The organism is Gabonia massiliensis (genome assembly GCF_001403595.1).
GTDB lineage: Bacteria > Bacteroidota > Bacteroidia > Bacteroidales > Coprobacteraceae > Coprobacter > Coprobacter secundus.
In genome coordinates this window covers 1,213,685-1,257,799 of record NZ_LN877939.1, presented here as the reverse complement: position 1 = coordinate 1,257,799, position 44,115 = coordinate 1,213,685, and the positions used below count along the sequence as shown (strand labels likewise).

The 44,115-nt window shown below is 34.8% G+C and carries 28 protein-coding genes (1 of these 28 running past the window's edge); 20 read left to right on the top strand and 8 right to left on the bottom strand.

Annotated elements, in window-relative coordinates; translation table 11 throughout:
* The 17 genes from BN2628_RS09680 to BN2628_RS09600 form a co-directional block, all read left to right on the top strand.
* The coding region (locus BN2628_RS09680) for a TonB-dependent receptor domain-containing protein (protein ID WP_411267743.1) at window positions 1–1,063 on the top strand (1,063 nt) is incomplete at its 5' end.
* A gap of 21 nt (window positions 1,064–1,084) precedes the next feature.
* Window positions 1,085–2,932: a RagB/SusD family nutrient uptake outer membrane protein gene (locus tag BN2628_RS09675; protein WP_044225874.1), complete on the top strand. Its 1,848-nt coding sequence runs from the start codon at window positions 1,085–1,087 to the stop codon at window positions 2,930–2,932.
* Window positions 2,933–2,962: 30 nt separating this feature from the next.
* A complete protein-coding gene (locus tag BN2628_RS09670; protein WP_021930597.1) occupies window positions 2,963–5,722 on the top strand; it encodes a SusC/RagA family TonB-linked outer membrane protein in 2,760 nt (919 codons plus the stop codon).
* A gap of 14 nt (window positions 5,723–5,736) precedes the next feature.
* Window positions 5,737–7,458 (top strand): RagB/SusD family nutrient uptake outer membrane protein, encoded by a 1,722-nt coding sequence (locus BN2628_RS09665; RefSeq protein ID WP_082430158.1) that lies wholly within the window; start codon window positions 5,737–5,739, stop codon window positions 7,456–7,458.
* Between the two features lie 53 nt (window positions 7,459–7,511).
* Window positions 7,512–8,426: a DUF1735 domain-containing protein gene (locus BN2628_RS09660; RefSeq protein ID WP_055097010.1), complete on the top strand. Its 915-nt coding sequence runs from the start codon at window positions 7,512–7,514 to the stop codon at window positions 8,424–8,426.
* A 38-nt stretch (window positions 8,427–8,464) separates the two neighbouring features.
* Window positions 8,465–9,478, top strand: coding sequence for a hypothetical protein (locus tag BN2628_RS09655; protein ID WP_055097007.1), 1,014 nt, complete (start codon window positions 8,465–8,467; stop codon window positions 9,476–9,478).
* Window positions 9,479–9,488: 10 nt separating this feature from the next.
* On the top strand, window positions 9,489–10,490 hold the full coding sequence (locus tag BN2628_RS09650; RefSeq protein ID WP_154668444.1) for a hypothetical protein: 1,002 nt from the start codon (window positions 9,489–9,491) through the stop codon (window positions 10,488–10,490).
* 17 nt (window positions 10,491–10,507) lie between these two features.
* Window positions 10,508–11,371, top strand: a complete 864-nt coding sequence (locus BN2628_RS09645) for a VOC family protein (RefSeq protein WP_055097003.1) — start codon at window positions 10,508–10,510, stop codon at window positions 11,369–11,371.
* A 42-nt stretch (window positions 11,372–11,413) separates the two neighbouring features.
* Window positions 11,414–12,451: an aldo/keto reductase gene (locus BN2628_RS09640; protein WP_055097000.1), complete on the top strand. Its 1,038-nt coding sequence runs from the start codon at window positions 11,414–11,416 to the stop codon at window positions 12,449–12,451.
* A gap of 50 nt (window positions 12,452–12,501) precedes the next feature.
* The gene (locus BN2628_RS09635; RefSeq protein ID WP_257606448.1) at window positions 12,502–13,059 is read left to right on the top strand and encodes an alpha,alpha-trehalase; all 558 of its coding nucleotides are present in this window, start codon (window positions 12,502–12,504) and stop codon (window positions 13,057–13,059) included.
* Entirely contained in the window at window positions 13,032–14,054 is a 1,023-nt protein-coding gene (locus BN2628_RS09630; protein ID WP_055096995.1) for a trehalase family glycosidase, read from the top strand. The genes BN2628_RS09635 and BN2628_RS09630 overlap by 28 nt, the downstream gene beginning before the upstream one ends.
* A gap of 35 nt (window positions 14,055–14,089) precedes the next feature.
* Window positions 14,090–14,902: a hypothetical protein gene (locus BN2628_RS09625; protein ID WP_154668443.1), complete on the top strand. Its 813-nt coding sequence runs from the start codon at window positions 14,090–14,092 to the stop codon at window positions 14,900–14,902.
* 63 nt (window positions 14,903–14,965) lie between these two features.
* Window positions 14,966–15,850: a T9SS type A sorting domain-containing protein gene (locus tag BN2628_RS09620; RefSeq protein ID WP_055096991.1), complete on the top strand. Its 885-nt coding sequence runs from the start codon at window positions 14,966–14,968 to the stop codon at window positions 15,848–15,850.
* A gap of 247 nt (window positions 15,851–16,097) precedes the next feature.
* Window positions 16,098–19,094: a sialate O-acetylesterase gene (locus BN2628_RS09615; protein ID WP_082430156.1), complete on the top strand. Its 2,997-nt coding sequence runs from the start codon at window positions 16,098–16,100 to the stop codon at window positions 19,092–19,094.
* Window positions 19,095–19,266: 172 nt separating this feature from the next.
* Entirely contained in the window at window positions 19,267–20,133 is an 867-nt protein-coding gene (locus BN2628_RS09610) for a DUF4886 domain-containing protein (RefSeq protein ID WP_044225862.1), read from the top strand.
* Between the two features lie 342 nt (window positions 20,134–20,475).
* Window positions 20,476–24,546, top strand: coding sequence for a hybrid sensor histidine kinase/response regulator transcription factor (locus tag BN2628_RS09605; protein WP_257606447.1), 4,071 nt, complete (start codon window positions 20,476–20,478; stop codon window positions 24,544–24,546).
* 241 nt (window positions 24,547–24,787) lie between these two features.
* On the top strand, window positions 24,788–26,080 hold the full coding sequence (locus BN2628_RS09600) for an acetylxylan esterase (protein ID WP_044225861.1): 1,293 nt from the start codon (window positions 24,788–24,790) through the stop codon (window positions 26,078–26,080).
* Window positions 26,081–26,158: 78 nt separating this feature from the next.
* On the opposite strand, the gene BN2628_RS09595 is transcribed toward BN2628_RS09600, so the two are convergent.
* The 5 genes from BN2628_RS09595 to BN2628_RS09575 all read right to left on the bottom strand — a co-directional run bounded on the left by BN2628_RS09595 (window position 26,159) and on the right by BN2628_RS09575 (window position 35,176).
* Window positions 26,159–26,977 (bottom strand): alpha/beta hydrolase, encoded by an 819-nt coding sequence (locus BN2628_RS09595; RefSeq protein WP_044225860.1) that lies wholly within the window; start codon window positions 26,975–26,977, stop codon window positions 26,159–26,161.
* Window positions 26,974–28,944 carry an NPCBM/NEW2 domain-containing protein gene (locus tag BN2628_RS09590; RefSeq protein WP_044225857.1) on the bottom strand — a complete coding sequence of 657 codons (1,971 nt, stop codon included), beginning with the start codon at window positions 28,942–28,944 and terminating at the stop codon, window positions 26,974–26,976. Before BN2628_RS09590 ends, BN2628_RS09595 begins: the two co-directional genes overlap by 4 nt.
* 111 nt (window positions 28,945–29,055) lie before the next feature.
* Window positions 29,056–30,051: a sugar-binding protein gene (locus BN2628_RS09585; protein ID WP_044225854.1), complete on the bottom strand. Its 996-nt coding sequence runs from the start codon at window positions 30,049–30,051 to the stop codon at window positions 29,056–29,058.
* 60 nt (window positions 30,052–30,111) lie between these two features.
* Entirely contained in the window at window positions 30,112–31,983 is a 1,872-nt protein-coding gene (locus BN2628_RS09580; RefSeq protein ID WP_044225847.1) for a RagB/SusD family nutrient uptake outer membrane protein, read from the bottom strand.
* 28 nt (window positions 31,984–32,011) lie between these two features.
* On the bottom strand, window positions 32,012–35,176 hold the full coding sequence (locus BN2628_RS09575; protein ID WP_055096985.1) for a SusC/RagA family TonB-linked outer membrane protein: 3,165 nt from the start codon (window positions 35,174–35,176) through the stop codon (window positions 32,012–32,014).
* 302 nt (window positions 35,177–35,478) lie between these two features.
* Here BN2628_RS09575 and BN2628_RS09570 point away from each other — a divergent pair, with 302 nt between their 5' ends.
* The 3 genes from BN2628_RS09570 (at window position 35,479) to BN2628_RS09560 (ending at window position 42,222) form a co-directional block, all read left to right on the top strand.
* Window positions 35,479–36,849: a hypothetical protein gene (locus BN2628_RS09570; protein WP_044226437.1), complete on the top strand. Its 1,371-nt coding sequence runs from the start codon at window positions 35,479–35,481 to the stop codon at window positions 36,847–36,849.
* Window positions 36,850–37,053: 204 nt separating this feature from the next.
* The gene (locus BN2628_RS09565) at window positions 37,054–39,216 is read left to right on the top strand and encodes an InlB B-repeat-containing protein (RefSeq protein WP_082002215.1); all 2,163 of its coding nucleotides are present in this window, start codon (window positions 37,054–37,056) and stop codon (window positions 39,214–39,216) included.
* A 66-nt stretch (window positions 39,217–39,282) separates the two neighbouring features.
* A complete protein-coding gene (locus BN2628_RS09560; protein ID WP_044225840.1) occupies window positions 39,283–42,222 on the top strand; it encodes a T9SS type A sorting domain-containing protein in 2,940 nt (979 codons plus the stop codon).
* A 79-nt stretch (window positions 42,223–42,301) separates the two neighbouring features.
* Here the strand turns inward: BN2628_RS09560 and queF are convergent, their stop codons facing one another.
* From queF to BN2628_RS09545, 3 genes are all read right to left on the bottom strand, one after another.
* Window positions 42,302–42,748, bottom strand: a complete 447-nt coding sequence (gene queF, locus BN2628_RS09555; RefSeq protein WP_044225837.1) for a preQ(1) synthase — start codon at window positions 42,746–42,748, stop codon at window positions 42,302–42,304.
* A gap of 13 nt (window positions 42,749–42,761) precedes the next feature.
* Window positions 42,762–43,442 carry a queuosine precursor transporter gene (locus BN2628_RS09550; RefSeq protein ID WP_021930617.1) on the bottom strand — a complete coding sequence of 227 codons (681 nt, stop codon included), beginning with the start codon at window positions 43,440–43,442 and terminating at the stop codon, window positions 42,762–42,764.
* Between the two features lie 119 nt (window positions 43,443–43,561).
* On the bottom strand, window positions 43,562–44,115 hold the 3' portion of the coding sequence (locus BN2628_RS09545; RefSeq protein ID WP_052431403.1) for a MutS-related protein. 1,249 nt of this gene lie beyond the right edge of the window; only the last 554 of its 1,803 coding nucleotides appear in the window; the start codon falls outside the window, past its right edge — the gene reads right to left on this strand; the stop codon is at window positions 43,562–43,564.

Sequence of the window (44,115 nt, the reverse complement as noted above, 5' to 3'; positions counted from 1 at the left end):
GGGACCTACATCAAGCCGACCTACAAATTCTATTATAGAGGGAAAGGTCCCAAATGAACGAGCTCAATGGGAACGAGCCAAGAAACATAATTTAGGTGTTGATTTAGGCTTTTTCGATAATACTTTGACATTGAGTGGTGAGTTTTTTGCGGAAGATAGAGATGGTATTTTGATGAGTCGTAGAGCTGTTGCGTCATGGTTTGGGCAAGATATGGCAGATATGAATATTGGAGCCGTAAAGCGACATGGATTTGAGTTTGAGTTATCATACTATGGTACTATCCGTAAAAAATTAAATTATTGGATTAAGGGTAATTATAATTACAATGAAAATAGAATTACTAATCAAGATGATCCATTGTTACTCCCAGATTATCAAAAACTGGCGGGAAAACCTATAGGGACTATAACAGCTGCAAAAAATATAGGTTATTACCAGAATATGGATGAGATGTATAATTATAATTTGTCTCAGAGCGGTTTGATGGTAGTTGGATCAGATAAATTATTGGATTTTAATGGTGATGGAAAAATCGATTCAAATGACTATATACCGGTAGGAAAAACTTCTCGTCCGAATATAACCTATGGTATTTCTGGCGGATTAGAATACAAAGGTTTTGAATTTAATTTTCTTGTGCAAGGAGCTGCATCTATTTCGCGTAATTGGGGAAATGGAATCAATAATCCTATGTTTTTTAAAGATCCGGGAGAGATGTATGTAAAAGTAAAAGGCCGAGATGATATGTGGACTCCTGATAATCGAGATGCCGAGTATGCTACTTGGGGTGGATGGACCACTTATGATGTAGCAACGAGTAAAGCATTAGTGAGTGGTAAATATTTGAGATTGAAGTCATTAGAACTTGCATATTCATTGAAGGGAAATTATATGAAAAAAATAGGTCTTTCTTCTGCAAGAATTGCTTTGACGGGGTATAATTTATTGACATGGGCACCAGGATATATTTTAGGAGATCCTGAGAATGAACCGGATAGTTTTAGTCTTACCTACTATCCTATACCACGTAGATATACGCTTTCTTTACAAATTAATTTTTAATCATTAAAAATTGTGCAACCAATGAGAAAATTAATAAAATGTACTATATCCTTCTTTATTCTTACTGTTGGGCTTAGTTCTTGTGTTGATTTTTTGGATAGGACCCCAGATTCAGTAGCTTATGATGATGAAGAGGTCTTTACAGATTATACTAAAAGTCAGGAGTTTATCAATCAATTGATGACCCCGTTTCGGTATTTTGATGATAATGATATTGAAGGAGCATATGCTAGTACTAGTTATTATGGAACACACGGGAAATCTTGTTATGGACTTCGGGAACGGATTACAGATAATTGTATCTATAATCCAAAATATTCTTGGGTAGCGATTAACCGGTATCGAAATGGAGACTTTTGGAGCGACCGTAGTATATATTGGAGTGAAGGTTCAGATATTCGTTTTGAAACTATTTGGAAAGCTATTCGTGTTGCAAATGTGTCTATCTCTAATATCGATAGATTACAAAATGCTACAGAAGAGCAACGAAATAAAATTTTAGGAATGGCTTATTTTCTACGAGGACATTTTTATTTTATGTTGTTGCAGGGGTGGGGCGGGATGCCTTATATTACAGAGCCATTAGATCCGGAACAAAATATGGATCTCCCTAGGGAGTCCTATATTGAAACGGCGAAAAAGATAGCTGCAGATTTTGAGACATCTTCTACTTACTTGCCTTTGATTATAGATGAAACGGAATGGGGGCTACCTTCTAGAATGGCTGCTAAGGCGTATAAGGCAAAAGCTCTATTATGGGCGGCCAGTCCGTTTGCTAATAAAAATAATGATCAGCAATTGTGGGAAGATGCTGCTATTGCGGCAGGAGAGGCGATAAAAATGGCAGAGGAGTCGGGCTATTATCAATTGATAGATTTAGAAAATTTCAAAAAATTATTTGTTGATTGTAACGAAGAGACTCTAAAGGAGATAATTTTTGGAAGATTATTTAAGAATACTACAGGACCGGGCGGAAGTAATGCTCCTCATTACTGTGGCATTCCTTCGACAGAGTTTGGTGCTAGTGCTTATGGCGCGGAATCGGTTACTGAAAATTTAGCTCAATGCTTTACTTGGAATAATGGAGAACCTATAAATCCGAATACAGATGAGTATAAACATCATCCTTATACAGGTGACGGTGTAAATCATACAGGAAGAGACCCTCGTTTTTATCAAACTATATTGTATAATGGAGCCTCGACTCCTCAAGTGACGGCAAAAGGTCGTACTGTTCAGATTTGGAATAAATCATATAATGGTTCTGTGGCAAAGGAATTGGTTTTACAAGATGGGAATGCCAAAGAAGGGTATACTATGACAGGATATTATAATTGGAAATTGTATTCTGATGCGTACGCCAAAAAAGGCAAGACAATGGTTATGTGGAACTATATCCGTTTGGCTGATGTCTATTTATATTATGCAGAGTCAGCTAATCGGGCTTGGGGACCGACTGGAGTTCCATCTCAGATTCAAGGATTTTCAATGACAGCTGTAGATGCGATAAATAAGGTTCGTGCACGGGCTCAAATGCCTTCTTATGATAATGCAAGCCCTTCAGAATGGTTGCGCCCAGGATCTGTTGAAGAATTTGAAAAGAAAATTAGAAATGAATATCGGGTGGAGACCGCTTTTGAAGAAAAGCGTTTTTATGATTTGCGTCGTTGGAATTTAATGCTTGATGCTGATGTACAGACTACATATGGCATGTATATTGAACAGACAGGTCCAGACCAATATACATATACAGTAACTCCGTTAGGATATACATATAATTTAAAATGGTTACAGCATCATTATCTGTTTAAAATCAAGACAACCGATACGTCTTTAGGTCCTAATTTTGAGCAGAATCCTGGATGGTAATTGATTTCACAACTTTAAATTTGATTCTATATGAAGTTCAATATAAAATATTTATTTTTTACAATGGCCTTTTCATCAGTTGCAGTAAATGCACAATTGTCTCTTCCTGCCGATTCTGTAGATAAAGCTAAAAAAGAGGTCAATGTACTTTTTGGTCAACAGGAGTATGGTCGTTTTGTCGGAAACATGAGTACCATTAAGGGGAGTGATTTGGAAACTTATCCGGCGTTGATGATAAATGAAGCTTTGGCAGGCAAGCTACCAGGTGTTTTTATTCGGCAAAATCAGGGGACTCCGGGAATAGATGATTTTAATATAGCTGTTCGGGGTAGTTTGGGAGGATATATAGTTTTAGTTGATGGAGTAGATAGAACTTTGACTCAATACGATATCGAGCAGATTGAGGAGGTTACTGTTTTAAAAGATCCAGTATCTAAGGCTCTTTATGGAGGACGGATGTGTAACGGTATTATAATGGTAACAACAAAACGAGGTAAAAATACAGGAAAGGAGTTTCGTTTGAATATACAGCAGGGGATGAAACGTCCGACTCGTTTGCCGGGTTATCTCAATGCTTATGATTTTGCGACTAAATATAATGAGGCACTTAGTAATGACGGAATTACGACTGGGAGATATGACGATGCAGCTTTAGAAGGTTATAAAAATGGGAATAGGCCCTACCAATATCCTGATGTAGATTATTATGATGAGTTTTTGAATAATTTTATGAATGTGACGAGGGTCAATGCCGAATATTATGGCGGTAATGAAAAGACTCGTTATTATGTGCATGGTGCATATCAGAATGAAGGTGGCCTTGAAAAGTATGGGGATAAAAAGACCAAAATGAACGCATTTAATTTGCAAGGAAATTTAGATACGCAATTCTCAAAGGCAATTTTATTACATGCCAATTTTGCTGGTTATATAGGAGATAGAGTAAACCCTGGAGGTTTTAATTTTTCTACATTATCATCTCGTTATCCGAATGCTTATCCCATTTTCGTCGGAAAAGATAGTGTTGGGGGTACTTCGAGCTGGTTAGATAATCCATATGCCGCACAGGCTTTGACTGGATATTATAGGGAATCACAGATTCGTGTTCAGGGGGATATGGCTTTGACTTTTAAATTAGACCGTTTTGTAAAAGGCCTGTCTGTAAAACCGGTATATTCTTTCGATGTATATCATATGCAAAAGTTATCGAAAATTCATCGTCCAGCTATTTACAGTATTGCTTCATTTGACGAAAATGGCAATCCATTGACATTTAATGAAATACAAACTTCTCAGCCTGCAACGGAGCAATCTTTTGCTGGAGATGATTATCTGAATCGATGGACATTTATGACCACGGTTTCATATGATCGTGTTTTTAATAAGAATCATGCATTTAAGGCTGATTTAGTTTATTATATTTCTAAAGCTAGTACGGCTGGAGATCAGTATGATTATAAACGATTAAATTTAGGGTTACGAGCCAATTATACATTCAGAGAAAGATACACAGTCGAAGGTGTTATTAATTATGTGGGTTCTCAAAGTTATGCACCGGATCATCGTTTTAAGTTTTATCCGGCAGTTGGTGCAGGATGGTTGGTTTCGAACGAATCTTTTATGAAAGATATAGATGCAGTTGATTTTTTTAAAGTAAATGCTTCTTGGGGTATTATGGGTGATGGTAATATTTCTCCGAATCTGTGGAGACGCTCTTGGGGTTCGGGCGGACGCTATTATTTTAATTCATCATCTTACGGAGCAACATCTCAGCTGACACAAGTAGAAAATTATGCGTTGAATTGGCCGAAACAGCAGGAAATCGATATCAGTTTAGAGATGAATTTTTTGAAAAGTATATATGCTAAATTTTCTTATTTTGATTATAAGCAAACTGGACTATTAAGTAAAAAGGTTAATACAGTCCCTTCCATCATTGGTGGAACTTTATTTTTACCTTATGACAACTTTGAGGAGAGTGGTATGAAAGGTATGGAAGTCGAGTTGGCATATGGTCGTAAGATTAAGGATTTTAGTTTTAGAATAGGTGCACATGCGACTTATAGTAAAACGAATAAAATTGTAGTAGATGAGTTAAATGACCCGAATTATACAACAGTAGGTACACCGACAGATGCTATTTGGGGATATCGTTCGAATGGCTATTATACGCAAGCCGAAATTGATGAGATACAAGCAGGGACTAGTAATTTACCGATGTTGGCCGATTTGAATCCTTTGACATTGAAAGCAGGAAATATTAAATACCAAGATTTGAATCATGATGGGGTTATAGATAAATATGATACTGAAGTAATTGGAAATTCGGCTCCGAGATTGATGTATGGTTTTGATTTTAATTTCGGATATAAAGGTTTCAATCTTTATGTTATGTTCTTAGGATATGGAAAACATGATTGCTTATTAAATAATACATATTATCAGATACATTCTACTCGTAAATATTCTAATGTATTAAATGATGGACTTCCGAATGGTAATCCTCATCCTCTGTTGACAACAGGTGAAGGAACGAATGATTTTCAGACTTCGGATTATTGGATAGCTAATGGACGTTATTTGAAATTGCAAAATGTTGCTTTATCTTATTCTTTGCCAAAGAAAGCCATTGATAAGATGCGAATGAAGGAAATGAAATTTACTCTTTATGGAACGGATTTATTGACATTTTCGAAAATAAAAGGTTTAGATCCAGAGTCTTTTGATGCCGGATTAACACAATTCCCATTGTTTAGCACTTATGCATTGGGAGTATCAGTAACATTCTAAAATAGAACTTGATTATGAGAACATTCAAATATTTATCTATCATTCTTTTAGCCTTTATGTTTGATAGTTGTTCCGATTTTTTGGAACCGAATATGGATAACTATAAAAGTGAAGAAGTTATAGAACGGGCGAAGAATGATTTTATGGGAGTATTATATGTGACTTATGAGTCTTTGCCGAAACGTATAGATTTTACTTATGAGGCTGCGACTGATAATGCGGTTACAAATAATGAAAGCACAGCATCTTCTCGAGGAGCTAGAGGAGGGTTGACGGCAATGAATAATCCCTTTGGAGATACATGGACAAATAATTATCAGGCTATAAATAATATAAACTGGTATATAGAGAGAATGGTTCTGGACCCGACGCAAACAATCCCTACGCCTGTGAGATTTGACTTGGATCCTGATGTAAATATGCAATATTTTTATTTTACATTAGGAGAAGCTTATTTTATGAGGGCATGGTTCCAATTTGATTTATTACAGAAATACGGGGGTATTGCTGCTGATGGTAAAGCATATGGTTTCCCTATTTCTACTAAGTATTTAAATACGGAGATGAATTTAGATCAGCCTCGTAATACATACGAAGAATGTGCAAAACGTATCGCGGCTGACTGTGATAGTGCCTATAAATATCTTCCATTGATTTATTCGAAAACAAATGGAACTTTGGCGGATGGATTGGTGACCGAATCAGGACATGCTTCGGGAATTGCGGCTTTAGCATTGAAAACAAGAACATATCTTTATGCAGCCAGTTCGGCTTATAATCCTGATAACGATACAGAAAAGTGGAGGAGAGCCGCAGAGGCAGGTATGAAGGCGATAGATGCCATCGGTTTTGATAATTTGCGGTCTTTTGCAGCTTATATTAATAAAAGCAGGTTGAATGATGGAGACTATACTAATCCGGATATATTCTTCAGAGGACCGGTCCAAAAGGAAGTGACCACTTATGAAAAGGAAAATTTTCCTCCAAGGGCCGGTTCAGGAGGTGGATACATAAATCCATCTCAAAATTTAGTAGATGCGTTTCCAATGAGCGATGGTTATCCCCGTACAGCATCGTCCGAGACAAAACCATATGATCCGAATAATCCGTTCAAGAATAGGGATCCTCGTCTCGATTTATTCATTCTTCGTTCAGGGGAATCTTTTGCCGGAATTTCTATAGATACAGAAGTTGGAGGATTAGATGGTTATGGTACTGATGTAAATGCAACCCGTTCGGGATATTATTTACAAAAATTATTGGATAAAAATGTGCGTATAGAAGCGGGGAAAGTAGTTACTACAAGTTTTGTTACTATACTATTAGGACGTCCTGAATTGTATTTGAATTTTGCTGAAGCTGCTCTTATGGCGACAGGTAATCCTGATGATAAGACATATAAATATTCGGCGAGAGAGGCTTTACAGATGATAAGAAATAGAGCTTTAGGAGCAGGCAAAGACACCTACTTACCATTAGTAACGTCGTTTGATGCATTTTGGAATTTACTTAAAAATGAACGTAGATTGGATCTCTGTTTTGAAGGGCATCGCTTTTGGGATTTGAGACGTTGGAGTGAGGGCATATCTGACATGCAATCTATTAATGAACCGGTATATGGCATATATTCGGATAATCCGTTGGAATTGAGACAGTATAAGTCTCCCTATATGCCAATACCGTATAGTGAAATGATAAAAACGAATAATTTAGTAAATAATGCCGGTTGGGAGTAAGAGAAAGGTGTGTAAGATTTAAGATGTTAGTTTATAAATTTAAAATCAGGAATATGAAAAAAATCTTTATAGCAATAGCCATGATCTCGTTTTTTTTCGGATGTAAATATGATGATGATTATTTAAATCCGAAGTTAGAGACAATGGCTTATTTTGCCTCGAAAACTGAATATACTCGATCTGTAATCGTAGGTGAAGGTATGCAGTTTCGGATTGGTGCTGCGATGTCTGGTGTTATTGAAAATACGAGGAATGAGACGGTCGATATGATTATCAACAAAAATGCAGCTTTGTCAGAAGGAAAGACATTGTTGCCTGATACATATTATAATTCGTCGGAATTGTCCGGTACTATTCAGGCGACAATACCCGCTGGAGATTTCTTAGGCTATTTTACAGTTCGGATAGACTCCATAAATTTTCTTTCCGATGCAAAGTCGTTGACTGGAGAATATGCTATTCCGGTAAAAATTGTCGGGACATCTTTGGAATCGGTAAATGAGGAGCTAAGTTTTATACAGGTTTTTGTAAAATATATGTCTACAATTGATGGTTATTATCTTTATCGTTCCACAGTAAAAAAAGAAGTGGCAGGTACCATTGTAGAAGAAGAAACTATAACTGAGTCTTATCCAAATGAATCTGATAATAGTACATTCAGGTTGGAAACTAAGGCTCCTTTTACCGTGAGTGTAACTCCGGCTGTTAGTTCTTTTATGAATGGATTAAAGTTCGATTTGACTTTAAATGAAAAAGATAATACGGTTACTATTGGAACTGTATCAGGTTTTCCTGAAGTAGTTGCTGATGGGGAGAATGTATATAATAAGAAAACTCGGGATTTTGTTTTGAATTATAAATATACTGAAAATGGAACCGTTTATCATGTTTCTCAGGAACTGATTTTTAGAAATAGAATGGTTGATGGAATAAATCAAACGAGAGAATATCTTAGTTATTTTAATTGAAGATAATGGTACTTTGTAAGAAAGGAGAGTAAAAACTCATGAGTAAGATATTATATATAGTTTTTAGTATTGTTATAGCTGGATTTGGAGTAGTATCATGTTCTTCAGGGGGAGATGAACCTGGTCATATTTCTGGAGGGACGGAAAATAATGGTGGAAATAATACGGAATCTTCAAGCGATACGGTTTTGGTTTTTCAATCTGGTTTTGAAGGGAATACTCGTATAATTCAATATGGAGAGTCAACGAATGATAATATCATAGGTTTTGACCCCAATTTAGAATACAGCAATTGGAATGATTTGAATAATAATGAGATACGTACTATGTATATTAATTATGCCGGAGGCAGTAAGGCAATAAGAGGGGCTGAGATTGTTCAGGATCCTATCAATCCCGATAATAAAGTCTTAAAATATTGGATGAACAATTATTGGGCGACATCTGACGGTCAGGAAAAAGCTCGGGTACAATTGGAACTCTATGATATAAAAGACGGGTATAAGGAGTTTGCTCAATCGGTAAGAATATATATTCCTGAAGATTTTCGTTCGATATTAAAAGGTTATTCAAAAAGTATTACATGGTTTACTATCTCTGAATTCTGGAATAATGCAGCTTGGGTAGAAGATTATGGATTTCGGGTTTCGTTAGGAATTGGTAGAGATGCAGCTCCGAGTAATGATTATTATTTCACTTTAGGAGCAGAAGATGATGGGTTTAAAGGTGTGTGGACAGCTACTGATAAGAAAGTAAAGATACCGTTTGGAAAATGGTTTACTATGTATTATTTGTATAAAGAAGGAAATAAAGAAACTGGACATTTTTACATGACAATAACTCCGGACGGGGAGTCGGAGCAAGTTGTATTTGATATACATGATTTTACGCATTGTACAACAGATCCTTCGCCTAATGGTCTGAATGCATATAATCCAATGAAAATGTATACATCGAAAGAATTGATGCAATATGTTAATTTGAGAGGGAAAACTTTAGAAATTTTCTGGGATGATTTTAAGCTTTGGAAAATAAATAATACTAAAAAGTAAAAAGAGCCTTATGATAAAAAGGAATAATTGGTATAGAACGTGTTTGATTTTTTCTATGTTTCTAGGAGGCTGTAATTTGATGGCTCAGAGATCTTCTTTATTAATAGCTGATTTTGAGCATCAAAAAGAAGTTGAGGCATTGCCCTCAGATATGGAACTGATTTTTCAATCTGGATTTGAGGGTAATACTAAAATTGTTTCTCGAGGGGTAGATGATGATATTGTGGGTTCCGATCCTAATCTTCCGAAAAGTGATTGGGATGCGTTAAAGCGGGACATAATGAGTATTGTTTATTTTAATTATACAGGAGGGGATGCATCGAAACGATATGCAAGAATTGTTGATGACCCTACTAATCCTAAAAATAAAATCCTCCATTTCTGGCTAAATGATTATTGGTTAGCATCAGAGAATCAAGAAAAAGCCCGAGTTCAATTAGAATTCCATGGTATTAAAGGAGGGTTTAAAGAGCTTTATCAATCTGTGAGGGTATATCTGCCGGAAGATTTCAATACTGTAAAGGAATATCCTAAAGCCTTGGGTTGGCTGACTATTGCCGAGTTTTGGAATAATGAATGGTGGAGTGCCGGAGAGGAGCATGGATTTCGTATGTCTATGGGCATTGGAAAAGATGCTGGGACTGTTGAGCATTTGTTCATTACTTTAGGTTCTGAGAATGCAGGATTTAAAGAAGTTTGGAATGCTACCAATCCGACAGTAAAAGTTCCTGTTTGCAAGTGGTTTACACTTGAATATTATATAAAAGAAGGGAATGCTGACAATGGGCGTTTTTATTTAGCTATAACTCCTGATGGAGAAGAAAAACAAGTAATATGTGATGTTCATAATTTTACACATAATACCAGCGATACTAACCCGGACGGTATTACTGCTTATAATCCGATAAAGTTATATACTTCGAAAGAATTAGTCAGTTTTATGAAGTCAAAAGGTAAAACTCTGCAGATTTATTGGGATGATTTGAAGTTGTGGGTGCCTAAAAATCAGTAACTTTTATTTAATGTAAGATGAGAAAAATAATAACATTATTATTTCTGTTTTTCTTTTTGGTGGCGAGTCATGCCCAGGGTGTAGAACGTCCGGCTTTATACGGGATAGCTAAAATGACATATCGTGTCAGTGATTTCAATTTAGCCCAAAGTTATTATGGAGAATTCCTGGGATTTTCGAAAGCTTTTTCATATTCTGGAAAGGAAGGTACGATTGATTCATATAAAATAAATAATCGGCAGTTTTTGGAATTTGTAGAAGACAAGGATGCTCCTCTTAAAAAGAGGCTTGTTTCTATATCTTTTGAGACGGAGGATGCCCAGAAGATGCAAGAATATCTTCTTTCAAAGGGAGTAGTATTAGATAGAAATGTGTATATAGATGGCGCTGGAAATAAAGTGTTACTGACACATGACCCTTCCGGAATCCCGATAGAGTTTATTCAGTATATGCCGGAGTCGAAACATATGAGAAGTATGGGACGATTTTTATCTTCGGAACGAATAGCAACTCGTATACATCATGCCGGTTTATATTGTATGCAGATGTCGGAAAATCCTGAATTTTACACCCAAATCTTAGGATTTCAGCTTATCCTTCGAATACCGGAAGATAGAAATGTAGAACCTAAATTACTTTATTTCAGAATCCCAGAAAGTGCAGAAATGATAGAACATTATCCGTCACCGGATGTGAATTTTAATCATCCGTGTTTTATTACGATGGATATGCAGGAGACATATTCAATTTTACGTACCAGAAAAAAAACAGAGGCTTTGCCTCCTCCGGGAATGGGTATGGGTAAACGTTGGTTGTTGAATATTTGGAATCAGGATGGAACAAAGGTTGAGTTTACAGAACCATATATATCTATATTTTAAAAGATATTTTTCGGTCGTTAGAAATTAGAAGAAAAGAGATTTATGAAAAAAATATCGAGGAGAGATTTTTTGAGAGCTTCTGCCGTTATGGCGTCAGGTTTGATATTATCACCTGAAGAGGCATTGGCAAAAAAAACAGGAACTTCAGACAGTGTAAAAGCGATATCAAATGAGAATGAATGTATTTATGATGCAAAAGGTTTGCCCACTGTTGTATTAGGTAAAACCGGTGTTACTATTCCTCGTATGGCTTTTGGTTTAGGAAGTCGTTTTTGTACAATAAAGAGTGAGGAAGAGGCCGATAATATATTGAGAAAAGCTTTGGATAACGGGTTGTATTATTGGGACACAGCCAGTGTTTATTCCAATGCTGATGGGAAAATTATTAGTGAGAGTCGTATAGGAAATGTAGTAAAAGAAAATAGAAAGCGTATTTTTTTATCGACGAAAATATCGAATCGTGACCCTTATGAGGCGATGAGAAGTATCGAGTTAAGTATGAGACGAATGGAAACGGATCATTTTGATATATTGATGGTTCATGATGTTCACTCACTGGAAGATAATAAGAAAATTCTTGAAAAAAGAGGCTTGCTGGATATTTTGTACCGGATGAAAGAAGAAAAGGTTACCCGATTTATTGGATTTTCAGGACATGCTGACCCTAAAGCTCTTACAGATATGGCAGAAAAGGGAAATTTCGATACGATGTTATTTGCAATGAATCATTGGCCAGGAGGAAAGGATAACTTATCTGACCGCCAAGAGCAGGTAATTCCTGTAGCTCAGCGTAAAAATATGGGGATTATGCTGATGAAGGTGATAAGACCGTTAGATACAATAAAAGGTTTGAATGCAGATGAACTTGTGCGTTATGCATTGTCTTTGGATGGACCTCATGGAATTACAGTGGGAATGGATAGTATGAAGGTTCTTGAAAGTAATTTGAGAATATTGAAAGAATTTAAACCGATGAGCAGTCTTGAAATGGAAAAAGTTGAGATGGCTCTTGCTCCCTTTTTTCATCATGAGAATTTGCCTTGGATGAATGAAGATTATTTTGATGGCTTTTGGTCTTAATTTTTTTGTAAATGGATATGTTGGATAAGTAAAATTAAGGAAGGAGTATTATGTGTGTGAGATTATGGCTTCTTATTTATTCTATGGTATTTTTATTTTCATGTTCTCAGAAGATGAGTAGTGATGTAAAACAGGTACGGGGATTTATTCGTAGTTCATGGGAAAAAACAGTAAGGAACAATCAAGAAGGGGATAGTACGCTGATAGGATTGCCTTATCCGTATACAGTACCTTGTATAGATGAGGGTTTTCAGGAAATGTATTATTGGGATACCTATTTTATCAATGAAGGGATGATTCTTGACGGACATCTTGATTATGCGAAAAATAATGTGGATAATATGCTGTACATGGTCGATAAGTTTGGCAAAATGTTGAATGGTAATCGGACTTTCTATCTGAACCGTTCTCAACCGCCATATTTGAGTATGATGGTAGCTAGGGTGTATCAGGAAAATAAAGATAAACAGTGGTTNGTTTTCAGGAAATGTATTATTGGGATACCTATTTTATCAATGAAGGGATGTTTCTTGACGGACATCTTGATTATGCAAAAAATAATGTGGATAATATGCTGTACATGGTCGATAAGTTTGGAAAAATGTTGAATGGTAATCGGATTTTCTATCTAACCCGTTCTCAACCGCCATATTTGAGTATGATGGTAGCTAGGGTGTATCAGGAAAATAAAGATAAACAGTGGTTGAAAAAAGCATATGAGACATTGAAGAAAGAGTATAAATTTTGGATGACAGAACGTATGAGTCCGGTAGGGTTGAATCATTATGATAATTCAGCTACTCAAGCATCGATAGATTCTTTTTTATATGTCGGAAGTGAACGTTTGGGTACTGATTTTAGGAAAAAGGGATTAACGGATGAACAATTGAATTTATTGGGTCGGAACTTGTTGGCTGAGTGCGAATCGGGTTGGGATATGAATCCTCGATATGAAATGCGTTGTCTCGATTTTTGTCCGATAGATTTGAATTCGAATTTATATTTATATGAGAAGAATTTTGCCTATTTCACTGGTGAACTGGGCATTACCGATTCTTCAGAAGTTTGGTTAGAACGTGCAGCTCATAGGAAAACTTTGTTAAAAAAGTATTGTTATAATGGTTCTGACAAACTTTATTATGATTACGATTACGTAAATGGTCGGCAATCCGATATTGTATCAGCCGCAATTTTTAGTTTGATGTATGCAAAAGTGATTGATCAGTCTGAGGCAAATGACTTAATAAAAGCACTGGAAAAATTGGAATTTGAGTATGGTATTTCCACCTGTGAGAATAGAGACTATCAATATTTTTATCAGTGGAGTTATCCTAATGGTTGGGCTCCATTACAGTATTTGGCGGTCAGAGGGCTTGATAATTATGGATTTAAAAATGAAGCTCAGAGAATTGCCAGTAAATACGTAGATATGGTAACCAATACTTATAAGACGACAGGGCATTTATGGGAAAAATATAATATCCGTAAAGGTAATGCCGATGTCCGTAATGAGTATGAAATGCCGACAATGCTGGGGTGGTCGGCGGGGGTATATGTTTATCTGACAGACTATCTGAATGATGGTTTCAAAGTTGAGAAATAAGAATATTAGTAATTGACCTTATAATTCTTGCAACTATGATGAGAGCAATTTTTTCATTGCGATTTATTATGTTAATATGGATAGGAATATTTTTTCATCTTTCGTTTGCACAGACCGATGGTTGGTGCCTTACTCGTTTTACAAAAGATAATACAACCAGTAGTACTGAGTTGGAAGTCGTGGATAATCCGGTGAAGGAAATTGGGATAAATGAGTCGAGCAAAGTATTAAAGTTGAGTAATATTGATAGACGTGGATGTATTTGTTTGAATCTGACAAGGTATATCGGTGATGCAAAAGATCGTATTACTGATATAGGAAAATATGACAGACTACGGTTTAAGTATTATATAGTTAACTCTTTTTATCCTGATTATAAAGTTCGGATACGGATGGACGATGGAGTAGGAGATGTAGTTGATGCTCAATGGTCGAATACTGATAAAAATTGGAAAACAGCAACTTTTAGTTTCCCCAAAAATTCAGAAGCAACTTGGATACAAATACAGACTTATTATACATCGATTGGTGTATGGGATGATCAGTTTCCCGGGATGGAAATATATCTTGATGATATAGAATTGTTAGATTCAGATTGTGATGCTACACCTATAGACGAGAATAAGGAGAATGATATAATTTTTTGTCAAAAAGCTCGGAATTTAATAGTAAAGAATCTGCAATCCGATACTGTTGTTTCTGTCTATGATATGTTTGGCAAAATACTTTGGGCTAAGGGAGGGGATGATTATGAAATAAAATATGATTTCCCCAAAGGTGGTTTGTATGTAGTGGCAATAAGAGACAAACGAGAAGTTTATAGTCGAAAAGTTCTGATTAGTGATTAGATATAGAGAAAAAAATTGATTTTTATTAACCCGGTACTGTAAAGTACCATAAATTTTATTATTATGAAAAAGATTTTTTTACTTTTTGCATGTATGACTGCAATGGCAGCTTATTCCCAGTCTTCAGTGATGGTGGCTAATTTTGAAGATGATGGTACCGATAGAATGTTTTCTGACAGAATAAAGGAAGATGGTATGACATTGATTGACACGAGTGTAGACAACCCTCTTCAGAATGAAAGTAATCCATCAAGTAAGGTGATGTCTTTAACTGAAATCCAAGGAGGAGGGCAGACTCGTATTGGTTTTGCTGGTCAATGGACAGGAAGTACATATGAATTATTTTCAGAAGATAATCAAATCTTATTGGCTGTTGATGGAAATATTATTTATGATGTGATTCGTATGAAGGTATATGTTGAAGGTGAAAATATAGAACCTGATTGTATTAAGGGCTTCAGGGCATCATTGTTTGATTATTCAAGTCGGGAAGATAATAATAAATTTACAGCAACATGGAATAATCCGGAATATTTGGATATGACAACAACTTGGCCAGATTGGAATGTAGCTACCATTAAGTTAAAAGTAAATCCTGGAAATTCTGGACGTATGGTACTTGCTCCCTATTTGAAGTGGGAAGGCGTGGCAGATGGTGTTACTATATACATTGACGATATCGAATTGTTGAATTCTGCAGACCTGCCATCTTCAATTGAAATTGAGAAAGCTGAAAAATTGGATTACGTAGTTAATGGTAAAGATTTGGCTGTTATGAATCTAAGACAAGGAGCAACAATGGCTGTCTATGATATCAGTGGTAGAAATGTAATGACGACTACTGTTGATAGTGATAATGTACATTATACTTTTACATCTGAAGGTATTTATATTGTTTCTGTAAATAATGGTAAAAATATAGTGACAGAGAAAGTAATAATAAAATAAATATAGAAGATTAAAAAGCGTTATACCGGATTTGGGCAGAATATCCAATAAGTTGTTGATTATCGGATGCTCTGCCCGAATTTGTTTTAGAGGTTAAGTCTTTATTTTACCCATTAGTGTACATACTTAAATAATTTATGTACAAAATTTAATATCCTTTTGTTGATTATTTAAGTCCTTTGTTATATAGGAAATTTAATTTAATAATTTATGTCTTGTATGTAGACATTTAAAAATCTATTATCCCATGAAGAAAATTTTTTTACTTTTCTTGTCTTTATTCATGTTTGCTTTATTAGTACATGTGCAAGTTCAAAATTTGGTATTTGCCGATTTTGAGAATAAAGGAACAGACCAGTGGTGTGAGAACCGTATAACGAGTGACGGTTCTGTTATTGCGATTGTAGATAATCCGTTAAAAACGGAGCGGAACAGTTCGGATAAAGTGTATAAAATCTCAGATATTGTTTCTGCGGGGGCTATATGTCTTGACTTACGGACCTATTATTCGGGTGGATATCATGATTTACCAGAAGAAAGTATAATAGATATATTTAATTCTAATGGTACGCTCAAATATGATAAAGTTTCTATCAAATATTATGCAGAAGGAAATGTAACCTATAATTCTTGTATTTCTAATATCAGTATGAAAGAACCGGAAGGTGCAAAAGTTACATTGACAGGAAAAACTTGGAATTATACGTTAGAACAAACATCCGGACAATCTTGGACTGATTGGAATACAATTACATTCGATTTGTCAGATTTAAAGTCAAATCCGGACCGATTACAATTTTTTACTTACCATGTAGGTTGGGGCAATCCGGCAGTAACGGATGTGAATATTTATATAGATGAGATTGTGTTTCATGAGGCAGAGAAGGTAGATCCTCCTTTAATTGTTGTTACATCAAAATTGAATTTCGCTGATTTTGAGGGTAATGGTATAGACCGCTGGTGTGAGAACCGTATAACGGAACAGGAAGATGGCAAGGCACCTAAAATTGCGATTGTAGATAATCCGTTGAAAACAGAGCGAAACAATTCAAATAAAGTAATGAAATTAACCGACTTTAATAATGCTGGGGCTATTTATTTGAATATGACAGCTTATGGAAATGCAGGAACTCCGTTAGATGAAAAAGACCAAATTGATTTGGCAAATGAAGACCGTTCGGCTTGTAAATATACAAAAATGTCAGTTAAATATTATATAAAAGGCAATTATACACCAAGTTATTTAGACCAGATAAAAATACAGTTTTTGGAATATACAGCGGCACAATCGGGTAAGATTTGGACATATCCATTGGAGAAAACGGCAGGGAAAGACTGGACTGATTGGAATACTGTAACTTTTGATATAAGTAATTTTAGTTATAAGTGTAATCGAGTGCAATTGTTATCTTATTATGTAGGTTGGAATTTGTCTGTTCCTATTTCTGATGTAGAAATTTATATAGATGATATAACGTTTTTTACTCAAGAGGAAATTCCTCCTGCTCCGGATGCGGCTTCCATAATGATTGGTAATTTTGAAGGGAATGGTACAGACCAGTGGTGCGACGGTCGTTTAGTTAAAGATAATGATGCCTGTACGACAACCTATGAGATAGTAGATAATCCCTTAAAAGAGGAAGGAACGAATGAGTCGGAAAAGGTGTTGAAAGTATCGAATGTCAATATGAAAGGTATGTCTGCGTTGAATTTGACTCGCAATGTAGGCGGAATAGACCAGATAAAATCTAAAGGATATACGGCATTGAGAATGAGGTATTATATTCCTAGTACCAAATATCCGGATATGTGTGTATTATTGAAACCTGATGGTGCTGAACCTCGTTATGAAGGAAAATGGTCCGACCGGATTCGTAGTTGGCGAACTGTGACTTTCAATATTGACCCTAATACTGATGCTTCATGGCTACAATTATTTTTGTATTATTCAAATGATGTGGACTTAGATAATGTTTTATTGGAAGATTTGGATATTTATCTGGATGATATAGAACTTCTTTATCCTGAAGGAAAGCTTAATGGAATATCGGTAGATGATGCGGCTATTACGACATTTGACCCGGAAGTAATGACTTATGTTTATAATTTACCATATACGCAAGAGGTAGGGAATATTCCTGAAGTTACCTATACTTTGGGGTCTAGCAATCAGACAGTAAATATTGTTAGAGCCACAAATCTGGCAGGAAATGAAGTAGAAAGAACAACTGTCTTGAAAGTGATGACAGACGGGCAGGAAACTTCTCGATATAGAGTAGTATTCAATATCATGCCGAAAATGGATATTTATCTGTGTTTAGGTCAATCTAATATGAATGGTTATGGATATTTTGCTCCGGAAGATGATGGAGTAATAGAAAATACTTATTTGTTTAATTCAGATAATGTTTTTGAAGAAGCAACTAATCCGTTTAACAGATATTCTACAACAGCTAATACGCAAAGTCGTATTAGTCCATCTTATGGATTCGCTAAAGGTTTAATCGGTAAAATTGATTGTCCGATAGGTTTGATTGTTAATGGAAGAAATGCATCTGCTATCGAACAGTGGGAAAAAGATTATACTGGAAATGCGGAACAATTGTATCAACGGACTTTAGAGAGGGCTAAAGCTGCTCAAAAATGGGGAGATATAAAAGGTATTATTTGGCATCAAGGGTGTAGCAATTCAAATGATCCGGAGGGCTATAAAAATAAATTAAATACATTAGTGACAGATTTCAGAACGGATTTAGGAGATGTGGATAATAGCCAGATTTTCTTTATTGCCGGACAATTAGGAGCATGGCGGAGTTCTGTCGCTGCATTTAATCAGATGATAACGACAATTTCTACATTTGTTGAGAATGCAGATTGGGTATCATCTGAAGGTCTGACTCCTTGGAAAGATGAGAGTGACCCTCATTTTGACCGTGAAAGCAACGTTTTGTTAGGGGAACGCTATGCCGAAAAAGTGATTGCTAAATATTATGCAGAGCCTACTTCGGTAAATAGTTCTTCAGCAATATCTGCTAATATATATGTTGCCGGTAAACAGGCAATTATATCCTCAGCCCAAACAAATTCTGTATTTTCTGTATTTGACATTTCCGGCAGGAAATTGGTAACTAAAAAGATTCCGGAAGGCAGTGCAGTTGTATATACTTTTGATTCGAATGGAGTGTATATGGTTACATTGGAAAATGGAACTCAAGTTATAAAGAAAAAAGTGTTGGTGAAATAAGAATATTCAGGGAGATGTTAGGAAGACATTATTAAGAAATAATTTGTTCCCAAACTATGAAGAGAGAACGAAAGATCTATGATTTTTATAAAATAGGGAAATTGTAGGTCTTTCGTTTGTATTCAAAGGGAAATAATAGTGAAGATTATAGAACTTATAAGAATATTGCTAAATGAAAAGTTTGAAGTTGATTGTACTTGTTTTGCTGTTAGTATTTATAATACCTGGTTTGGGCGGATTTTCTGAATTAGCGGCAAAGAAAAAAAATGTAATAAAAGTTCTTTCTATAGGTAATAGTTTTTCGGAAGATGCTGTGGAAAATTATTTGTACGAGTTGGCAGAAGCTTCAGGCAAAGAAATAGTTATAGGAAACTTGCTTATTGGGGGGTGTACGTTAGAGAAACATTTGGATAATGCTTTGCATAATGCCTCAGTTTATGAATATCGAAAAATTGATAGAAAGGGCCGTTATATAAGGGATAAAAATAAATCGATGAAATCAGTATTAAAAGAAGAAAAATGGGATTATATCAGCTTTCAAGAGGCCAGCCCGTTTTCTGGTATAATAGATAAGTATATGACTTTTCTACCATCTTTAGTTGAGTATGTAAAGAAAAATGTCCGGAATAAACGTACAATTTATATGCTTCATCAAACTTGGGCTTATGCCAATGGTTGTAAGCGTGATGGATTCCAATATTATGATAAAGACCAGATGAAGATGTATAATGCTATTGTTGATGCTGTGTGGAAAGCTGCGGATGAGGTAAATATAGAAATGATTATACCTTCAGGAACGGCGATACAAAATGGGCGAACAAGTTTTATTGGGGACAATTTTTGTCGGGATGGATTTCATTTGAGTTATGATATAGGACGTTTTACAGTAGCCTGTACATGGTTTGAGAAAATTTATGGAATTAATGTTATAAATAATTCTTACATGCCTCAAAATATAGATAAAAAAAGAGTGGAAGTTGCTAAGAGAGCAGCGCACTGTGCAGTTTTGAATCCACGAAAAATTACAAATATCCGATAGTAATGGTGGTATAGGGAAATATATCCATTTATATAAGGTTATGTTAAGGCAATATGCGTTTTGTACATATTGCTTTTAGTGTTATTATTCTATTCTCAAAAAATATTTATTTTGGTATGTAGTTTTATTTATGTTTAGATTTAAGGGGAAATTAACGAATAATTTTATGAGAAATTAAGTTTTAGTTTTATTTTTACATAAAACTTATGATTGTAAGACCCGGAAATTAGATGAATCAAATATATTGGTATTTGTGAGGGAAATGATCAATTAATTTTTTCTAATACCTTAATTCCCTAAATTTTTATGCTAGGTAGAAATATTATAATAAAAAATCCTTTGATGAGAAAATGCTATTTTGTTGCATGTATTCTTCTATTATCTTTTTGTGAGATATGGGCAATTGATATATCTCGATATAGATTCCATACGATTCCGGCTACCCATTATTATCATGGTATTATGGGAATTACAAAAGATAGTATTGGACGTATCTGGTATAATGGGCGGGATGCATTGTTTATGTATGATGGAAATTCGTTCAATCAGATGGACCGATATGTTGCTCGACTTTTCCCTCGTACTCCGTGGACTTATAAGACGGTATTTACAGATAAAGATAAGCGGCTTTTTGTCGTTACGGACCAAGGTTTATTATTATTTAATTATAGTACATCACAGTTCAGTCAAATTATCGATGGAGATGTAAATAATTCTGTAGCACAAGAGGCTGATGGCTTGTTGTGGATGTTAAGAAATGGAAGAATTGAGTCTTTTTTTTATTCAGAAAAAGCTCAAGTTACGGTTTATCCATATCAAGCAAAGAAAGGATTGTCCGGATTAAGCCATATAAATGGATATACATATTTTGCTGATGGAGACAATATATATAGGTTGAATAGAAACATGAAAAAACCTCAATTATTTGCTACTTTGAATGAAAATATTAGATATATGAGGCAGATGATTGGTTATCAGGGTGATTTTTTTGTATTGACAAATCCGGGTTTATATCGATTAGATAAGAATGGAAATATCAAAAAAAAATATACGATTAATAATGAAATACCAAGTGATTTAAAGTATTTATATGTAGACGAATATGGAATTTTATGGGTCGCTACTCAAAATGGGCTTTTATTGATTGACCCCCGAACAGATGAATTGGTCCTTTTACAATCAAAATTGGGAGATATGTATTCTCTACCCCATAATTCTATTTGGTCTATTTATCCGGATGCTGACGGAGGTGTTTGGATAGGTACATTTGGAGGGAAATTAGGTTATTTAAATTTTATAGAAAGTCATATTATATATAAAACTCAGTTATATGGCCAATTGAATAATTCTATTGTTAGTTGTTTTGCTGAAGATAAAGACAATAATTTGTGGATAGGTACTGAAGGTGGTGGAATAAATGTGTGGGATAGGAAAAATGATACTTTTTCTTATCATACCCATTCAGATAGTGATGGTATAAATTATGATTTGATAAAGGCATTATTTTTTGATAAAGGTAAAGAAAACATACGGATTGCTGCTTATAATGGGGGAATCATGGAATATAATATGTCTACTGGCAGATTTGGAGATATGAATATATATGACCCTAATAATTATACTCAGCAAATGAGTGTATATGATTTTGCGTTTGAAGCTGATTCGGGTATTTGGGTTTCGAATCCGGAAGAAACCCTTTATTATAAGGACTTGAAATCGGGAAAAGTCAGACAAATTGCTCTAGTAGATGTTAATGGGACGATTTTAAATGATATTTCTATCGAGCGAATATATCGGGATAAACGAGGGAAAATATGGTTATTCTCTCATCGTGGGATATATGTGATGGATGTAAAGAAAAAGAAAATTGAAAAACGATATTATATTAAAGATGTCCCTTATTCTGTTAATAATTTGGTGTGTTTTCGTAAAACTAAAAATTCAGAACTTTGGGTAGGAACAATGGGTGGGGGAATAAATATCTTAAAGCCTGATGGAACGTATGAAAATGTGGGAGTTGCCCAAGGTTTTATTCCTAAAATTGTTTTTGGTATTGTAGAAGATATTTCATCAAATAATATTTGGATGAGCACGGATGATGGAGTGTATTATTATGACCGGGAGAAAGCTCTTTTTAAAAAAGTAGATATTTTTGATATGGAAAGGATTGGTTCTTTTTATCCTAAATCGTGCTTTAGAACAGCTAAAGGTGAAATCGTTTTTGGTGGGACGAAAGGTTTCGTACTGTTTGACCCTCATAATATCCATCAGAACATGCAGGAGCCAAAAGTATTTTTTACAGATTTTCAAATAAATAATAATAGCATAAAGCCTGGAAATAATACTATTTTGAAACAAGATATTTCAGTTATGGGAGTAAATCGGCTTTCGGATGACCGTATTACATTATCTTATGACCAATCGCATATACGGGTATATTTTTCGTGTGATAGTTATTTGAACTCTTCTAAAAATAAGTTTGCATATAGATTGGTGGGAGGAATAGGATATGGAGACTGGCAGATATTACCTTCAGAACAAAGGTTTGTACAATTTTCAAATTTGACTTCTGGCTCATATACTTTAGAAGTTAAGGCGGCAAATAATGATGGAGTGTGGGGAAAACAGGTATCGGCTTTGAATTTTGAGATAAAACCTGCTCCATGGTTTTCACCTTGGGCACTTATTTTTTATTTCTTTCTTTTTGTTTCTTTTGTTGTTATTGTATATAAGTTGTATGCTAATAAAAGAATTTTTGATCATCGGCTTAAATTAGAACAGATGAAGGAACAAAAGATGAATGAGCTGATACAATTAAGAACAGATTTTTTCACGAATATATCACATGACCTTAAAACTCCGTTAACATTGATTGTAAATCCGCTGAATCAGCTGAGAAATGCACTCCCTGATGATTCGTCAGGTGTGAAATATGTACATCTGATAGAACGGAATGTCATAAAGATACAGCGGATGATTAGTCAATTATTGCAATTTAGAGAAATAGAAAGTAAGAAAATTACATTAAATCCGCAACAAGGAAATTTGGTAAAATATATTAGAGATATATTTTCTTTGTTTGAACCTTATGCCGAACGAAAATTTATAGCTACGAATTTTGCAACGTTTAAACAAGATTTAGTCGTTTATTTCGATTATGATATTGTTGAGAAAATATTATTTAATCTTATTTCAAATGCTATTAAATATTCTCCGGAAGGAGAGGCTGTTTCCCTAAATATAACTTTAGCTTCTGAAAAGGATGTCGTTTCCTTAGAAAAAGTGTATTCGATTGGAAAAAGTGATGTTGATTATGTTTCTATTGAGGTTATTAATACGGGAGTAGAGATTGATGAAGACCAAAAGCATAGGTTGTTCAAGTCATTTTCGAGATTGTCCGATAAAATTCCGGTTTTTGAAAGCAGTACGGGGTTGGGGCTTTCTATTGTGAAAGAATTAGTCGAAGCATTGAACGGTAATATTATTTTAGATTCGGCAAACAAAAGAGTCTCTTTTCGCATAGTTATACCCTTTTCTAAGGTACAAAATAAAAGCATTGAAGATAAGTCATTTACCTATGACTATACTCTGTCAGAGCTGAAAAATATAGATGTGAATACAGAGGAAAATGTTGAAGGGTCGGGGCGTGATAAGAGGAAAGCTTATGATATCGTCATTGTAGAAGATAGTGCCGATTTAAGAATATATATGGAAAAAAAGCTTTCTGTATATTATAACGTTTATATTGCTTCAAATGGGGAGGAAGGAATTAGTTTAGTTCATCGGATAAATCCACAGGTCGTTATAACGGATTTAATGATGCCGAAGATGGATGGGTTTGAGCTTTCTAAAATAATGAAATCAGATATAAAAACAAGCCATATACCCATTATTATTATATCAGCCTTGGGAACTTTACATAAGGTTCAAAGTTTGAAAGATGGAGCAGATATTTTTATAGAAAAGCCATTCGATATAAATTTTCTGAAAGAACAAGTAAAAAATCTGATAAAGAGTCGGGAGTTGCTAAAAGAGCGTTATAGTAAAAAGATTGTGGCAGAACCATCTCGAGTGACGTTTTCATCCATTGATGAGGATTTATTGAAAAAGGCAATCGGATTTGTAGAAAAAAATATCGATAATCCTGAGTATAATGTAGAGTCTTTTGTTTCAGATATGGGAGGAAGTCGCACTTTATTATATCGAAAAATTAATGAAATAACAGGGATGAGTATCAAAGAGTTTATATTGGACATGCGCCTTAAGCGGAGTGCCCAACTTTTGGAAGACACACAGATGACAGTATCGGAAATTGCTTATCAAGCAGGATTTAGTGATGCCGGATATTTTAGTGTATGTTTTAAAAAGCATTACGGTATATCACCTACAGAATTTAAGAAGAAAAATAGTTGATGAGATAAGATATAGATCAAATTAAAGGAGGGTTGATGATATTGTAATATGAAAAAATCACCAACTCTTGCTTTTATGAGATATAAAAGTTATGGTTGTACTAAATCAAATTATTTGTGTACGAAATTAAATAAGAAATTTCTATATAATCTCAATATTTGTATAATATAATTTTAGACATCCATATTATAAAAAGATGTGTATAGAAATTCGTAATTAGTATAAATTTTATTTTGCAACCATGAAGAAGATTTTATTATTATGTTTCCTGCTAATAGGGACAACTATTGCATTAGCACAACCTAAAGTACAATTAATTCAAGTATCCGTGTCTCCCGATAATCCAGACTGGTTATATAAAATAGGTGACAGGGTAAAATTCAATGTCGTTGTTTATAAAAATAATGTACCTCTTTCGAATGTTGAAATTAGATATGAACTTTCGTATGATATGATGAGTCCTTTTAAGAAAGAGAACGTAATATTGAAAGGGGGAAAGAGAGAGATAGATGCTGGTACGATGAAAGAATCGGGTTTTCTACGTTGTATTGTTAAAGCTTTTTATGATGGGAAAGAATATACCGGTCTTGCAACAGCAGGATTTGAACCTGAAAAAATCAAACCGACTGTTAGCTATCCAGATGATTTTCTTGATTTTTGGAATAAGGCAAAAGCCGAGAATGCCAAAATTCCGATAGACCCTAAAATGATTTTATTGCCTGAGCGGTGTACCGATAGGGCAGATGTTTATGAAATATGTATTCAGAATTATAAGTGGGGTTCTCATTTATATGGTATTCTTGCAATTCCTAAGGCACCGGGAAAATATCCGGCATTGTTGAGAGTGCCCGGGGCTGGAGTTCGTGCATATAATGGAGATGTTTACAATGCATCGAATGGAATAATTACATTAGAAATAGGAGTTCATGGTATTCCGGTTACGATGGAAGAACAAGTTTATGAGGATTTAAGAATGGGGGCATTACGGGAATATTTTTATTCTAATTGGGACGATGCGGATAAAACATATTATAAGCGAGTTTATTTGGGTTGTATACGGGCAGTAGATTATATATTTAGTTTAGATAAATTTGATGGAGAAAATATAGTAGTAGAAGGAGGAAGTCAAGGGGGAGCTTTAGCAATTGTTACTGCAGGGTTAGATAATCGTATAAAAGGTCTAATTTGTTACTATCCGGCTCTTTCCGATTTGACAGGATATTTACATGGTAGAGCTGGAGGTTGGCCACATCTGTTTAATGGTAATGTCTCTAATTCTAATGTATTGGACCAAAAAGTAAAAGTGGCATCATATTATGATGTGGTAAATTTTGCGCGTCAAATTAAAGTTCCGGGATTTTATTCATTTGGTTACAATGATATGGTCTGTCCTCCGACAACTGTTTATTCTGCAATAAATGTAATTACCGCCTCTAAAAAGTTGCTTATTATTCCCCAAACCGAACATTGGACTTTTCCGGAACAATGGCAAAAGGCAAATAACTGGGGAATGAAATTGTTGAAAAAGGAATAATAAAAAAAATAAGATAGCGGACTGGCATAAATACTCTTCAAGTATTTTGGTTTCTTTGAGGAGTATTTGTAATGACACTTATAAATTTTCTAATGTGTTTGATAACCAATATTTTAATGATGTTAGCATGGGATTGATATATTTAAAATTTTCATTAAACGCAAAGCCGTGGCCACCCTTTGGATATATATGCATCTCAGCAGGAATACTATTTTTTAATAAGGCTTGATAATAACGAATGCTGTTTTCTGGGGAGACAGTTTTATCATCATGGCACAATGTGATAAATGCAGGAGGTGTTTGAGCATTTACTTGCAATTCATTGCAATATAGATTGACAAGCGTTTTTGATGGATGGTCTCCTAATAGTTGGTGATAGGATCCAAGATGTGTTATTGTTGTATCCATTGAAATTACAGGATATAAAAGTATTTGGAAAGCTGGACGATTTTGGATTGTGTGGCGGGTCGATAATGTGGAAGCTAAATGCCCTCCTGCGGAAGAACCCATAATCCCAATTTTATTTATGTCGATATTCCATTCTTTAGCATGGGATATGATAATTTGCGTGGCTTTTTGGACATCTTGTAAGGGGTATTTATGTTGCCCATTAGGTAAACGATATTTAAGGACAATTGCAACCAATCCTTGATTGTTAAACCATGGGACATATGCATTACCTTCTTTGTCCATTTCAAGATACTTATAACCTCCACCAGGACATATGATGACTGCTGCTCCATTATTTATTGGGGGAAAATATACATGGATGAAAGGTATATCGACGTTAGAACTATCTGGGATTGGTTCATACAATGGAATCTCTATAAAATTCTGGGCCTGAAGAGCTATTGTACCCAATGTGAAGTAGAGCAATGAGAAGAAATATGTTTTCATTTGTACGGAGTTATTTTAATGAATATTGTGCCATGTGACGGGACATTCGCCGTATACTCGTTGTCAAATATACCCATATTCTTTTGTTCCCATAAATTACGGACTATTTGCTTTCCGGAAATGGAGAGTTCATCCCATGTAATAGATATAGGCTGTTGTTCTTCTCCTAAATTAAATAGCCCTATAGCCCAGGAGCCATCATTAAGCGGGCGGGCCCAGACTTCAATTTGTTTTTCTTTATCGAAATAAACCCTATGTCCTTGTATTCCTGCAGGATCTTGATTGACTGTAATTACTTCGTTATTTTTTAATAAATTTAAAGTAAAGTCGTCTATAAGTCGCAAATCACATCCGATGAGAAGTGGTGCAGCCAATATACTCCATAAAGTAATGTGTGTATATTGCTCGTTAGGAGAAAGTCTGGTAGTCCGTATTTCATCTCCCCATCCGACTTTGCCTACGATTAGCATATCAGGGTCGTTCCAATGTCCAGGTCCGGCGTAAGGTTGCCACTTGTCTTGCAAAAAGCCAATAGTCGTCATACTACACCAGGAGTCATGAATATCTCCCGTTGTTCTCCATACGTTAGTTAGTTCTGCCCACTTATTGGCAAGTTCAAAAGGCGCTGCATTGGAAATGCTGAATACAATATCTCGCCCTGAATGAGCTAAAAGCTTTGACATTTCACTTGTATTTTTCACATCGTTTGTAACCCAATCGTATTTTAGGTAGTCAAAGCCCCATTCACACCACTGTTTTACATCGTTCTCTGCAAAAGAATATGCTCCGGTTCGTCTCCCAGGTTTATTTATTTTTCCGTCAGGCGTGTCGGCACTTCCGCCTATATATCCGGCAAAAGTTTGTACCCAGGGAGAAGAATATATCCCTATTTTAAGGCCCTTTTTATGTATGTATTCTACTAAATTTTTCATGTCTGGGAATTTTTCGTTAGGCATTATGGCATTATATTTTCCTCCCCGTTTTCCTTGCCAGCCATCATCGATGTTTATATATGTATACCCATATTTAGGCAATCCCAGTTCGACCATTGCATCTGCAATTTCTCGTATTTTTTTGTCATCTATATCTGTTCCGAATACATTCCAACTATTCCATCCCATTGGAGGTGTAAGTGATATTTCATTTCCGGATTTTATAGTTATGTCATGGATATCTTTACCATATTTATTTTCTGCAGTGACAGTTATTATGTATTCTCCGATGTTAGGAGCTGTACCTGTTATTATTCCTGTTTGTGCATCTAAATGCAAACTTTTAGGAAGATTTTTAGCTGTTATATTGAGGGGACGTTCTCCAGAAATAGGTAAATTGAAAAGGAAGGGATTTCCTGGCCGTGCGCCATGTATGTATGGGGCATTTATACGAGGAGTTTTCGGTTCTGGAGGAGTAAGTATATATTCGGCTTCTTTAGGCCGTTTTATTGTATATGGGGTGTCTCCATGAAAAACAAAGCGGGCATTCACCCAGTCGGTACGGTCTCCTGAAATTCCGTCACCACAATGGTCAATACAAAGTATGAGTGATTTTATTCCTTTGGTATTTACTTCTGCCTTGAGGGCTTTATCGCCACCATGCATAATCCCACTTTTCCATAATACCTTATTATCTCCTATAATGATAAATTCTGCAGAGGCTTGTGCTAATTCGTTTTGGGGTGCAGAATCATCTATACCGACCATAGTAGAAAAATGTTCCGTTTTCCCATCAAGATTTATGCGGAGTATTCCGGATGCATGAGTCCCTACTCCTCGTTTGAAGGTATCTCCGGCAATGATTAGTGGGGTTTGCCACATAGACTGGTTACTACGTGCTATACCGGTAGCTTGATCAGCATTTGATACATCTAATTCGTCGAGCCAGACAGTTTTTGTTCGTGTATGGCAATTGGAAAGGATAAATACTAATAATAAAAAGAGAAAAGAAAGATAACTTGGCTTGTTTTTCATAAGTAATATTTTTTGATGTTAAAGGTACGAAAAAGTTTATTTTTAAATTAAAAATGACCGGAGGTGAGTTTTTAAATTCTCATCTCCGGTTTCTATTTTATTGATATATAGTTATTTATTGATTTTAATATAATAATTTCCAATTTTGACAATGTAGATACCGTTTGCCAGATTTGAGATATCAATGCCATTGCTATTATATGTAGTAGATTTTATTAGTTTTCCTGATATGTTATAGATGCTGATTGGTGTCAAAAGTTCCGCATTGAATAATTGTAATGTATTATTTCTAATCGTATATTTTAGATGGTTTATCTGTTCAGATTCCACTCTGGATGTAATATTGCCTTTAAAATTGAGATCTCCAAAATACCGATTATAGGTCCAATCGTGAAAATCGGGAGTAGACCATCCCAATATGACACTTCTTCCACTGGTTGTGGTTGTACAATTAGATGCATTAATGTCAAATAGAATTTTATCTCCATCTTTTATTTTAGTTAGGAACTCTTCCGGAAGTACAGTTTCCCAAGGTATTATTGCTTCCATGGTATATCCTCCATCTATATTGGAAGTTTCATAATAAAAACCTGAAAGCAGATTGTCGTATACCATGGTCATAACATAACCGTATCCAGTAGCATAATTTTTATATGGGTCACTGACTCCGGGGAACATTCTTAATTGAGTATTTTTAGGATTTTTATAGGAGTCAGAAGGCTCTTCCCCACTAAAATAAAATTCTATATTATCAACATTGGTTGCACTTGTTGTACCATCAAAGTAGATTGGTGTATTATCTTTTACTTCGATATATGTATATAGATAATATTCATCATAAGCTGCTTTGAATTTGGCTTCGTAACCGTTTGTTGCTGGAGGAGTTTCTGTAAAAGCATCGTTTACTAAAGGATGAGTAATATTCTGGAAAGGAATATTACTCCAGAAATTTTCGTCAGCTTTTCCATCTACTATCATGGCATTACCTTCTTCTGTGGATATTTTGTATATATCCATTGAATTTCGTGTTATAGTTACTTGTGCGCGTAAGTTAACAGCAAATAATATTGTTATTATAGCTGCGATAAATGTACTTTTTTTGTTCATAATTAGTTTTTATTTAAAGGTTAATATTATCTCAGTTAGATAAGTTGAGGTATCTTAGGATTAATACCCGTCGTTTTGTTTGAGAATATCCATTCCTACTATTTGTCTTTCGGCTAATGGAATTGGTAAACGATGATGTTTGTTAGGATCATATCCACGAGATATAAATAAGGTTTTGTCTAATCCTAAACGCATATAATCGAAAAGAAGGGTTCCCTCCAAGCACATTTCTTTTTCTCGTTCTTTTACTAATATTGTTATGAAATCTCCTTCTGATGGTTTATAATCATGTTCTTGAGGAGTTGTACTATCTATATTTTCTCCCCATGCCCGTCGACGTACCTTATTTAAATAATTTTCGGCCTCAATTGTATTTCCTTGGCGATAACATATTTCAGAATAGAGTAGGTAGAGTTCTGCCAAACGAAAAATTCTTTGATTGATAGAGTTGTTCCCCTCAAATCCGGGTAGCCCTTGACCAGCCCAGCTTTCTACAGAATTGTAAGGAATATATTTTTTGAAACCGTAATAATTGGTTGTATATAAATAAGGATCATGACCATCCCAATAATTAGAAATCATATCGACATTAGGAATATAAAATGAATCATATATGCGAGGGTCTGTTCCTTGTTCTGAATTCTGAAGAATAATTTTTAAATATTTACTGTTTTCAGTGCCCCAATTAGGGTCATCTTGTTTTACATCAAAACGAGGAATGGATAATTCTTGGGTTATCTGATCAGCAAGGAGTTCCCAATTGCCGGAATATAAGTTAATAAATTCATCTTTTGTTTTTACAGTTTCTCCAATATGAGCTTCATAAGCATATTCTATGAGCAAAGCCAATACTTTGCTTGGATTGGTTAGCGATATATATTTTTTAGGATTGTTTTTTATGTCATCGTAGACATCTTGGTCCAGTCGATAACCATCACTGAATTTGTCTACATATTCTTGAGAAGCATTTACGACTCCCCAAGATTTAGGTTCTGGACCTAAACGACGCCAAGTATATGACGATATTTCGTCATTGTTACTAATATCGAACTGTACTTCAAATATTGATTCGGAGTTGTTTTCGTGATCAATATCGAAATTCCATGCGTAATCTTCTGTTAATTTATAATTTCCTGCTTTCATACATTCATCAAACCAATATTTGGCATCATTAAAAGCTTGTGGATCATTCATGCCAAAGTACATATATATCTGCCCCAGATAGCCTGCTGCTGCACCTTTTGTTGCCGCACCTAATTTACTGTTGTCCCATGATGATGGTAAAAAATTGTATGCAGTTTTAAAATCACGTATTACTTTGTCCCAGCTTTCTTTTAATGAACTTCGTCCTATCATTAATTGATCTTTTTCAGTCAAAAGGCTGTCGACAATAGGTATTCCCATGCCTTGTGGATCGTAATTAGGGTGGGAAGGAAGTTTATCTCCGAAAGATCTGACTAAATAATAATATCCTAATGCTCTTAGAAAGTTACATTCTCCAATCATCTGATTTATTTTTATTTTATCTGTCTCGGATAAAGTACTCATGATTTTAGTGTCCTGTTTCATTTCCCATATTTTGCTGCAAGCGTCATTGGCTCTTGCAATTAAGCGATATAGGCAGCGCCAATAATTTTTTATCCATGCTTGGTCTGCCGTATACCCAAAATTTGTCAGTTGGATTAGGTTTCCATCAGTATGACGATATTCCAATTCGTTGGTAGCAAAGTCGAGATAATAATATATTTCTGCTCGCCATAATTCTAAACCATATAAGCCGGAATAAGCTCCATTTACTACGCTTTGGGCATTTTCTACTGAATTGACGAATCCATCTGAAGGGATACCACTATAATTATTGATATCAAAAAAATCTTCACAAGAAGTTAGAACTCCGGATGATAAGATTAGAGCTATAAATATTTTTTTCATATTATGCTGTTTTTCGGTTATAGATTAATTAAAAATCAAGTTGTACTCCACATTGTATAACTCTATTTTGCGGATAGTTTCCTCTATCTATGCCAGCTTCTGTATTTGCCCCTGTTGAAAATTCGGGGTCAAACCCTTCATATTGGGTGAGCGTCCATAAATTTTGAGCTGCAACGTATAGCCGGCAACGATTTATTTTAGCCTTCTGGGTCCATTCCTTGGGGATTGTAAAACCAAGTTGTATATTTTTTAACCGGAAATAAGACGCACTTTCCAAATACCAAGTTGAGGCTTTACTTTCATTTCCGTTTGGATCATCTACAGCCATTCTGAAATTTTCGTTCGTGCTTCCGGGGCCTACCCAACGATTTAGGGCGTAAGTTGTAGTATTGTAATCTGAATATAGTGTATGTGTTTTACTTCGATATTCATTGAAAATTTTACCTCCTTGTACTCCTTGGAAAAATATATTGAAATCAATAAATTTCCAATTAAATCCAAGGTTGAAACCATAAGTGAAATTAGGCCAAGGATTTCCTATATTTGTAATATCAGCAGAATCTATTTTTCCATCTCTATTAATATCTTTAAATCTCAAATCTCCAGGAGCTGTTCCGCTTTCTTGGTAAAATTGGTTTCCTTTAGTTTGAGCTAAAGTATTGTAGAAGTCTACCTCTTCTTGAGTTTGGAATACTCCTTCTACTTGATATCCATAAAAAGTACTCATGGGAAGACCTTTTTGAGTATATGAAATGTTTGTCCCGCTTAGAACATTTCCAGATATTAAGATATCATTTGATTCATTAGTTGTAAGAACTTTGTTTTTAAAAAAACTGATATTTCCATTGATGTTATAGTTAAAATCTTTTCCGATTCGATTACGATATGCTATTTCAAAATCTGCACCAGTATTACGTATTTTTCCGACATTCATAATATAGCTGGGTGTGGGATTGGTTTTTATTCCTAATCCGGATAAGTCTGGAAGAGAGGTATTGAATAGCGCATCACTGGTATTTTTTATGTACCAGTCAGCAGAAAAGGTAAGGGTATTGTTCAATACAGCTAAATCTATTCCTATGTCAGTTGTAGTTATTTCTTCCCATTTTATATTTGAGTTTGGAAGGCGGTCTAGTAACAATCCTGTTACAGGAGTTTGAGGATCTCCGGAACCAAATGCATAATTTCCTGTATAAGTGTTATATGTTGAAGTATACAAGAATTGGGATATTCCCGAATTTCCTAAGATTCCCCATGAAGCACGTATTTTCAATTGATTTAACCAATCTGCGTTGTCACGTAAGAAGCTTTCGTCACTGATTCGCCATGCTGCAGAAAAGGAGGGAAACGTTCCCCAGCGGTATTTAGGAGCAAAGCGATCAGAAGCATCACGGCGTAATACAGCAGTAAAAAGATATTTATCTTTGTATCCATAATTGATACGTCCAAAATAGGAAGCAGTAGCATTATTGCTATAACTGCTTTCGACATTACGGTCTGCTTTAGAAGCCATACTTATCATATAGAGACCTCCGAGCATATTTTGGGCAGATGATCTTAAGGTAGTACCCCACCCGTAAGCTGCTTCAAATCCGATCATTGCAGTCAATGAATGTGCCCCAAATTCTTGGTGGTAATTTGCGACAATATTAGTTGTCCAACCATAACTTGTTCCCAGATTCTCATTCATCGATGTATAGTCTCTTTTCTTTAACGCATGATATTGATATTCAGAGTTTTCGATGTGAGTTATCCCGGAGCCGAGTCCTCCTGCAAATGTTGCTGTTACATTAAACTGTTTTATGGGTTCTACTTTTAAGTATATACTGCCGTTTAGATTGTATTTTTTTTGACTTTCATTGTGTGTTAGTTCATCTGCGAGAGGATTTCCTCCATCGTATCCTGCTAATATTGATTTTACATCAATTTCATTCCCTTCATTATCTGTTTTAGGAAAATATCCAAATCCTCCTGGTTGGTTACTACTGTCATAAGGTATGGTAAATGGCAAAGTTCGTAGAAAATTATTCAGATAACGGGAATCGGCATATGGATTCAGATTTGTACAGGTTAATTGTAAGTTTTCTCCCATACTCAGCCACTTATATAATTTTACATCTGAGTTAAAGCGAAAAGAGTATCTTCTGAAACCTGTGTCGATGTAAGTTCCTTTTTCATTATAATAATTAAATGAAGTATAAAAATTATAGTTTTCTTCACCTTTGCTTAGCGATATATCATAATTTTGAGTAATACCTCTTGAAAATAGTAAATCTTTCCAATTATAATCAGCGTTTGTTGGTTCATAATCAAGAGCATATCCTTTCTGATTTTCTTCTAATGGAAAATTTTTCATGGCTTCCTCACTCATATAGCCTTGACCATTGAAGTCTTCTATCCTGAGCCTTTTTAATTGCCCGGAGTTGAGAGGTTTTATCATGTTTGTTGGTTGAGCAAATCCAACATAAGCATTGAAATTTACTTTTGTTTCTCCCTTTTTCCCTCGCTTGGTAGTAACAATAATGACGCCATTAGCTGCTGCTGCTCCATAAATTGCTGCTGCAGAAGCGTCTTTTAATATTTCTATTGATTCGGCATCATTCATGTTAAAGTCTACCCCGGGAGATTGTTGTACTCCATCGATAACCCATAGAGGTCCAGAACTATTGAATGAGCCGATCCCCCTGATTTTTACATCAGCTGCATCTCCAGGACGTCCACTTTTTTTAGAGATAAATACTCCAGAAACTTTTCCTTGTAAAGCACTTTCTATGTCTGATGTTGGTGTGTTATTCAATTCTGATGCTTTGATTGATGAAACGGCTCCGGTCAAATCACTTTTTTTTACGGTACCATAACCTATTACAACTACTTCATCTAAATTTTGCATATTTTCTTCGAGGATAATAGTCAGATTAGTTTCGTTACCGACAGTTATAATTTTAGATGTGTAGCCAACATAACTGAATTTGAGTTTTGAATGAGATGCTACCGATATTGAGAATTTGCCATCTATATCGGTAATTGTTCCATTTGTAGTACCTTCTTCGATAATTCCAACTCCGATTAGTGGCTCTTTTTGAGAAGATATCACTATTCCTTTTACTGTAATTTTTTGTGCGTGAAGACAGAATATTGTACACAAAGAAAATGAAATTGATAAGAACAAAAATTTTAAATAAATCTTTTCCATAATATTTTATTAGGGTCAATGTTCGTTTTTTTTGTTTACAAATTTAGATTCATGATAATAATAAGCAGGAAGAAAAGAAATACAAAACGAATACAAACCTCTTACAAACTGCATAAAAAGTGTTTTTGTAGTATTTTTTTAGCCATTTGTTTTACAAAAAAAATTGTTATGATATGTAAAATATTTATTCCCTTTAAGAAAAAATCGAACGTAACATATATTTGTATATTGTTTTATTTTGAATATCTTTGTTACAGAAGAGTGTTATTTCTTCATTTTTTGCTATTATTAATATATATAATATGACGTCAGAAAGGGATTATGTAAAAGAAATTATTGATGAATATAATATTCGTTTACAAGAGTGGGGCCGTTCGGATACTTGGACATTGACAGAGTTTAAGATGTTGGAGGATCTAATTTATGGGTCATCACGAATAAGAATAAATGCTAACACCCTAAGACGTTTTTTTCAGCAACAAACTTCGAGCCCGCAATTAGCGACAAAAAATGCCTTATGTATTTTTCTAGGATATGAGAGTTATTCTGATTTCGTAATGAAAAAAACGAAGAAGGTCGTAAATGTCTCGGAAAGTTTTGATGGAAATAATAAAGTTGCTAAAATAAAAAAAGATGTTATTGATGAGGAAGAGACTTCTAATGATAAAAAGAAAAGTCGGAATAAATGGTTAAGGAGAAAGGTAGGTTCTTATTCTCTATATATTGGGATTATAGCTATTTTATTATTTATTGTGGGTGTTACATTTTATAGTGGTATTGTAAAATGGTATAAAGAATATTTGATATCCAGAATAAGATTTGAGGCGGTTCAAACAAAAGGTACGTCACCTCTTACCGTGAAGTTCGAGTATAGCATTCCGGAATCTCTTTTTGATAGTATTTATGTAATATATGAAGAGTCAAATGGAGATACTATTCGAAAACCGTTAGAGAAAAATATGAATGTAGCTTATATGACTTATATATATGTTGGTAAAAGTCTCTGCTATTTGAAATATGGAAACCGGACATTGAAAACGATTCGTATTGAAACTCGTACATCTGGTTGGTCTTCTTATGTTCGAGAAGAGAGACAAGATTTTTTTTGTACACGGTCTTTTAATGATGTATATACGGGGAAAGGATATATTAGTATGCCGATTCAAGATATCCCTAAAAATATTTTGACTGATAAGCTATTCGTCAGTTATACTTATTATAAAGAGGGATTAGTTGATGGAGATAATTTTATGGTTGAGGCTCGTGTAAGAAATTCAAAAGAAGACCATGGAATACCCTGCTATGACGCTATGATGTATGTTTTTTCTGATACGGGACTACATGGCTTTTCTATTAATCAAAATTGTTATTCATATATAAAATTCATCAGTGGAGAGAAAACAATTACTGGAGATAAATATGATTTTAGGAAATATAATTTTGATACATCTGATTGGCATATTATGCGTATTCAAGTAGTTAACCGAGAAACTACGTTCTATTTTGACGATGAACCTATTTTAAATACTGTTTATGAAAATAGTTTAGGCAAAGCAAATGAAATTACTTTGAGGTTTAAAGGGTGTGGTGCTGTTGATTATGTAAAATTGTATGATAGTAAAAATCAACTGATATATGAAAACGATTTTGAGAAAAATCAAAACGAAGAGTAGACTGGTATTTTTATATTTTGATAATTCTTTTGTAATTTATAGATAAATAGTGGGCGACAATCCTTTTGTTAGTGCTTTATTAGAGTTTTGTAATCTGTTTGTCGGCGTTTTAATATCTAGGGTGCACATAAATGAGTATAGCTTTGTGTCAACCGAAAATCGGCTAATTTTATTTAGTTATTAATCTTTTATCTAAAAAGCATTATGAAAAATTTGTTTACGTCTTATAGACGTTTATTAATGACCTCAGTCCTATGTTTAGGTGCAGTATTAATTGTTCAATCAAAGGAGGTGGAAGTAACGGCAAGTGCTCATTTAAGTGATTTATTGTCAGAAGAAGATTTACAAAGTCTCACAGAATTAATTGTTACGACGAATGGTGCGGATCTAACTGTTGCAGATTTTGATATTATTAATGAAATGTCATCAGTTAAGATTGTAGACCTTTCAAGTGCAACGACAGAGAATCAGCTCATGCCTGCCAATTTGCAAAAAAACAAAATTATTGAAATTTTTAAATTACCTGGTAATACGAAAAATATTGCAGGTGGGGCTTTTACCGAATGTGCTATGAAACAGATATATATCCCTGCTACTGTTAATGGAACAGGGAATATGAGAAGTCGTTTTGATAAATGTAAGAGTCTGACAGAGGTGATTGTCGATGTTGCAAATACGACATTGAAAAGTGTGGATGGGGTTGTTTATAGTAAGGATGGTACAGAGTTGGCCCTTTATCCATCGGGAAAAACAGATGCGGATTTTGAAATACCTGAAGGCGTTGTAAAATTTTCTGGAGCATATTCTATGGGAAATAATGACAATTTAAAATCAATAACTTTTCCTGCTAGTTTTACAACTTTTGCAGATAAAAATTATAGAGATGTAGATGGAAATATCAATTTAGAAAATTTTTATGTCTCTGAGGATAATCCTCTATATGGATCAATGTCTGGTATGTTATATAATAAGCAGACGCATGAGCTAATGATTTTTCCAGCAGGAAATAAAGTTGAAAGTTTGTCTATTGACGGTTCAGAAATAAAGAATGTGGGTGATGGCTTTTTTAAAAAAGCTGATAAGTTGAAGCGGATTATTTTTACGGAAGGTGTGGAAACTCTTGGAGCTGGTTTATTTAAAACGGAGAGTGGAACATCGGATCTCGAATATGTAGAATTGCCATCTACGCTGACACAGATCGGAGGGGAGTGTTTTGCTAATTGTGCAAGTTTGGTCCAAATAGTATGTAAAGCAGTAATACCTCCTGGATTTGTTAAAGTAGATCGTACACCTCAAGGAGGAGAAGTTTGTATGGGTAGTTCAAATTTTAGAGGATTACCTGTCGATACAAAAGTGGGAGTACCGGAAAAGTCGTTGGATGCGTATAAAAGCTCTTGGTGGGATAGGAATTATAGTGAGTCAGGAATAAAAAACGATGTTCAGGGTTTTTATGATGATCAGTTTGTTGCATATCGTATAGTAAGTGTTGTAGGTGGTACTGCATCTCAAAATGTTGCTGTTCCAGGATATCGAGTTGAAGTTCTGGCAAATACCCCATCAGAAGAAGGTATGGCATTTTCAAAATGGGAATCTGATCCTCAAGTTACATTTACCAATATAAATAATAAAAATACCTCTTTTACGATGCCGGATACAGATGTTACTGTTACTGCTGTATTTGCTGCTACGAAGGCGTATACTATTGTTGATGCTATAACTCCTTCAGGTGTAGCTGCTATTGGCAGCGTTGTTGAAATAGAAGCACCATCTTCGAAAGAAGGCAAGACATTTAAGAAATGGGAGATTGTGGAAGGGGATGGTCTTGTCATAGATGATCCGAATGCGAGGGTAACTACTTTTGTGATGATTGATGGTCCAGTAACAATTAAAGCTGTTTATGAGATGTTATATATGATAGATATTATTGGAGGCCAAGCATTTGTTGGTGATAATCCGGTTTTAGATGTGGCTCCAGGGACAAAAGTAACTGTTGTTGCGGACGAAAGAGATAATCAGAAGTTTGTAAATTGGTCAACAAAAACAGTCGGAGTAGTTTTTGAAGATGTGAATAACAAGATAACAACATTTTTAATGCCTGAAAGTGATGTGAATATTACTGCTAATTTTGAATTGGTTTCAGGGGTCGAAGAAATTTCTGCACCTCAAATTAAGATATATCCTAATCCAGTATCAGAGAGTTTTCAAATTTTGGGAGAAGTAGAGAATTTTTCTATTTATGACTTATCAGGAAAATTGTTGAAGAATGTACAATCTTATCATGGTGAATTTATTTCTGTCGCGCATTTATCAGCCGGAACTTATATAATCAAAGTAAAAGGCAAATCAGAATTATTCATTAAAAAGTAAAAGTGTAGGATAGCGGATTGATTTATTTAGGAAATTAATCCGCTCCTCTTTAATATTTGTAAGTATATGAGATATTATAAAAAATATGTTTATGTTATAGCTATTTTGTCTGTAGCATTATTCTCTGAAAGTGCCGGACTTTTAGCTCAAATTTCAGTGTATCCTAATTCGTGTTTTTGCGGTTCTTTAGACGATTATTCGAATTCTTGGATCGCCAATACAGGAGGAGTACCTAAAACTCATGTTCCTCATAGTATAACAAGTATTTATGTGCATCCGGATGGAAGAGTTGTAACGATATGTGGCTGGGATGAAGGAGGAACAAACGTTGGAGTATTTAAAAATAATCAAATTATATGCATCCCCCAAAATTCAGGTACAGGAAGTTACGGGCGAAATTCAGGTAAAGAAGTAACAATGGATGATAAATATATTTACCAATTAATGCGATTTAATGGGAGAAGTGGGGGAAATGATGAGTTAAATGGAAATGGAAGAAGGAAATTTCCTCCTAAAACAAATGGAGTGGAATGGCAAGTGATACATAGATATGATGCAGAAACTGGATTAGAAGCGAGTTTCCCTTGTGGATATGGACCAGGAGGGAATATGTTATTTATTGCAGAAGAAGAAAACCGTCAAGCGACGGGTATTGCTGTAACAGATAAATATTTAATTGTTTCTCTGCCGAAAGATCCGACAGTTTCTGAAATGTCAGATTCTTTACTTGTATATGATAAAGAAACAATGTCAGATGTTCCTCTTCGTCGTTTCAAGGTAAATAACGCAGGTTATTTGTATGCAGATAAAAAAGGATATGTTTGGATGAAAGAAGGGAATAAAATTGTACCTTATAATTTGATGAATGGGACCATTCTTGAGCGGTCTGTGATTACTTTGCCAGAAGGCACGGATATAAGATCTTTTTCTGTCGATACAAAAAGTGGAAAAGAGCGGATACTAATGGCGAATAGTGGAAAAGATTTGAATATTTTGATTTACACGAATATTTATAAAGCTCCAGAATTATCTTCAACATTTGGAGAAAAAGGTGGTATTTTAGCAAAAAGTGGGAATTATAAGCAAGGAGAAGCTGGACCTTTGAGATTTGAAGGGCCTACCGGTGTAGGAGTTGATGATAATGGAAATATTTATATTTCTAATATGTTTGTAAATTCGAGTGGAGCTACACTTTGTGCATATAAAGAAGCAACCAAAGAATTATTGTGGAAACAAGAAGGATTAGTATTTACTGCTACTGCAGATTTTGATCAAACGCAATTGAATCGAGTATATTGTACGGAACGGATTTATGATATAGACTATTCGAAAAACGGTTGCCGTATAGATAAGTTCATCGCTACCACAGTAGATCCTTTTGCTTTTCCAAAGGATATGAGATTGGAACCGAATCCTCCTTATCCATTAAAAACTGGAGTATTTAAAAGAAAGATAAAAGGAAAGGATTATATTTTTGTTAGTAATATGTATTCTACGGGATTAGCAGGCTATCGTTTTGATCCAGATAATTATGGTTATATTGCAGTCCCTTTTATGAAAGTTCTTGTTGATGAATTTTCCTTTTGGAATGATAAAAATGGGGATGGACAGCCTCAGTCGAATGAAATAACGTATTCGAAAGTAGCCAATACGTTTTCGCAATATGTGGATAAAAATGGTAATTTATGGGTAGCTGACCGGAATAAAATTAATGGACTTTGTTCGTTTCGTTTGTGGAAAGTACAAGGTGAAGATTCTAATGGTGTTTTACAATATGCTACAGAAGAGACATATATGTTACCATCTTTTATAACAGATGTAAGTCGTGTATTGTATGATATCGATAGAGATGAGTTGATTATAGGATGTTATACGACCGAAAGACCTTGGGATGAACCAAGCCTTTGGGGGCAGGTCGGAACAACAATTCTTGTATATGACAAAGTAAAAGAAAAACTTTTAGATAAGATAAATCCGGAAACCTGGGAGTATACGTTAAAGATTGATATTCCTTTTGCTGTAAAGGATGCTTCAGGAAAATTTACGGGAGAAGATGCCAAATGTTTAGCTTTTGCTGGAGATTATATATTTACTCAACAACAGCAAGGAGGAAAAATAAATTTGTATAATCGTTTTACAGGAGATTATGCTGGACAATTGGGACCTACAGATGTAGTGGAAGGTAAAAGTGGTTGGACTGATTTTACATATGCGATGAATGCTCGTAAAAATATAGATGGAACATATGAGATTCTAGCAGAAGAAAATGCTTATGCCAAAGTTGTTCATTACAAGATTAATAGTATGAGTGCTTCGATGACTCGTTTGGGAGATTTGTATCCATATAAAATACAAGTACTTAATAAAGATGGTTTGTCTTTTGCTCCTGAATTGGTAAGAGAAGGTGAACCGATTCAATTTCAGGTTTGGGTTCAGAATATTGAACGAGGAGAGGTGACCAATCGTCGCCCGAGTGATCCTACTCGCTGTAAAGTCCGTTTTAGACTTTATGATGCAGATACTGATGAACTTTTATATACAGCATATTCTGTTGCTTATGAAAAAGATTTGGTGGGCGGAGAATCTGTTTTGATGACAGTAGATCCTTCGACGGAGATGTGGACTTATATTTCCGGGAATTATAAATTGCAAGTAGACGTAAATTACATGAACTTGGGAAAAGAGTGTGATGCAACGAATAATATTGGAGAGTTTTCTTTTGGAGGAGAGGCTTTACCTTCTTCATTGGAGAGTATTGAATTGGATAAACTATTTAGAGTATATCCGAATCCTGCAACAACAGAGATTGTTTTTGATGGACAAATGGCACAAAACAATTATACTGTAAATTTACTTTCTTCTTCTGGAAGTATTGTAATGAGCCGTCGGTTTTATACTTTTGATAAGGGAAGATTAGATGTTTCCAATGTTGATTCAGGTATTTATTTTTTACAAATTCTTCTTGATAATCAAGTTATAAATCGGAAAATAATAATTCGAAAATAGAATTTATTAGATATGAAATAGGTTGAAGATAAAATTAGAGTTGTCTTTAACCTATTTCAAATTTAAGATAATTAGTTTATCAATGATTAAATAAACGTTGTTTGGCTAAATCCTCATATTCTGTTCCTGGTTGGCCATAATTACAATAAGGGTGTATACTTATACCTCCTCGGGGAGTAAAAAATCCGGTAATTTCTATATATTTAGGAGCCATTAGCTTGATAAGATCTTTCATAATTATATTTACACAATCTTCATGGAAAGCCCCATGATTACGAAAGCTGAATAGGTACAATTTTAAACTTTTGCTTTCTACCATCTTTATATTAGGAATATAATCGATTTGTATAGTTGCAAAGTCCGGCTGGCCGGTAATTGGACAAAGGCTTGTAAATTCAGGACAATTAAAACGCACCCAATAGTCGTTCTCAGGATGTTTGTTGTTGAAAGATTCTAAGACTTCAGGTGAATATTCTTGTTTATACTCGGTTTTCCCTCCTAATAGGGTTAATTCATTTTGTTTCATTATATATAATTTGTTACACTTCTTTTATTTTGAGAATATTGTATGAGATGTTGGTATCATAAACGTCGCTACCGTCTATTTTCTTGATATATCGTACAACTTTTATGGTTACTGGTAATATTAGAATTTCATATACAGATTTAAGTATTGCTTGAGTAATGATAAGGATAAATAATTCTTTAATCGGAACTATACCAGCAAAGGCAATAGGAAAGAAAAGTAGAGAATCAGCACTTTCTCCTACTAAGGTAGAGACTATTGCTCGTAATGAGAATCTTTTTCCATTACTTGCTATTTTCATTTTACTCATTATATATGCGTTTAAAAATGAGCCGATCAAAAATGCAATTAAACTGGCTATAGCTATACGAGGCGTTGCCGTGAAGATTGATACGAATGCAGTTTGTCCGTCCCAGAATTTGGCCGAAGGCAGTAAGATAGCCAATTGAAAAAATGCAACGGCCAAAAAATTCATTGCAAATCCTGCCCAAATGATCAGACGAGCTTTTCGGTATCCCCACACTTCTGCAATGCAGTCATTTATTATGTAAGAAATAGGGAATACGATAAGTCCTGCAGTTGCAGTGATGCCTCCGATTTCAATCATTTTAACTTCCAGAATGTTGGAAATAATAAGGCATACACAGAAAAGTATGCCTAAGGCCATAAAGGGTAAACTGACGGTTTGTTTCATAATAATCTTGTTTTTAACGTGGTTTGACAAGCACACGGGGGCGCAAAGATACAATTAATTATGAATACCCCATATTTTTATAAGGAAATTTGAATAGTTTTTTAGCGGCAAAAGATTCTTTATTTTTTGATAATTCCCATTTTTCGCATAAGGAAATAAGCATTCATATTTTGTGCAATACCTGGTTGTAGACGATAAGAAAACGAAAGCTCGTCATTTGTAATGTCTGCTTCAAAACGGAAATTTCGTATTATATCGGGATATGAGTTTGCCAACTCTCCGAGTAACAGGTCATGAGTTGCTATGACTCCGGAAGCATTTAATTCAATTAGCTGTTCGACTAACGCTAAAGAACCTTTCTGTTTATCAACAGAGTTTGTTCCTTTCAAAATCTCATCTAGAATAATAAATATTTTTTCTCTCGTTTTGAGTCGGTCGATGACAACTTTCAATCGTTTAAGTTCTGCAAAAAAATATGATTCTTGGTCTTTGAGAGAATCTGTGGTACGCAAACTTGTAAATAGAGTACAAGGAGTAATTCTCATTTTTTCAGCGCATACAGGAGCCCCGATGCAAGCTAAAACATGGTTGATTCCTATAGTCCGAAGATACGTGCTTTTTCCTGCCATATTAGCTCCTGTAATTACTAGAAAGGAGGGTCTCAGTGGCATGT

Bases quoted from the DNA above. Each gene is read 5' to 3' on its own strand.
- BN2628_RS09675 (WP_044225874.1), top strand. From the start codon at position 1,085: ATGAGAAAATTAATAAAATGTACTATATCCTTCTTTATTCTTACTGTT.
- BN2628_RS09670 (WP_021930597.1), top strand. From the start codon at position 2,963: ATGAAGTTCAATATAAAATATTTATTTTTTACAATGGCCTTTTCATCA.
- BN2628_RS09665 (WP_082430158.1), top strand. From the start codon at position 5,737: ATGAGAACATTCAAATATTTATCTATCATTCTTTTAGCCTTTATGTTT.
- BN2628_RS09660 (WP_055097010.1), top strand. From the start codon at position 7,512: ATGAAAAAAATCTTTATAGCAATAGCCATGATCTCGTTTTTTTTCGGA.
- BN2628_RS09655 (WP_055097007.1), top strand. From the start codon at position 8,465: ATGAGTAAGATATTATATATAGTTTTTAGTATTGTTATAGCTGGATTT.
- BN2628_RS09650 (WP_154668444.1), top strand. From the start codon at position 9,489: ATGATAAAAAGGAATAATTGGTATAGAACGTGTTTGATTTTTTCTATG.
- BN2628_RS09645 (WP_055097003.1), top strand. From the start codon at position 10,508: ATGAGAAAAATAATAACATTATTATTTCTGTTTTTCTTTTTGGTGGCG.
- BN2628_RS09640 (WP_055097000.1), top strand. From the start codon at position 11,414: ATGAAAAAAATATCGAGGAGAGATTTTTTGAGAGCTTCTGCCGTTATG.
- BN2628_RS09630 (WP_055096995.1), top strand. From the start codon at position 13,032: ATGGTCGATAAGTTTGGAAAAATGTTGAATGGTAATCGGATTTTCTAT.
- BN2628_RS09625 (WP_154668443.1), top strand. From the start codon at position 14,090: ATGATGAGAGCAATTTTTTCATTGCGATTTATTATGTTAATATGGATA.
- BN2628_RS09620 (WP_055096991.1), top strand. From the start codon at position 14,966: ATGAAAAAGATTTTTTTACTTTTTGCATGTATGACTGCAATGGCAGCT.
- BN2628_RS09615 (WP_082430156.1), top strand. From the start codon at position 16,098: ATGAAGAAAATTTTTTTACTTTTCTTGTCTTTATTCATGTTTGCTTTA.
- BN2628_RS09610 (WP_044225862.1), top strand. From the start codon at position 19,267: ATGAAAAGTTTGAAGTTGATTGTACTTGTTTTGCTGTTAGTATTTATA.
- BN2628_RS09605 (WP_257606447.1), top strand. From the start codon at position 20,476: ATGAGAAAATGCTATTTTGTTGCATGTATTCTTCTATTATCTTTTTGT.
- BN2628_RS09600 (WP_044225861.1), top strand. From the start codon at position 24,788: ATGAAGAAGATTTTATTATTATGTTTCCTGCTAATAGGGACAACTATT.
- BN2628_RS09595 (WP_044225860.1), bottom strand. From the start codon at position 26,977: ATGAAAACATATTTCTTCTCATTGCTCTACTTCACATTGGGTACAATA.
- BN2628_RS09590 (WP_044225857.1), bottom strand. From the start codon at position 28,944: ATGAAAAACAAGCCAAGTTATCTTTCTTTTCTCTTTTTATTATTAGTA.
- BN2628_RS09585 (WP_044225854.1), bottom strand. From the start codon at position 30,051: ATGAACAAAAAAAGTACATTTATCGCAGCTATAATAACAATATTATTT.
- BN2628_RS09580 (WP_044225847.1), bottom strand. From the start codon at position 31,983: ATGAAAAAAATATTTATAGCTCTAATCTTATCATCCGGAGTTCTAACT.
- BN2628_RS09575 (WP_055096985.1), bottom strand. From the start codon at position 35,176: ATGGAAAAGATTTATTTAAAATTTTTGTTCTTATCAATTTCATTTTCT.
- BN2628_RS09570 (WP_044226437.1), top strand. From the start codon at position 35,479: ATGACGTCAGAAAGGGATTATGTAAAAGAAATTATTGATGAATATAAT.
- BN2628_RS09565 (WP_082002215.1), top strand. From the start codon at position 37,054: ATGAAAAATTTGTTTACGTCTTATAGACGTTTATTAATGACCTCAGTC.
- BN2628_RS09560 (WP_044225840.1), top strand. From the start codon at position 39,283: ATGAGATATTATAAAAAATATGTTTATGTTATAGCTATTTTGTCTGTA.
- queF (WP_044225837.1), bottom strand. From the start codon at position 42,748: ATGAAACAAAATGAATTAACCCTATTAGGAGGGAAAACCGAGTATAAA.
- BN2628_RS09550 (WP_021930617.1), bottom strand. From the start codon at position 43,442: ATGAAACAAACCGTCAGTTTACCCTTTATGGCCTTAGGCATACTTTTC.